A 57,671-nucleotide genomic window follows, 5' to 3' on the forward strand; every position below is an offset into this window, starting at 1 on the left:
GACAGCAAAAATCAGACAAGCTGGGACAAGCAGACTGGAGGCAAATAATGAAATCTGAAAAAGATATACCAACGAAACCACGGCGTTTAAACCGCTTGAGAATAATCCGTTTGCCAGCGTACTGCAAAAAACTGATACATATTGGCTGATACTGGCCAACTCACCTGAGTTGTATTCTTTAAAAAAAGATGCTGGGAGTGACAGGATTCTTGCCATGGAAGCTGCTTCGGCGGCTGCTCTCATTTTCAGTAGCATCCGGTTTAAAACAAGACCTGAAAATAGCTTCATCAGCGTAGTAGAAAGTATCATGCCCACGAACACGAAAACGATCGGAAATAAAAAACGAACATTTTCAGCGGGGATGATACGTTCAAATAATAGCTTGTTTAAAAAAGGAGGTATAAAACCAAGTGCCGTTATCAACGTGGTTGAAAAAAACAGCGCTGCATAGTCTGCTTTTGAAAGCGCTTCAAAAATGAACACGAACAAATCCCTGGCTTTCAGAGACCTCAATGGGAAAGGTTTATAAAAACAATAAGCATCTTCAAGAATCTGATCTTTTGATTTTCGATTGATTCTTACTTTTTGTTTGCTCTGATAATCGTAATAGCTATATCCGGTAAAACCATCTGGCAGTAAAGCGGCTGCATCACCTTGTTTTGTTCGTGCGAGCAACGGTCCAATTGAATCTTTGTACCAGTTATTTTCCAAACGAACTCTTCTGCGCATGATTCCGGCGGGTCTCAGCAGATACTCTAAAATTTCGTCGGTTTCTTCCAATTTTTCAGGGATTTCTTTTGATTTTATTTGATAGAATCGAAGAATTTCACTGATTGCATCCTGCGTTTTTTTTCGATCAGTTCGGATTACAGCGGAAGCATCTTTTTTACCCGAAACTACAGAAGCAAGTCCATATAAGGACTGCTCCAAAGATTCTTGATCGTTCAGAATTCTTGTTTTGATCTGATCATCAAACCAGCCCATACATGCGCTCCTACAAGTTGAAGAGTAAGGAAAAAGGATGGTAAATCGTTTTTTAAAGCGTTTTTCTGCACAGTTGCTTGATTTAATCCGTTGAAATCAACTTTTGATAGAGTCCTCCGGCTGAATAAAGTGCCTCGTGAGTGCCTCGTTCAGCAATCATGCCATGATCCAGAACAATAATCTCATCACAATCACGGATCGTTGATAATCGATGCGCAATAATGATGCAGGTTATTCCGCGATCTTTTATCGATTTTATAACCTCAGATTCAGTTTTTGAATCCAATGCAGAGGTCGCTTCATCTAAAATCAGAATTGTTGGATCTTGTGAAAGCACGCGTGCAATTTCCAAACGCTGCCGTTGTCCGCCGGAAAAATTTTTTCCGTCTTCAAGCAATCGATGATTATAACCACCTTCTCTCTGGATGATATCGTCGTGAATACCGGCATCACGTGCTGCCAGGATCATTTCAAAATCTTCAATTGCGGAATCCCATAATTTAATATTGTCTGCGACAGTGTCTTCGAAAAGGACAATATCCTGATCAACAACGGCAACCGAACCGGTAAAAACCTCCCGATTAATTTGGTCGCGGGTCAGACCGTCATAAAGAATTTCACCGCTCCAGGGACGATATAAACCGGATATGACTTTTGATAATGTGGATTTTCCGCTGCCGGATAACCCTACAACCGCAACTTTTGATCCCGGATGAAGGCTCATGTTGAAATCCCTGATGATCGGTTCCTCCAACTTCGAATAACCAAAAGTTACATTTTTAAGTTCGAGTTCACCGGAGAGTTTTTGCAGTGGTTCAGCACTGGATACGTGACGATATTCGGTATCAGATTTATAGTCCATTACATCATCAATGCGTTCCATTGCCGTTCGCATTTCCTGAATGCTTTGGCCTGTTGAAATCAGTGAGTTGACAGGATTCATAAATGAACCGGTCAATCCTTGAAAAGCAAGGAGTGCGCCTACAGAAAAATCCTTTTGTATAATCAGGAGAATTCCAACCGACAAGATCAGTAAATTACAAATTTCCTGCAAAAAAAGAGGAATTGATCCTAAAAATTGATTGATTTTGACAGTTTTTCCGCTGAGAGCGATGACAGAAGCCTGGTATCCTGCCCATCTTTCAAAAAAACCATTTTCAGCTCCGGATGCCTTAATCGTTTCGATCATATCAATTCCTGATACGGTCGCAGCTGTAAGTTTTCCGGAATCCCTCATCAATACGCGTGTCAGATTCATACGTTTTTTGGAGATGTAATCCGCCATCAGCAGGTTGAAAAATACAGCTGTTAAGCCTATGACCGTCAAACTGAGATTATATTTCAGCATAAATACGAAATAAAAAATCATCAGTCCGAAATTGATCAAAACAGCAGAAAGATCTGTGATGGTGATTTCAGCTATCTGATCGTTGGACTGTTGTCGTGCTGCAATATCCCCAGCCAACCGCTGTGAGAAAAAATCCATCGGTAAATGCAAAACATGCCACATAAACATCGCATTCGATGAAATTGCCAATTTCCCTTTCAGTTTTTCCATGAAAGTGGTTTTGATGGTTAATACGATAATTTGGATAACTACAGCTATGGTTAAAATCAACAGTAACGGGAATAACCAGTCAGGATGACCCGCTGTTAAAATGTGATCCAGAAAAATTCTGGATGCAATGGGATTCAGAATTCCAATGATCGCTGTAAGAATTCCAGTCAAGGAGATAAAGAGGAGGGGAATAAACGCGTTTGATAACCTTTTCGTCAAAAAGCTGAGTACACTTTTCGGCGAACCACCGGGAACGAATGATTCAGATTTCTCAAAACGCAGACAAATTCCGGTAAAAGATCTATTAAATTCTTCAAGCGGAACTTCAATCATCCCTTTTGCGGGATCATTAATGATCGCTTTTGTTTTGGTGAAGCCCTTCAAAACGACAAAATGATTGAAATTCCAATGAATAATAACCGGCATGGGTATGCTCATCAGTTTCTCAACACTGTATCGATACCCTGAAGCGGTTAAACCATACCTGCGTGCTGCTTTTACAATATTGATCGCTTTCGATCCATTTCTTGAAATTCCACAATCAATGCGAACCTGTTCTAACGGGACCCATTTATTGAAATACGCTAAAATCATTGTCAGACAGGCAGCACCGCACTCTAAAGCTTCCATCTGCATAACCAGCGGCACTTTTTCAACTTTTTTTCTCATATGTTGAGTATCCTTATTATCGATCAAATATAAGATCAATAGGCTTTATCGTGTCAGTGGTAATTTTTATGGATAAAAACTGATGATCTGCGATTTCTTCTGATGGAATCAGGATGATTTTCTGGTTCCATGGAGATTGAATCATCTTGTCTGCCTGATACGCCCCAATTTCAACGCTCACTTCTTCTTTTGAGATCGGATCTGGAGAGATGCTTTGAATTTTTCCTTCTTTTTCATCAATTTTGACGACCATACCGGGTGATAATGATTGCGCCTCTTCAACCGGAAGAAAACAAACGATACCATCCTCTGAAAAAATACCTTGGGCTTGAACCACAACCGGCAGATTCGCAGAAAAAGCCCAAAATATGACCACTACGGCTAAAATCAAAAAAAGGCTGATGATCAGCCAGATACTCGGATTCGGCACCCGTATATAGTCATTTAATTGTTCAGGAGAAGCGATGTGATCAAGGCTTTCCTTTCGAAAGAGGTTTTCGTTCATACATGTCCTCTCTGGAAAAACAGATTTAATCCAATGTAATGATTTATTATAAAAATCTGATCCGACAATTCGAAATTTGGGGAGGATTCTTTGTTGTTGTGATGTTTTTCCTGATTGATTCGAACATCAAGTCAATATTTTGAATCACTGAATCAGATTGAATTCAAGCCTTTTTTTTATCCCGTGTATCCATGCGGACAGGTACCGCCGTTTTTCAGAGGACATATCCAGTCTTTATGAAGAAGACGGTTTGCAGCGGCACAAGCGGTACACCAACTGTTACCTGAGCCGCCGGAAATTGCATCCAACATCGTTTCTGATAATTCTTTATCTTCTATATAATCATGAGGGGAAGATTTCGGAAGAGGCAGACTCTTGTTTTCATCGTTTTGATTTTTGAGTATAGGCATATGATTTCTTCGTGGATCAATAATTTGTATCAAACTGTGTCTGAACCATGCAGCAATTCAAAACATGGGAAAGATTTCATGTTGGTGTGTATTTTTTCACTTTATGCAAAAACGATACACCAGCAATCTGTCGCTCATAATTTCGGGGAGTTTCCGAATTTCGAATTACTATGAGGTGTGTATTTTATTCAATCAATCCATAGAACTGCGGTAATCTCTCACAAGGGGTGTCGCTGTATTGAACTGCACTGGATAATTTCTTTTCGGCATTGTAACACGAATCATCCGAATGGGCATGAATTGTAAAAAGAGGTTCACCCTGGGTAATGCGATCTCCGACTTTGTGATGCACGATGATTCCAACGCGGTGGTCTATCGAGTCAGTTTTTTTAATGCGTCCTGCGCCTAAGTCAACGGATGTTTCACCAATGATTCTGGCATTGATTTCTGAAAGCCACCCGGTTTTGGGTGCTGAGACAACTCGGATGACTGGCGCTTTTGGAAATTTTTCCAGATTATCCAAATAAGAGATGTCACCTTTTTGAAGCGAAACAAGCTGCTTCAGACTTTCAAAGGCTTTACCGCTATTCAGCGCGTCTTCAACCATGATTCTTGCCTGTTCCTTCGTATCAGCTTTTTGTCCCATCATCAGAAGAATTGCTGAGGATTCGATGCAGTGTTCTCTAAGATCTGGCGCAGCGGGTTCTCCACGCAGTAAGGCGACCGCTTCTTTAACTTCCAGAATGTTACCGACGGCAAAACCCAACGGCTGGTTCATATCTGAAAGTTCTGCTTTAACGAATCTTCCGTTGTTTTTCCCGATTGCAACCATTAATTTTGCTAATTTTGTGGCATCTTCGAGGTTTTCCATGAAAGCGCCGCAGCCAACTTTTACATCCAACAAAATTGCATGGGTTCCGACAGCGAGTTTTTTACTCATGATCGAGGATGCAATCAATGGCATTGCCGGAACTGTACCGGTGACGTCTCGCAGGGCGTACATTTTTCCATCTGCAGGCGCCAGGTCTGCAGATTGACCTGAAAGGACCGTATGATACGTCAGATACTGTTGAAGGAATTCATCTTTTGTTAAATTCAATCGCATTCCCGGAATAGACTCTAATTTGTCAATGGTTCCGCCGCTGTATCCCAATCCTCTGCCGGACATCTTTGCAACAGCCAGACCGCAGGATGTTACAATCGGCTGAACAATCAGCGTCGTTTTGTCTCCGACACCACCGGTAGAATGCTTATCCACAGCTTGATTGACTTTAATCCCGTTGACAACTTCTTCCAGAGAAAGCATTTCTCCGGATTGCGCCATGGCTCTTGTTAATGCGGCGGTTTCAACATCCGTCATTCCCTTGCATAGAATTGCCATTGCCCAGGCAGCTGCCTGATAATCCGGAATATCGCCTTGGGTATATCCCCGGATGAAAAAGGCTATCTCATCGTTTGTAAGTTCTTCTCCGTCCCGTTTTTTGATAATGATATCCACAGCATTCATTTCAACCTCTCATGGCAGTCTTATGACAGGAAACCAGATGTTGGCATTGAATCCAAATTCATCCGCAGTAACTCCCTGACCGGTGATCTGCGGCACACCTGATTTACAGGTCCATTCATATGCAGTGGTATAACCGGTGACCGCCCCTGGGAGGGTAACATTTTCCATTCCAGGTTTTGCACATTCATTTTGAATAATTTCTGAAGGCTGAGTGGAAAAATCGACTAATTCCGGACATTGCGGATATGAACTGGAATCGCATCCCCAGACTTGTCCATTGGCGCAGCGCCAGATCGTAATATGATTGGATGCTTCTGAAAGATCAATTCCCATCGCCTGTAAAACAGATTCAGTTACTTCGTCGTTGGGGCTTTTTCCGATGTATTCACTTCCGGGTGTATTGATGGTACCGACTGCTTTGCAGTAATCCCAAGGATCATCAAAGGTTGTACCAGCCGGTAAGGTGTTGGATCCTAAAAGTATATTCATCTGGTTTGTCTGATTTTGAGGTTGATCGGAGACTACTGTGGACTCTGTCTGCGAAAGTGCAGTTTGTCCGGATGCAGTCTGTTCTTCTGCTGGCGTATTTTGTATCGGATTCCGATTTTCACTGGGCAAATTTTTCAGACAGGCAGATACCATGAAAGGAACCAAAAAAATCCAGATCAGCGGAATTGTTTTTTTCATTTAAAGATCCTTTGAAATAATCTATTCCTATTGTAACAATCATTTCTTGATATGAAAAGAAACGGTAGTTCGAAATATATACTTGCTATAAGAGCTAATCGAGAATAACTTTTAACTGTGATGGCTTCAGACTTCGCGCAAAAACATCACAGTAAAAAAAGAATCCACCCCATATTTCGCATTTCTGGAAACGAAAGGTTTCGCAATAACGGCAATTCGAAATAACAACATATCTTTCATTTCAAATGGTAAATCGCTGAATCATTGACTATTTTTCAGCCTTTTCGTCAAAAAACTTTAAGAAGGATAGTATAATACTTTCCCAATAATAATAAGCTCATGATTCATTTCTGTCTCATGAAGCATGTTGGCATGAAAAGAGGTGTTTTGTTATGTATAAGACGCATACTTGTGGAGAGCTTCGAATTTCGGATATCGGAAAGACCGTAATTCTGGCTGGCTGGGTTCACCGATATCGCGATCACGGCGGAGTATATTTTATTGATCTTCGAGACCGTTTTGGATTGACGCAGGTTGTCATAAATCCGGAACTTTCTCAAGAATTGGCTGAAATTGCTCAAAGTGTTCGTTTTGAGTGGGTTCTCCAGATTACCGGAGAAGTTAAAGCTCGTCCTGAAGATGCAGAAAATTCAAATCTTTCGACGGGTGCAATTGAGGTTCATGCCACCAAAGCAGTTGTCTTGAATACCTGCAAACCACTTCCATTTTCAATCAATAAAGATGAGAATACTGACGAATTAATTCGTTTGAAATACCGGTTTTTGGATTTACGTCGACCGCGAATGTTACGGAACATTGAACTACGTCATCGCATTATTAAATATATGCGCGATTTTCTCGATCAACGCGGATTTCTTGAAATTGAAACACCGATTCTTTTCAAAACGACTCCAGAAGGCGCAAGAGATTATTTGGTTCCATCCCGCATTTACCCCGGCCAATTTTATGCGCTTCCCCAAAGCCCACAGCAGTTGAAACAATTGCTACAGGTTGCAGGAGTCGAACGTTATTTCCAGATTGCTCGCTGTTTTCGTGATGAAGATCAACGCGGCGACAGACAGCCGGAATTTACGCAGCTGGATATGGAAATGTCTTTTGTTGAGCGTGATGACATTCTGGACTTAGTAGAAGAATTGTTTACAAAGTTGTGTCAGGATATTGTTCCAGAGAAGAAAATTGTTTTCAGCCCATGGCCGAAGTTGACGTATCAGGAAGCGATGGATCGGTTTGGTAAAGATGCTCCGGATATGCGCTTTGGCATGGAATTGGTCGATATCTCCGATTTAGCAAAAGATTGCGGTTTTTCGGTTTTTGAATCTGCGATTAACGCCGGAGGCAGTGTACGCGGGATCAATGCGAAAACGCTTGGCGAGTATACACGGAAACAATTGGACGAATTAACTGAACAGGCAAAACTTTGGGGAGCAAAAGGTTTGGCTTATGTCAAAATCAGCCCGAATGGCGAAGAATCTTCCCCATTCAAGAAGTTTCTATCTGAAGAAAAATGGACTGAGCTTAAAAAACGCATGGAAGCTGAAAACGGGGATTTGCTGTTGTTTGTTTCGGATAGCAAAAAGGCCGTTGTTTATGACTGTCTTGCACGTCTCCGCGTCATGCTTGGAGACCGTTTAGGATTGCGTGATCCCAATAAATTAGCGTTTTGCTGGATCATTGACTTCCCATTGTTTGAGTGGAATGAAGATGAAAGCCGTTGGGATTCAACCCATCATCCATTTACCAGACCGGTCAAAGCTGACTTTGATCTTTTGGAGACGGATCCTGGAAAAGTCCGCGGCGACCAATATGATATGGTGATGAATAATTACGAATTGGCTTCTGGCTCATTAAGAATTCATGAACGATCACTGCAGGAAAGAGTGTTCAAATTGATTGGACTTTCCCCGGAGGTTGCACAGGAAAGATTTCATCAGATGATGGATGCCTTTGAGTATGGGGCTCCCCCGCATGGCGGAATTGCTCCGGGAATCGATCGGTTTGTCATGCTTCTGGCTGATGAGCCAAATATTCGCGAAGTGATAGCCTTCCCGAAGAGCAATGCAGCACGGGATGTGATGAGTGATGCACCTTCGGAACCAATGCCGGGTCAATTAGAGGAATTGCATCTGAAAGTGGTCCTTCCGGAACCGAAAAAATCCGAGTAAATAGAGAAAAAAATGAGCGGCTGTTTTTCACAGCCGCTCATTTTTTGAATTTGCATGTTGTCGAGTCTGTACAATTCGAATTACTGCTTTTCTGTGATTTCATTCATTATAATTATTTTCAAAACAGGAAAAATCGTACACAACAATATCGAATTCTCCTCATATTTCGAATTGATGATATCAACAGATCTGTGATTCGGTTTTCATTTCATGGTGAATTTGTATATTTTTTGAAAGACGGCAAAGAAAATTGATGAAATCTTTCTGGCATCAGACGACGCTTAAAAAATGGCTTATCCTGGTTGCGATCAGTGTTGTTCTTGAATTTTTTCTCTTTAATATTCGTCATTTTGAGCTGCTGACTTGTAAAAGTGAACCGCAGATATTTTCTTTTAATGCTGAAACTGTACAAATAATCGATGGCCCGGATCAAAAATCTAGTATTCGAATGGTCATCGATTCCGAGAATAATATTCCGGAGGATCTGAGAAATGTTAAGGTTGAATTCTCAGAACCTGTTCAATCCATTGTATCCGGGAGTGTCTATACCCAAGAAACCGATTTTTTATCCGGCCATGTGCGAGAATTCAAAATTATCCCTGGTGTCCCACACAGCCAATCCATATATCTTTATCCAAGTAATCGTGTAGAAAAAATCACACTGGATATTTACGATGTAATTCCGCAGACAATACAACTTACAGTCAATCAAAGTCTGCCCATTGAAGTAAATTGGTTTCGTTTGATTTGTATTTTCATGATCCTGACAATTATCGACTTCATCCGCCCGAATTCAGCGTCTTATAAGATTGCGTTACATCTTCAGCATGCCAATCAAAAAGCGATTCTCATTCTGTTGATCGTTTTTCAAATATCTTTATTGTTTTTTTCAGTTTTTACTACATATACGAATTTAAACGAGGCTGTACAAAAGGGCAATATTCGAGAAGAAGATTATATTTTTAAACAACACTATCAATGGTTAACAGAAGCCCTTTTCCAAAAGTCGTTTTCAGTGTTGAAGGTACCTCCCGAACAATTGACGCAGGTGGATAATCCCTATGATCCACTGCAGCGGATCGATCAATTTCCGAAATATGAATGGGATATGTCGTATTACAAGAGTAGATATTACGTGTACTTTGGTGTGATTCCGGTATTCACTTTTTATATGCCTTACACATTACTTTTTCACGCGTATCCGCTGAACGATTTTGCAGTATTGTTCTTCGCAGTAATCAGCATTCTGGGATTTGCTTATTGTTACACCTGGTTCATCCGCCGTTTTTTCCCTAACATTCCCGCAGCTATTTTTTTCATGGGAATGATGCTCTTTTTGAATTCAACTTTTCTTATCTGGTGCGTTCGACGCTCGTTCAGTTATGAGCTGGCACTTGTTTCTGGGGTTTGTTTTTCAATAACCGGATTGTCGTTCATTCTCAGCGCCATGCGAGAAGACAGAATTCAAAAATGGAAAATAGTTATTGGTTGTTTCCTGATGGCTTGTGCGGTGGGTTGCCGGCCAACTTCAATTCTGGTTTTGTTTTTAATGATTCCGCTTTTCTTTTTTATTTATATCCATTACTATCGAAATTCTCATGTCGCTGGTTTCTGGAAATTGATATTCATTGCAGCTGTTCCCTGCCTGATTGTCGGAAGTGGTCTTATTTTTTATAATCAGATGCGATTCGATTCAATTTTTGAATTTGGCAGAACCTATCAATTGAGTACGCAAGAAAGCAGTGCGTATATCAATGGACTGCCGATCTCGAGTTTTTTGATTGGAATTATCAATTATGTCTTTGGAAATCCCGGGGTTCTGAAAGATTATTTCCCTTTTCTAAAAGCCGGAAATGGTTTGTTTTTCAACTTTTTTGGTACGAAAGAATTTGAAAGTATCTTTCCGGTCAGTGCGGTTTGTCCATTGGCTTATCTGATTCTTTTCTTCCCTGTTTTTTGGAAAAAAATTTGCAATAAAGGATTCTTATTTTGGTCGTTTCTTCTCGTTCTGATCATCCTGGGATTTGTCCTCTCCGGAATAACTGGAATGATGGTCGGGACAATACAACGTTATTCTCTTGATTTTTCATGGATGCTCGTTTTGGCATCAATCCTTATCGCTTTCCTCATATGGGAAAACCTGCAGAATTCGTCCCAGCAAAAAGTTTTCTCCTTCTTCTTTGCAGGTTGCCTGCTGATAAGCGGATTTTATCTATTGCCACTTTTCTGTGGAGAATCATGGATGGGACGCAGTTGGTTCGAATTTATGAATCCAGTCTTATTTCACAAGATCGGATATTTCTTTGCCTTCTGGTTATAACCAAATCTGTATTCCCGAACACGGAGATGATTAATAAAAAATGAGTTGTTTTTTGCGTTAAGCGAAAAACAACTCATTTTTTTGATAATCAACCTGCTGGATTTATCGTCAGCAATTTAAAATATGGATTAACTTTTCGAATAAAGAAACCAAATATTTTATTCGAATGTTTTAGATCAATAAATCCGGTTTGCGGAAAGCTAAAGCTACCCAATCATTGATGTGGCGCTGTTCAATAAATTGCAGCCCGCAACTTTCTGCGACTTTTCGCACTTTTTCTTCCTGTTCATCCAGAATTCCGCTTAAAAGAATGACGCCGCCCGGTGTTATCAGGTCAGCCATTCCGCCATCAAAGAGGCGGATGATGATGGGTGCTAAAATATTCGCCAGAACAATCGGCGCTTGTTGAATCGAATACTCGCCAGCTCGAATTTCCGCCACAGATCCTTTATGAAGTTCCATCCGATCTAAAACGCCATTTCTTTCAGCATTTTCAGAGCTGCTTTGCATCGATTCATCGTCAATATCGACTGCCAACGCCCGATCCGCTCCGAGTAGCAGTGCCCCAATGGATAGAATTCCAGATCCGCAGCCAATATCAATGACGTGCTTTCCTGGAATCGTATAATCTTCGACCATTGCAAGACATAGTTGTGTGGTAGGATGTGTGCCGGTTCCAAAAGCCATGCTCGGATCGATTTTTACCGCGATGCGACCAGGATTTTCATTCGGAATCCAGGCTGGCAGAATCAACAATTTCTTACCGATTAGTATCGGCTTGTAGAATTTTTTCCAGGATGCCATCCAATCTTCATCCTGTATATATTTAAATTCCGGTTCAGGAACCGAAGTGATTTGTCCCAGATGCCATAGGCCTTCCTGAATGCGCTGGCGTTTTTCTTCCATTTCCTGATTTACCGGCAAATATCCGAAGACTTTGCACGGACCGAACGGTGTGCCGACATCTTCGGCATCATTATATTCAATTCCACGTTCGACAACAACGCCATTTTCCGCATATCTGGATAAAACTTCTGCAACAGATTCAGCGATCTCGTCATCGACGATTACACAAATTTCAAGCCAGGATGGTTTATCCATTAATTGCCTCTTTGATGCGATCCCAAAAACTCTTATCCTGTGGTGTTACCTCAGTGCCCAATGTTGTAGATAATTGCTCGAGCAGATCCCGCTGTTCTGCGGTCAACGAGGTGGGTACTACGACATTGAGAATTATCTTTTGATCACCGCGGCCGTTTCCGCGCAAATAAGGAACTCCTTTGCCCCTTAGCGTGAATACTTTTCCAGGCTGCGTTCCGGCAGGTATCTTGAGCTTCTCAGTTCCGTCAATCGTCGGAACAGTAATATCATCGCCGAGAGATGCTTGGGCAATGTTGATGTTTAAATCCAGTTGAATATCAAAATCATGTCGACGGAAGTATTTGTGCGGGTTCACCCGTACATCTACATATAAATCACCGTTGGGTCCATTGTTTTCTCCAGGTTGGCCTTCACCGGAAAGACGGATGCGAGTTCCGGTATCGACACCAGCAGGAACTGTTACCACTTTTTTCACGGTTTTCCGCTCCAAACCGCGGCCATGGCACTGCGTACAGGGTGTAGCAATGGTTTCTCCTTTACCACCACAGGTCGGACAGGCCGAAACCTGAACCATAGATCCAAACATGGTTTGACGATTGGTTTTTATCTCTCCGGTACCATTACAGGAAGAACATCGCTGGGGATTGGTTCCGGGTTCTGCACCGGTTCCATGACATCTGGTGCATTTCTCATCTCTTGAAAACAAGATTTCCTTGTCGGCTCCGAAGCAGGCTTCTTCGAACTGCAATGTAACGGTTGTCTGCAGATCAGCTCCTCGACGCGGGGAATTCCGTTGATGCGATCGAGATCCTCCGAATCCACCAAAGCCGCTGAAACCACCAAAACCGAATAAATCGCCCAAAATATCCGACAGATCGACAGCGGAATAATCAAAACCATTACCCATCCCGCTGACACCTGCTTTTCCGTAGCGATCGTACGCAGCCCTTTTATCCGGATCCGAAAGAACTTGATAGGCTTCGTTAATTTCTTTAAATTTTTCTTCTGCGTCTGGTTCTTTGTTGATATCCGGGTGATATTTTCTTGCCAGATTGCGGAATGCATTTTTCAATTGATCCGCATCTGCGTTCTTATTCACTCCAAGAATCTCATAATAATCGCGTTCTGATGCCATTAATTTTCGCTGCCACCTGTCTTATAAAATGAAAAAATTGAAAAAATTATCGGACGTTTCAGAAAACATTTTTTGGAAAATTTGTCGCTAAAATCGCTCAAAACGTTTGTTATTTCTTTTCAACTTTTAATAATAACTCACTGTATCAGGTACTATTACCGTAATTCGAAATAAGGATTGACTTTTTGAATAAAGAAAGAAAATTTGTTGTTCTTACAATTTTGCGCTTTGCGCAAAACCGTAAGAACAACAATGGGTTCTTTTCAGATTTCGAATCACATGTACTATTATAAAAGAGCCTGATACAGTGATTGAAATATCAAATCTTTGTTTTATTACATGCTGCGGAATTCACCATCCACAACATCGTCATTGCCGCCGCCTGGATTCTGAGAATTCCCGGAATCTCCGGAAGCTCCAGATGCTCCTGTTGTGTTCGGTCCAGCGCCTGGCTGCTGTTGGTACATTGAACTGCCCAACTGTTGCAGCAATGTATTCAACTCCTCTGTCTTGGCTTTCATGCCTTCAAAATCAGTTCCATTCAACATGCCTTTTAACTCATTTGCTTTCGCTTCGACATTGGATTTAATATCAGCCGGAATTTTGTCACCATAATCGGCGACCATCTTCTCAACGGTGTAGACAGCATTATCCGCATTATTGCGAATTTCAATGCCTTCCTTCCGTTTACGGTCTTCTTCAGCATGAGCCTCAGCTTCTTTTTTCATTTTTTCAACTTCTTTGTCTGAGAGGCCTGATGAAGCAGTGATCGTGATGTTTTGGCTGCGATTGGTTGCTTTATCTACAGCTGTGACTTTCAGAATACCATTTGCGTCAATATCAAACGTCACTTCAATCTGCGGCACACCGCGCCGAGCTGGCGGAATTCCATCCAGGATGAACTTACCCAGGCTCTTGTTGTCAGCAGCCATCGGACGTTCGCCTTGCAGAACATGAATCTCAACGGATGTCTGAGAATCTGCCGCAGTGGAGTAAATTTGGCTTTTCTTCGCCGGAATGGTTGTATTTCGTTCAATCATCGGCGTGGCTACTCCGCCCATGGTTTCGACGGATAATGTCAGCGGGGTAACATCGAGCAAAAGAATATCGTTGACTTCACCGCCTAACACGCCGGCCTGAATGGCTGCACCGACTGCGACGACTTCGTCTGGATTTACACTTTTATTGGGCTCTTTGCCGAATTCGCGGCGAACAGCTTCCTGAACGGCAGGCATACGGGTCATACCGCCGACCAACACAACTTCATTTATATCACTGGTCTTCAAGCCCGCATCCCGAAGTGCGTTACGTACCGGTTCCAAACTGCGTGAGATCAGATCCGATGTTAATTGTTCGATTTTTGCTCTTGTCAATGTCAACACCAGATGTTTCGGCCCGGTTGCATCAGCCGTGATATATGGCAGGTTAATCTCAGTCTGCATGGTTGTTGACAGTTCAATTTTTGCTTTTTCAGCGGCTTCTTTCAATCGCTGCAATGCCTGGCGATCCTGACGCAAATCCATTTGATTGCTTTTCTTGAATTCATCAATCAGATAATCCATGATACGCTGATCAAAATCATCACCGCCCAGGAATGTATCACCGGATGTCGAACGAACCTGAAATACGCCGTCACCAACGTCCAAAATCGAGATATCAAATGTACCGCCGCCCAGGTCATAGACAGCAATCAATTCGTTCGCTTTCTTATCCAAACCGTAAGCCAGAGAGGACGCGGTCGGTTCATTAATGATGCGCAGCACTTCAAGACCTGCAATCTTTCCAGCATCTTTGGTAGCATTTCGCTGGCTATCATTAAAATACGCAGGTACGGTAATCACTGCTTGAGTAATTTTTTCTCCTAAATAAGCTTCCGCGTCGGCTTTTAACTTTGCGAGAATCATGGCAGATATTTCCGGAGCAGAGTATTCTTTTCCGTCCAGAATAACACGAACGTCGCCATTCGGGGCTTTTGTAACCTTATAGGGTACGCGGCTGATTGTGCGCTGAACTTCCGGATCATCAAATTTGCGGCCCATAAAACGTTTAATCGAGAAAATTGTGTTTTCAGGATTGGTGATTGCCTGATTGCGTGCGACACGCCCAACCAGTCGTTCATGATTCTTATTTACCGCAACAACCGATGGACAAGTTCGTTCGCCTTCGGCAGTTGGAATCACAGTCGGTTCACCGCCAACCATGACAGACATTGCAGAGTTTGTAGTACCTAAATCAATACCAAGAATTTTTCCCATTTTGTCTCCTATTGAGCTACGCGGACCAACGCGGGGCGGATCACACGGTCTCCTAATTTATATCCACTTTGAATAACTTCAATAATTTTTCCTGATTCAACATCACTATGTTCTTCATACGATATAGCCTGATGCAGATTCGGATCAAATTCATTACCTTCGCATTCCATTTTTTCCAAACCTTCATTTTCAAAAATAGAATGAAGCTTCCTGGCAATCAGTTCAATCCCCTCAACCCAGGAATTATCTTCAGGGTGATTTTGCGGTTTATTGCGGATTGCCAAATCCAAATCATCCATTATCACCAGGTATTTTTTTAATAATTCAGCCTTATAATTTTGACCGTTTTGCGTTTGTTCCCGTTCGATTCGTTTTTTGTAATTTATAAAATCTGCCCGTTCTCTTTGCCAGGATTCCAGATTTTCCTGTTCCTTTTTCCTTGCTTTTTCGAGATTGTTCTTCAACTCATCAACTTCAGATTTGGTTAATAGCAGCACTTCTTCGCTGCCGTTTTCGGTTTCCGGTTGATTCTCCTGATCCTTTCCCGAATTTACTGGCTCAACATTTTCTTGATGATCCGATTTCTTTTCTTTTTTTGGTTCTTTATCGTCGATCCCTTTTTCTTTTTTTGCCATAGCCTTTCACCTTATTGTGTATTTTTAATACATCCCGAGTTCATCATTTTTTCTATTCTGCCAAAGCATCAGAAACCAGATCACTGAGCAGTCCGGCAACAAACCGGACGGTCGGGATATTTCTGCTGTACGGCATTCTCATCGGTCCTAACACTCCGATTGTGCCTGTCACGATTCCTGGCATCCCATATCTGGCAAGCACGAGTGAACAATTGCGGAAATTCTCCAATGTTCCTTCTCCGCCAATCAAGACTTGAATACCGCCAATTTTTTGTTCCAATGTTGTCCGCGAAAGAAAGCTCTGCAGCGCGGGTTTTTCTTCCAGAATTTTTAATGCTCTCCTGGCATCTTCGGATTCTGCAAATTCAGGTTCTGCAAGAACATTACTGAGTCCATCTGTAAAGACTTCTCCTGCTTGCATTGCGTCTGTTTCATACATCGCGTTTAGAACATTTTTCAGGATCGTATCAATCATGTCCGATTTGTTTTGATCTTTCGAAATTTCGCCATGAATCTGTTCTGTGGTCAAACCCTTATATTTGAAATTAATGGCATTCGAAATCGCAATCAATTGCTCTTGTGTGATCTGTTCTTCCACATTAAAGAATCGCTGCTGCATCTGGCCACCTATTAATACGAGGACCATTAAAACTTGTTTTCCAGCGATGGATACCAATGCCAGATGTTTTAACTTAGTTCGCTGTGGCAGTGGAGCAGAGACAAGAGAAACGGCATGTGATAAAGACGCCAATATCGATGCGGACAACTTCATCCAGCCATCGATTCCCTGTTCCTGTTGTGTCTGATAAAACTGATGTTCTATCATTCTGCGCGTTGCTTCAGAAAGTTCCTGTGTTCGCATGAGAACTCCCACAAAGTAACGATAACCCAATTCGGTAGGTATTCTTCCTGCAGAGGTATGCGGTTGACGCAGGAAATTCATTTCAGTGAGCAAGGCAAGTTCATTCCGGACGGTAGCCGGACTCATTTCAAGCTGAAACTGGTTAACCAGATTTTTTGACCCGACAGGTTGAGCTGTTCGGGTGTATTCATGGATCACCAGACTCAGAATAAATTTTTGCCTTTCACTTAAATTTTCCATTTTTCCTCGTGTTAGCACTCTCGTTATCAGAGTGCTAAAATCTTTCATAATATTACCACGCCAAAAAAAAGAGGTCAAGTTTTCCAGAAGTTTTCTTACAAAACATTAACAAAATGAAAAGCAGAAAAAATTGCGTCTGAATTTGAAATAAAGCACCATTTCATAAAAACCGGAGGATAAATTTTCATGGATAAAAAAAACAAGGCGATCGAATTACTGAATGAAATTCAATCGCCTTGCCGATGTTTTTTTATAAATTTTATAAACGCCAGAAGAGAGATCCGGATGGGAGCAATTGGGGATTGATTGTATTTTTGGTGTCGACAATCACCGGATGGGATGCCATCCTGGTAATTCCCTGAACAGGATCGAATGCTTCATATAATCTGTTGAGAATCAATAACGCATCTGCATCCTGGACTGCTTCTTTATAGGATTCAACTTTAAAAGAATAATGACTGCTGACATTGCAGTCATAGGCAGCAACAGTAGCTCCGGATTCTATCAGTTTCATGCAAATCTCAACTGCGGGACTCAGCCGATCGTCCGGCGAAAAATCTTTCATTGCCAGACCAACAACTGCAATTTTACAGTGACTCAGTTCCTTACCGATTTGGCGAAGCAAGTCACTAGTTTTTTCACAGATCCATTGAGGAAGTTGGTCGTTTTGTTTTCTTGCCAACGCTAATAAAGGGAGCCGTAAACCCAATTCCTGCGCTCTGGCGTTCAGGTAGTGAAACGCGTTGGGAATACAGTAGCCGCCGACACCGGGACCCGGATTCAGGATATTGACGCGCTTATGTGTGTTAGCCAATTGAATCACTTCAAAAATATTCAAACCTGCAGCTTCCGAAAAACGAGCAAATTCTTGAGCAATCGCGATATTGGCATCACGCTGTAAGTTTTCAAGTACCTTGGAAGTTTCAACAGCGGTTGGCGAATCCGAAATAATAATTTCCGCTTTGGAGTTAATCTGAATAATTTCCGCTGCTTTTAGCTGACTGGTTTTATCTAAAGCGCCAATTAAGGTTGGCATCGTTTCAAATTCTTCAAATGCTTTTCCTTCCGCAATTCTTTCAGGAACATATGCGAGAAAAATATCCTCTCCGGTTTTGAATCCCGAAATTTTTTCCAGCAAGGATTTACAGCGATTTTCTGTAGTCCCCGGCACAACGGTGCTGCGGATCAGCACCAGACTTCCTTTAGTGATGTTTTCTGCGATCGTCTGACAGGCAGCATCAAAATAATCATAAAAAGGGAGACCGTCATGAACCGGTATGCCTACTGTGAGGATAATAGTGTCAGCCTGTTGTACCGCCGAAGCGCCATCCGAAGTAATGCGATAGGACCCATTTTCCAATTGTTCTTTTAATACACTCTGAATATTTAAGCCCTGATATTTTTCTGTCTGATGCGTTTTGCCTTGAGCAAGATTGCTGCACAGGTTTGAATCACTATCAACTCCAATCACGTTGCAGCCATGAATTGCGAAACTCAGTGACAAAGGCAGTCCGACATATCCCTGGCCAAATATGGTTATGGTTTTCTTCATCATAAAAGCGTTATGACCTTATTATTCAAATTTTTTGAATTCTATCATGCAAGATGGGCAAGCGGAAATTTAAGTTATCAGGAATCATCAATTTGAACTATGAGAGGATTCTTTGTTTTTGTAATGATTTTCTCGATCGATTCGAATAGCAAGTCTATTTTTCGAATTACTGTATCAGGAATCATCAACTTGGAATTTGAACCTGTTTCATGGATAGAGAGAAAAAAATTATCCCGTAAAATCTAAAACACAGATCCGAAATACGCATACTGTTACCTTTCAGTATGCATTACAAAAAAATCGGGATATTTTTTATATTCAGGTTTAAGATAACCCAATGCCAGTGAACGGAACCAGCATCTCTTCTCTGGAAACACCCCCATGCCGTGCATGCAGTTTGTCGGGGCGATTTGGCCACCAGAAATATGCGTCTTTTTGAGCGATGGCAATCAATTCTCCGACACGATTATTCAGGTCCGGATGCAGATGATCTTCTCCAAAGATTCCCTCCTGGATCATGTCCCGTGAAGAGACAAAGCGAAAATCATTCGGCCATTTTTCTTCCACAAAACGAATAATGTCCTTTTCTTTTCCGCTTTTGGGGTAAAAGTAGGTAAAACGGTTTTCTCCGCAAGGCAAGATGGTCAGCTCATCAAGAAATCGAGGATATTTTTTCAGATCGCGATGGGGATCCGGAACATTCTTGATTTGACCATGATCAGCAGTGATCAGGATCAACGTATCTCCCAGGTTCATTTTTGACAGGTGCTGATACGTTTTTTCCAATCCATAGAAAAATTGATCCAGGTCAAAATATACGCGTTCGTTATCAATTCCCATGAGATGACCGTAAGTATCGATATCATTCCAGTAAATCGTCTCATAGGTCCTGCTTCCTTTGTCTCTTTCCAGATTTTCTTTCAGATTCGCCCATAAATCACCGAATCGTCGGTAAGGGATGACGGCGGATCCGGTCATTTGAGCTTTCGTCAAATTGGAGGCTGAAAGCATGGATGGCATGTAGGAGCGTGATATCACTTGATTTTCTGAGAGGATTTGTCCCAGTGTCTGTGACGGGAACATGTTTTCCGGCGGAATTCCAGCCTCAGCAATCAACCCGCTTTTTCCCGACAGCGCAATCGGAGAATATGGCAGATAGTTTACAACCATGCCCAGTTCTTTCAGCCACATTTCGTACCCGACAAGGCCATGACTTCCAGGGGCGCAGCCGGTCCAAATGGATGTCAGTGCTGCTACCGTTGTACTGGGTATGACACTCGTGAGAGCGGAGGCTATTGCCTGTTCCTGGATTCGTTGTATCCAGGGATTCTCTTTTAATCGATCATAGACGGTTTCAGTTTGTAGTAATCCCAGCCCATCGATGACAATTAAAATGACGTGCCGGAAATGCAATCCGAATTCTTGTTCCAGCGCAATTCCAGGGAGCATCTCTCCGGTATCTGAATCCAGCCAATGGCAGATGCTGGAGGGAATGTTTGCTATTGAAAATCCGTCAAATACCGGGCGAATCGAATTTTCTCCAAAATTCAGACTGTTTTTCGATCGCAATTCGATTTGATCAATCACCTTTTCAATTAGATTCTTCATGTATTAATTCTCCCAATAGCATTGATTTTACTGGATAAATGCGTTTTGAAAGGCTGTCCAACAGTAATTCTCCCCATATTTCGAATCGCTGGCTGTCCAAGATTTCAAATAGCTGAAGAGGCTTCTTATATATGACAAAAAATGCCGGGCGGATGATGGAAAAATATTGCGATTATAATAAAAAAATCTAGCAATTTGAAATAAGGAGATTCTTTTCGATTAGCGAGAGAAAATATGTTGTTGTGGAGTTTTTGCGCGAAGCGCAAAAACTCCACAACAACAATTATTTTTTCCCATACTTCGAATCGCTGAAAAAAACCGCAGAAATGCAGTGATTATTGAGGATCAGGTTTAAAACAAAAGTATTCTGCCATTCATTGAGGGTTTATTTGGCGGTCTGAACAATTATGGAATCTTCAAGAAGTGGCACAATCATGTAAAAAATCTGTAATGATTGAAACGATTTTTAAAAATCATGTAGCCCGGAGCATATTACATTTCCATGAACAGCAGGCAGCATCAAATGAAAATGAGAGAGAAGCTGATTAGCCTCATTGTTCTAATCGGGATCTTGTCCTTGCTTTTGTATTCAGTCAATCAGGATGTTTTTGAATATGATGATGTTTTTCTGATCGGAAGAAATTTCTTGAAGAATACAGATGCAAAGGGAGATTATTTTCTATCCCCAAGCATGACATTAAAACCGGGCTTGTATGATATCGTGATCAAAGGCAGCACAGATGGTGATTTCAACTCAATTTTGATTTCTGTGGACAATGTAATTCTTCAAAGAATAGAATTTCCAAAAGAAACGACAGAATTAAAAATCCAGTATACCGTTGAGAAACCTTCTGAAACAATCAGGATCGGAAGTTATTTTGATCAATCTTCCGATAATTTTGCGATCGATGAAATTTCCATCCATTCAAGCAATGTCATTTACAAGAATTCGGTTTTATTTCATATTGTGATCAGCCTGTTTTGGGTAGTGACAATTGTTTTTCTGGGATTTAGATTTATTTTTCCGACCTCCTATGAACGTTTGATCGGACACCGTTTCTCATCTGCAACAAAACAAGCGTTCTGGATAATTTTGTTATTGACATTATTTATCAGTATCCCACTTTATAGTTCGGATTATATAAAGGGTGATGATTCAACCTTTCATATGTCCCGCATTGAAGGCATCAAAACGAGCCTGTCTTACGGATACTTCCCGACAAGAATCCATTTGTTTACTGTTTTTGATTATGGATATGGGTCTGGCTTATTTTATCCGGATATTTTCTTATATTTTCCCGCAATTTTGAGATTGCTTGGGTTTGATTTTGTTCTGACCTATAAAATTTTCATTTTCCTGTTGAATTTTCTGGCAATTGGGAGCGCTTATCTGGCTGCCAAAAATATCATGAATTCCCATGATGCAGGGATTGCTGCTGCAATTCTTTATGCTTTTGCTGCTTATCGGATCATCGATTTTTATAACCGGGGTGCTGTGGGGGAAGCATTGGCATTTGTTTTCATTCCATGGATAATCTGGGGATTTTATGAAATATTTGATGGGAAACCTCATCATTGGCCGATTTTGGCTGTTGGGTTTATTGGTATAACCTGTTCTCATGTTATCACTTTGGCGATGGCTGGTTTTCTTTCCTTGTTATTTTTGATAGGATCCTTCCGGAAAATTTTGGAAAACAAAGAAATTTTTTTATCGATTATTAAAGCTTTTGCAGTTACCATTTGTGTGACAGCTTTTTTTCTGCTGCCTCTTTTCGAACAACTGATTGAAAACAGTACCGGTTTGGTTTATACTGACAAAAATCCGATGCAAGGCGGTTTACCTTTCAGAACGATTTTTACCGCTTATGCGGATTGGTATGCTCCAGCTAAACCATCTGTTGGATACCCGCTTTTGATTGTCTCGATTTTCCCATTGATTTTCTACAAAAATCAGTCCGAAATCAAAAGAACCTTAAATGTGCTGGTTCTGTTTGGAATATTATCGGTATTGATGACTACAAAACTATTCCCATGGGATAAATTTGTCGGGATCAATCAAATTATTCAGTTTCCCTGGCGTTTTTTGACGATTGCAACACCTTTATTCGTAATCGCCGGCGGTGGATATATCAGCATCATTCCTCCGATTAAATCAAAATCTCTGGTGTTGATGATGTTGGTGATGGCTTGTTCCTTATATACGATTCCGGCATTTTCTGCGATTCTGCAAAGTAACAGAATCAATGTCCGAGGATATCACCTGGAACAAAACCGTGTCGGGAATGGAGAATACCTGCCAAATGGAGCGGATATCAGTTTTATTGAGCACAATAAGAATCAGGTATTGTCCTCCGATCCGACATTTATCAATCACGAATTTGACAGAAAAGGTCTCGAGTTTTCTTTCCGTTTTTCGGTTTCAGACGATTCTGTCATTTTCGAAATACCCCTCCTGTTCTACAAAGGATATCAGGCATTTGTAACGGATACCTCTGGAAAGACGCAAAAATTGACGGTTAACCCGGGAAAACATGGATTTACATCGGTCAGGGTGGACGAGATACGGGAAGGAAGTATTAAAATATTTTATGCCGGGACAGCGATTCAGAAAATCAGTGATGGAATCACCTCGATTTCAATCCTGCTAATTCTATTTATGTTATTCTATAAAAAACACGCAAAAAGGACAATGCGGATACCTCGGTAAAAACCGGAATCTCTCTTTGGACCTTGTAATTTCTTTAAATAACGAACTTTTTCGATCTGAAATGAATGGGAAAGGGATCATCTTTTGTCGATAAAACTGCTCAATAATAAAATCGTTTTTTACATACTGGTTGTTTTCTTTGCGGCCGTTGCTGTTGTTGTCCGTGTGCACGATTTTGGCAGCTATCCGGCAGATATTAACTGTGACGAATCAATGTCCGCAGTAGAAGCCATGGCGCTTGTCGATAACGGGACCGATCATCTTGGTACTTCTTATCCAGTTTATTTTGAAGCCTGGGGACGTGCTCAACAAAATGCATTATATCCATATCTTATTGCTGTTCTTGTTAAATTCTTGGGTATTAATACTGTAATAGTCCGGTTGCCGATGCTAATTTTTAGCTTATTGGGCATCGCATTGTTAACACTCATATCCGGATTTGTTTATTCAAAAAATTTTTCATTAATTGTTCTGGCATTAACAGCAATAAATCCTTGGCATATCATGCAAAGTCGATGGGGTTTGGAAAGTAATATATTCCCCCATTTTTTATTGCTTGGTTTGTTTTTTCTCCTTTATTCACTAAAATCCAGAAAAAGTGTATTTTTATATATCTCAATTATTTTCTATGGATTATCTTTATATGGATATGGTGTTGCTTATGCGTATATACCCTTTTTATTACTTTCGATATTTGTTATTCTGTTTTTTACTGAGATATTTCGATCTTTTACCTTATTGATTGCTACATTCCTATTTTTTTTGGTGTCATGGCCAATATTGTTGATGATTCCAATCAATTATTTTAAATTACCAACTTTTGCATTTGGGCCCATAACAATGCAATTGTTTGAAAAGACTACCCGTCTAAGCGATTTTGTCTTTTTATCAAAAGATATTAATGATCAATTCTTTAATAATGTTCGTTATCTCTGGAATATCATTATGCTGCAAAAGATGGATGTCTGGTGGAATCAGCTTCCTGCCATTGGAACGATGTATAAGATTTCATTACCGTTTTCAGTCATTGGAATTGTAAAAATTGCACAATTGGCAATGAATAAAAATGAAGAAGGAGAGACGAATTATCGAAAGATTTGCAGCGCCATTTTATTAATCAATTTAGCCGCATCGTTATTCACTGGTCTCATCATTAACAACGTTAATGTAACCAGAATGAATCATATTTATTATCCGTTAATTCTGGTAACCGCTTATGGAATTTATTGGGTATTTTCAAAGAATCATTATTTCGGGATATTCATTTCTTTGAGTTACGGAGTCTATTTTAGTTTCTTTTGCTATCGCTATTTTTACAGCGAAGACCGGACGTTTATTAACTATACGTACGATCAGGGACTGGAAAAGACTTTACAGCAGGCAAATTCTTATCAGAAAGAACTATGTATTTCCACACATCAATATCGTAATGATTTTAAGATCACAGAGATCAATACGCTTTACTTATTAAAACTCCCGTATTCATATTATTCCGGAGAAATGAATGAGGATGAACTGAAATCTTCGAGTTATGGTTTGCCCTATCAAGAAAAGTTTCATTATTTTTCCGAACTGGAAGCTGCTATTAAAACATACGACGATCAATGTGTTTATGTAGTAAATATCCGTGACAGAGAAGTCTTTGATAAAAACCGGTTTATAATAAAAAACGAAGGGTATTTTAGCGTAGCAGTCCCAAATTCCTGGATACCGGTAGAATAAAAAAGTTGCCAATTATGAAATTTATCCAAAACCATAAACAAAGCATTTTTTTTTACAGCAGTCTGATCCTTTTTGTAATGCTTGCTTTGGTTGTACGCTTGCATGATTTTGGTACATATCCGGCGGATATCAATTGCGATGAAGCCATGGCTGCTGTTGAAGCTATGGCAATTATCGAAAATGGTACCGATCAATATGGTACATCTTATCCGGTTTATTTTGAAGCCTGGGGACATGGACAGATGAATGCGCTGCTCATTTATCTCCTAGCAGGTGCGATGAAGCTGTTTGGTTCGGGAATGACTGTTGTGCGGCTTCCTATGTTGCTATTCAGCCTGGCAGGAATTGCAGCGATCACCTGGATTGCGTGGATGTTGTTTTCGAAGGAAGCAGCTTTATTTGTCCTTGCGTTTGCCGCAATCAATCCATGGCACATCATGCTCAGCCGATGGTCATTAGAGAGCAATTTGTTTCCGCATTGTCTGGTGATCGGATTGGCTTTGTTGATTTATTCAATGAAAAACAGAAAATTGTTCTTTTTTTGTCTATCAATGATCTGTTATGCGATTTCGCTCTACGCATATGGTGTTGCCTATGCTTTTGTGCCGGTATTTCTGGTTCTAACCTATATTTTTCTTTATAGAATAAAAATTTTCAATTTTTCAGCGCTGGTGATTGGCGGATTATGTTTTCTTTTATTCGCCTGGCCGATTATCTTGATGATGATCATCAATTTTTTCCATCTGAAAACGATATTAATTGGTCCAATTTCGATCCAATTATTTGAAAAGACTACCCGAACAACCGATTTGATTTTTTCCTCCGATAATTTCCCTGTTCAATTACTGAATAATTTGAGACATTTTTTTGACATTGTGATTCTGCAAAAGATGGATTTCTGGTGGAATCAACTGCCGAAAATTGGGCCGATGTACAAGATTACTCTGCCATTTTTTCTGATTGGTTGTGTCATTTCAATCAAAGGAATATGGCTCAATAGAAAAACAGAGCAACAAGATTTTCAAAAAAAGGGGATTTGGGTTTTGGTGATCCATTTATTTTCTTCTTTTATTTCCGGATTGATTATCAACAATGTGAATGTGAACCGGATCAACAGTATTTTTTATATCCTCATCCTTTTTAGCGCTGTTGGAATTTATGGAATAACTTTAAAAAAGCGCCCTGTCGGCGGCATCATAGCAGTGCTTTATGGTTTTTGTTTCCTGTTTTTTTGTTATCGTTATTTTTACAGCGAAGATCGTTATTATCTCAACTATGCCTATGACAAGGGATTTGAAAAAATCATTTTACAAACATCAGATTTTCATTCGGAACCCGTTTGTATCTCAATAAGATCACATCGACCTCGACACAAGATCATTGATGTCTATTTAAAGTATTTCCTGCACCTTCCATATCGCTACTATTCGGGGATGATGGACCATGACGAATTGATACAAAGTGGATATGCATTACCATATACTGAAAAATATTATATTTTTGATAATCTTGAAAAAACCTATTCGGATTTTTCGGATCGTTGTATCTATGTGATTAATATGCGCGATCGGGATTACTTTGATCGCAATCTTTTTACTGTGGAGACCGAGGATTTTTTCAGTATTGCGATACCAACCTCTCTCATAAATTCAGAAAATCAGTAATTCGAATTTTTGAAAACCCTTTTGATCAAAAATAAATCAACAACAAATAATCCCTCTCATAATTCGAATCGCTGCTGCCAAATAAAAGAAGGCTGTAAAAAAAATTGATCGATGAATTCAGAATTGAGAAGATTCAATGAGGAATTCAATTATGGCGAAAACCACTGACAGAAAAATATGAAACAAAAACGAATTGCGTGCATCCTATTCTTCTTTTGTTTGATGGTTGCAGCATTATTCTTAGTGAATTGGGATGTCTTTCATTTTTCAGAAATCTTTCAAATCAGCAGGACTTTTTCAGGAGAGATCGATGATAAGGGAGAAAAAATTCTGATTGATGATCTTGTGTTAAAAACAGGGTCATATATGGTGACGCTCACGGGAGAAAGCACGGGTCCTGAAAATGTGTACATAATTCGTCAGGATGATAATTCAGTTATTTCTGATCGAATTCCTGAGGGCAAATTTGCTATCCGGGAGATCATAGAAATAAAGGATACCATTGATCGAATTCAGACGCTTGTCGATTTCGCTTCCGGTTCATCCTCCCTGACAATCGACCAAATTGATTTTAAATCCGGGCACGCAGTCTATAAAGAATCCATACTCCGACATGCGGTGATCAGTCTGTTGCTCATCCTTGCTTTTTTGATAATCTTCCTCAGAATCTTTTACAGAGCGCTTTATTGCCGTATTTTCAAAAACCTTTCTCAACCTGAAGCTGAAAGGGTTCTGCTGTTTTTGATCTTATTAACCATCCTGGTCAGTATTCCTTTTTTCAACCAAAATTATGTTTTCACCAATGATGGCTATTATCACATGATCCGAATTGAGGGAATCAAGGAAAGCCTGAGTGCCGGACAAATTCCGGCCTGGATTCATCTGTTTGTGTTGAATGATTACGGGTATGGAGAGGGTTTCTATTATCCGGATCTGTTTCTGTATTTGCCGGCTGTCATTCGACTTTTGGGTTTCAGTGTTCTGACGACCTATAAGCTCTTTATTGCAATCTGTAATTTTCTCAGTTTCCTGAGCATGTATTTTGCTGTCCGCGGCATGACAAAATCACTTTATGCGGGTCTGCTCTCTGCTATGCTATATGCATTTGCAGCATACAGGCTGATTGATATCTATTATCGCGGTGCTGTCGGAGAGGTCCTGTCCTTCATATTTATTCCATTTGTTTTTTGGGGGATTTATGAGATTTATCGGGGAGATTGCCGAAAATGGTGGCTTATAACCATCGGATATACCGGACTGATATTCTCTCACATGATCAGCCTGGCTATTGCGGGTGCCGCTACGCTCGTTTTTGTATTGCTCCATATTTCCAGAACATTGAAAAACAGGCAAATTCGAATCGCCTGGTTGAAAGCTTTCATGGCATCCATGGCGCTTTCGGCAATTTTTTGGCTTCCCATGATCGAACAGTTAATAAAAAACGACGTGATCGGGGATGTCCTTTATTCGACGGTATCCTATACCATCGATTCTGAACGATTATTGTCAGTTTCGGATTTATTTGTCGGATTTGCTCCATGGGATCGCGTGAAGCCGTTTCTGGGATATCCGTTGTTATTTGTGATTTTTATTGGGATTGGCGCCCGGTTGGTCGAAATTCGAAGAAAATCAACCGATCTTCATTTGTCAAATTACCTGTTTTTCTTCGGACTCCTGGCTGCTTTCATGTCTACTGCACTCTTCCCATGGCAATGGTTTGCCTGGTTCTACAACAGAATCCAATTTCCGTGGCGTATGCTGGTTCTGGCAACACCCTTGCTGGCTGCATCCGGAGGTATTCTGTATGACAGTATATTTGAGAAAAACGAGCGCACAATATTTCTTGCAGCATTGTTTTGTTTCTGCGCAGCGGTTACCATTCCATTTTTTCATGAGGTTTTGACCAATCGTATCTTTCAAGGCAGCGGGTTTCGATTGGAAAACAACCGTATCATGGGAGCGAAGTATCTGCCAATTCGCGCTGATAAAGAGTTTGTTGACAAAAACCGCAACACTGTTTTATCAAGCGATTCATCTTTCCATAACGAGCAATATGACCGGTCCGGACTCAATTTTTCAGTGGATTTTCTTATGAGTCCCGCCGATGACCAGAAAGTCACTGTTGAAATTCCACTTCTTTATTATTACGGATATCAGGCGAAATTGACCAATTCCGATGGAAAAGAAATCCCTTTGGAAGTTTATCAGGGACCGCATGGATTGACGACAGTGGACATCCAGGGAGTAAATGAAGGAAAAATCCAGGTTTTCTATGAAAAAACGATACTGCAAAAAATTGCGGAAGGAATCACTTTTCTGTCTGTTGTCTTCATACTTGCAGCAGTTATCCGTAAAAAAAAATCTGACGAGAGAACGATCGAAAAAGATTGATCAGAGACTTTCTTAAATACTTGAAAGATTGAACAGCGAATCTCTGATTCTGGCTTTTTATTTTAATGCAATATTTTTATATAATGGATGAAAGAAATAACGACTTGGATAGTATTTCGTACATAACCAGCAATTCAAAAAATGGAGAAGATTCTTTGTTGTTGTGATGTTTTTTTGTGAAGCGCAAAAACATCACAACAACAAGTTATTTCCGATTGATTCAAATACCAAGTTGATATTTCGAATTACTGGTACATAACATGGTGAGGAAAAATCATATCTATGACAAATAAAAAATACCGAACCGCTGCAATCATCTGTATCGCGATTCTTATAGTTTATGATGGCTTGCAACTCTATCAGGCTCCATTAGATACCTATACCTGGACAGAATTGCTGATCAATTATGCTGCAGGCTTCATCCGCCGCGGTCTGATCGGAAAAATCGCCTACTGGGTTTCGCCTTACATTTCCGTGAAATTCTTTTTGTCTGCTTTGATCACCATATCGTATCTTCTCCATTTGTTTATTTATGCAAAAATCACACGTAAAATTGACACTTTCATTTGGATGTCTTTTCTATTATCTCCGGCAGCTTTTTTGTTCCCGATCTATGATTTTGCTGCATTTGGCAGAAAAGATGTTTTTCTAATTCTGATATTTTTTCTGTCGATCCTCCTGATTCTTAAAAGAGTCAATTTGCTGCTGACGTTGGCATTAGTGCTGATTCTTAATGAGATCGGTGTTCTGATCCATGAATATGCATTGTTTTTCTTCCCATTTGTCCTCGTTCTGATTCTGATCGGTTATCGAGATCAGTCACCGAAATTATTGCTGCTGACGGTTGTGCTTGGAGTCGTTTTCATGATCGGGAATCTTGCCGGTTTATATGCCTTATCCAGACAATACTATTCGTTGGATCTGATCGCTGAGTCGTGGCAGGGATTAATCAAAGACTACGATCTCACACCGCAAAGCGGCGCTTTTGGCTGGATGGGTGTTCCGCTGAAGGAAGGTTTACAGCCGGAATTCGACAAGCTTTCATTTCCGCGGACATTTTTCTCTTATGCAGCTGGGTTTCTCCTTTCCTTGATTCCCGCATTCTTGCTGAACGAACGCTATCAGATTCTGAATATCGTGGAAAAGGCATATGCGGACCAAAAATGGAAATTTACCGGTTTTGGATTGCTCCTTTTATCTTCTGCTGCGGTCTTTGTTTTCAGTTCGGATTGGGGCAGGCTGATGTATTTATTCACATTCCATCTATTTATCAGCCTGATTGTGCTCAAGGAATTATTCGGATGTGAAGACACCATAACAGAAAATGCTTCCCATAGCTCCTATGCGAAAATTATTTTAATTGTGTTCATTTTTTTGTATGCTTCAACCTGGTATGTCAAACATTATGTGGACGGTGATCACATTGCGTTGCAGCAGGGGCTGTTATTCCGGATATTTGAATGGTTGTAATTTGAGCGAATTGATAATAAAGCATCACTCTATTAATGAATAGACAGTTTTGATGTGGGGACTTTCCAAGCTTTTCAATTCATAGTTTTCGCTGATATACGTCAAAAACTCTTCGATAGAATCTTCAACATGTTCACAGCCAATATAATAAGGCTTTTCACCAGTTGGTAAACCATAATTACTCGTTTCAAGAATAAGTTTGGGCTTTCTTTCCTTAACGCCTGATACAAATTCTTGCCACATTTCTTTTGTTACAAAATCACATTGAGTTAAAGGAAACATATAAGTATAACGAGTCGGACTTTTTCTACCGGATGTGACATAATATTGTGCTGCTGCTCCCCATACTAAGATTGTGTCATTTTGATCAGAGTTTTCGATAATAAATTTTGTTTCAGGAGAAATATAGGTTTGTTTAAAAAAACTAAGATTATAAATTTTTGACCAATTATCTTTTATGATGTTCAATTGATTTTGGGTCGTTGCTCCAAAAAGTAAAATAAAACAGAAAAGCATTACACTACTTGAAAAGATTCCAATATGTAAGTGTTTTCTCCATTTCCCGATTAAGTAATTAATAACAAAAATGATAATCATCATAAAATATACAGGTAGTATTCCGAGATAATATGGATTTTCTCTTCCAGATAAGCTGGAAAATAATAATTCAATTGGAAATGATATTGCTAATATCTTGTAACAAGAAAATATTTCACTATTATCAATTGTGTCAACTTTTATTTCTTCTAACAAAAAGGCTGAAAGTATAAACCCTGAAAAAATAATTATAAGCAGCGGTATTCCAAAACTATTTGTCAGATTGTTACAGAGGCTAATTCCCATCAGAAATGGATTATGAGTTCCTGACGAGTAAAAAAAATTGTAATGAAAAAATTGTTCAAAAAAATCAGATAATGCCTTTTTTTGAACAAGATAAATTAGGGAAACCGCTATGGGTACGATTGCTCCAAAGGTAAAAAAGATAATATTTTTAGTTATTTTTTTATTTTGAAAACATTCGATTAGTAAACTAATTAATAAAACGACCCAATAAATGGTGTTATTAGGCCGCATGAGAAAAACAATAGCAAAAAGTACTCCAATAAATCCAAAAGGTAATGGTTTCTTTTTCTTTTTTCCAATCAGAAAAAGTGCAATACTTATCATAAGGAAAAAAGAAGTAAACAGTTCAGTTCGATTTCCATATAATACTTTATTTTCTGTAAGTAAGAAAATCAGAAATCCAGCACTGATAGCAGTAAGCGGAATATCTTTTGATAAGATCCAAAATAGAAATAAGATAGAAGAAGCCAATAAGAAAGTCAGTAAATAGAATAATCCCCAAAGGGTTGAAGGATGAATTAATATGGCTAATTCATTTAAGAAATATATAAAAGGACCTTTATGATCCCATGAGTCGATATACGGGGCTCCCCCTTCAATCATCTCGTTTGCAGTATAAAGAAAAACTGCAGAATCTTGTCCAAGTTCGTAATTATTTGGATTTATTTTCAGCATAAAAATAATTGAAAACAAAACAAATATGAGCAGAAAAAGAATTTTTATAATTTTTTGCATCGTTTTATAACATTCGTGGATGAGATCTACTAATGTATGAATTGTAATACTATTATTTTGACTTAGTATTGTTTTCAGCAATTCAAAATATGGAATGGATTAAAAGTTTTTGTTTTTTTATTGATTTGTTCCGTTATTTAAGGATTTACTAATTCACATGCTGTCATCGATCGAAATCAATGCTTTCAGATTCTTAACCCGAAAATTAGTATTCATGATAAAATAACGCCGATATGCCTCCATCGTCTAGCGGCCCAGGACGTGGCCCTCTCAAGGCCAAAACGAGGATTCGAATTCCTCTGGAGGCGCCTTCTCAATCAATATGGTAAAAAAAAAGGAATCGCGCATTCCTTTTTTTGTTGCCTTTTTTTATTTTTGGTATCGTCTATCCCGATTACAGGAAAAGCGAAACAGCACAGTAGATCAACAGGATTGCCAAAATCCCGTTGATGAGTTTTGCGTGATTTTTAAAAAGCTGCGCGAACACAGATCCAAAAATTGCCCAGCAGAGCGTGCTGGAAAATCCAACAAATGCAAGCAGCACGGCAAAACCGGTCAATACCGGCAGTGAGCTGTAGGACGGCAGAAAATAGGTCGACATGGATGTGATCCCGTAAATATAAATTTTTGGATTGATGAACTGTAACAAAAAACCGGAGAGGAACGTGGCGTCCTTTCCGTTCCGCGCACTGATTTCCGAAGAACTTTTCCATGTCTTCCAGGCAAGCCACAGAATATATCCGGCTCCAAGGATCAGCATCAGCGGTTTGATTCTCGGAATCAGACGCAGCATTGTGGCGCTGAACAGCGTACAGAGAATCATGACGATGGAGAACCCGCAGAAGATCCCCAGATTGTACGGGTAACTTTTTCGAAGGCCATAGCGGCTCGCGTTGCTCATGGAGATGATATTGTTGGGACCAGGGGTGAACGCTGTGACAAACATGTAAGTGAAGAAAGCATAGATGTTCATGATGACCGAATTTTAAATGAAATTAATGAATTTTCTCTTATTTCAAAGAAGTCCTTTCCAAATTTTGAATTGGAAATTTATCAGTCAGGAGTAATGTCATTTTTTATTGATGATGTTCTGCTATTTTATTTTTTAAATATTCGATACAATATTAGTTAATAAAGTTTATTAACTAATTAGGGAGGAGTATTCTCTTGAAAAGCGGCAACCCGCAATTGATCCGACAATACAACCAGGATACGATCAAGAATCTGATCTTTGAGAAAGGTCCGATCACAAAGACTATGATCGCCAATCTGACGAGTTTGAGTGTTCCGACTGTCAATAAAATTGTTGATGATTTGGAGGCTTCGGGATTGGTGTGTCAGGATGCGGAAATCGAAGGAAATATCGGAAGAAAAGCCAAGTCTTATAAGATCAACAAGGATGCTGAAAACTTTATTGTGTTTTTCTTTCTGCGCGGCTGTTTTAATGCCATGCTGACAGATTATTTTGGCAACAAGATTGCAGAAAAGAAGATCGAGATTTTTGACAGCAAGTCTTCATTCAAAGAGTCTTTTGGCGCAGTTTGCCAGGCTATCGATGAGTTTCTAAAGATACGGCCTATTGAGAAGATCAGCGCAATTGGATTGGGTATTCCTGGTATAGTCAACGAGGCTGGTGTCGTCTCACAAATTCCCTCCATTCCATCCTGGGATGGGATTATCTTGAAAGATCAGCTTTCAGAACGCTATCCTGTACCGGTATACGTAGAAAATGATGTAAAGCTCATGACGGTTGGTTATTTTCATAAAGAGTTAATCAGTCGATATGAGAATATGGTCTTGCTATATATTTCTGAAGGTCTGGGTGCTGGAATCATAATCAACCGTAAACTGTATAAAGGATTTAAATGTTTTGCGGGAGAATACGGTTACATGTTAATCGATGGCAGCTACACACAAAAAACGCTTAGCAGCTATGGCAGCCTTGAAATCACCCTCAAGCGATATGTAGAAAAGTTTGAAAAAGGCCAAATTCTTACTGAAGCGGAAAAAGACGAATATTATAACCTGATCGCGGCTATCATTACGAATTTCAGCGTTGTCTTAAATCCTGAAGCAATTGCTATACGTGGTTCTGCAGTAGACAGGGCAGCAATCGGCCTGATCAGAGAAAAAGTTGAAAGAATGATTCCAAAGGTTTGTGTACCAGAAATGGTACTTTTAACAAATGATGATTATGGATTCAATGGCGTGATTAATTTCTGTCAAGCCAGTGTTACCTCAAAGATCAGCGTTGTCGATCAGAAAGGTATTTGAAGCATGACAGATACAACTCATCAAGCAGATAATCGACATTTTCTTATCTCTGTTGACGGAGGCGGAACCAAGACTGAGATTTGCATCTATGATCTTTTGACGGAGAAGAGTGTCAGCAGTTTCTGGGGCGGTGCGAATTATAAAGTCCTTGGCATAGAGACTGTGCGCAGCAACCTGGCAGAAGGATTGACAGGAGTTTGCAAGGATCTAGGTATCGTGTTAGATGATATTGCACTTTGTCTGTTGGGTGTCTCGGGCTATGACACGGAAGAGGACAAAGATATTTATGAAACGATGATGGTGAATTTTGGTTTTGATACCTCACGCATTGTGATCTGTAATGATTCGGAATTGATCTTTCGCGGGCTCGTTGATGAGCCTGGACTTTGTATCGTTGCGGGTACTGGATCGATCGTTTTTGGCTTTTCAGATGATGGCAGGAAGATACGGGCAGGCGGCTGGGGTGCACCGCTTAGCGATCAGGGGTCAGGTTATTGGATCGGTGCAGAGATTTTCAGACGATATTTGGATTGGTTTGACGGAATTGAAAAATGGAATGAGATCTTTTTTGAGATCGAACAGCTCTATGGCAGACAGGATCCGCAAAACATCGCTGCGAAACTCGCCTGTATGGATTATTCTGAGGTGGCATCGTTTGCAAGAATCGTCATGGACACGGCGAACCGTGGAAATCAACTTTGCTGTGAAATCGTCAGTAATGCGGCAGAAATCATTTCAAAATTGGTTATTTCGGTTTATTCCAGACTCTCTTTGAAAAAAATCGATCAGGTCAGTATCGTTGAAGTAGGAAGTTTGTTTCGCGACCAATACTTCGAGGGAAAAATACAGCAGAATATTCTGTCATTTATCAGTCCGATTAGAGTGCGCTTTTTGAAAAGCGCCAGCACACCAGCCGAAAGTGGTATCCAATATGCAAAAAGACTCTATCACGAACGGTTTGGAAAAAATGGTAAGAAAGAGCAGAAAATATTTGGTTAGATGGATTATGTCTGCTTTGAAAATAAAAAAAGGAGTGAAAGATGAAAAAGTCGTTTGTTTATATTTTGCTGATTATTGTGATCAGCATGTTTGCCAGTGTTTTTTCAGTCTCAGCTGCTGATAAACCTGTCACTGTCGGTTTTGCCGCTGCAAGTTCCGGATGGCCGTGGTATGCAACCTTTATTCAGCATGTTGAAGACCGCTGTGCAAAAAATGGATGGGAATCCATTATTCTCAGTGCGGATGCTGATGTTGCTACACAACTGAACCAGGTCCTCGATCTGATCGAAAAGAAAGTCGATTACATCATTATTGGACCATTGGATGCTAAGGCTTCTATTCCTGCGATAAAGAAGGCTCATGAGGCAAATATACCTGTCATCGTTATTGGCAATGACCTTGATAAAGAATACTGGGATTATGTTGCAGCTATCCGCGTTATCGATGACCGTGACCTTGGCCGTAACAGTGCTGAGATCATGGCTGAAGTCCTGAAAGATAGTCCCAGTAAGAAGATCTTTGTCGTGGACGGTCTTGCAGGGCAGCCGGCTGTAACGCTGCGTTGGGAAGAAATGAAACCTGTATTTGAAAAGAACGGTATCGAAGTTGTTGCTTCAGAATATGCGGATTGGGACATGGTGAAGGCTATTACCGTTACGGAAGATATGATCACCCGCTTCCCTGACATTGATGCGATCTTCTCAATGGATGGTTCAATGACTCCTGGTATTGTTCAGGTACTGGAAGAATCCGGTATGGAAGATATCCCGGTTGTAGGTCTGGGCGGTACAGCCACCGAACTTGAACTGGTCAAAGAAGGCAAAGTTGTGGGTACAGCCTGCCAGTCACCTGGCATGAACGCTGAAGATGCAATGGATGCCATCGAAGCTCTTGAAGCTGGTGAAACGATCGAGAAACGGATGACTGTTAATACCCCGAAGACATTTGCTGCTAATGCAGATGACTGCCCGGGCGACTGGTAGAATCAGACATAAATTTATGGTCAGTCTGCAGATTTATTCCGCAGACTGACCATCTGAGAGGCATACCTATGCAAAAGGATTTTAAATTTTTTTCTCAGATCTCAACATCCCATTCGTCCATTGAAAGTCTAAATCCTGTTATATTACGCGAAGCACTCGCTAAGGTGCAGTCGGTACTGCCCTTATCAGGGTTGATTGTGGGCAGTCTTGAAAATGCTGCTGTCTTTGATGAATTGACTTGCAACAAACGAAAAGATGATCCCGAGATCTATCTCTGGTATAACCTGTTGTCTGATTATCCCGGACAAAGTGAAGAAGAAACGATTGTTGATTATCATGGAAAGCGTTGCAAAAATTGGTTCGGATGGAGTACCGATGCTCAAGAAGAAATCAGCGAGAGATTCCTTTTTTCCTGTCCCAATGATCCTCTTACTGCACAAAAAACGTTAAAAGTTTTATCCAATCTTCTGGAGAAGTATTCATTTGACGGGGTTTTCCTCGACAAATTTCGGTTTCCCTCTCCTGCAAGTGGATTGGATCAGACTTTTAGTTGTTTTTGTCCTCATTGTTTCGAGAAAGCCGCTTCACAGGGATTAGACCTGGAAGAAGTCCGGATGGCTTTGACCAGATGGCATGCAGATGAACTGAAAGGTTCTTATGACAGTAATGCCTGGTTGGAAGCTGTGATCAGGAATAAACCGTTACTGCAGAAGTTTCTGCAATTTCGTATCGATTCCATCTGTGACCTGGTCAAAGAAGTCCGTAAATTGACTGATTCCTTGGGAATCAAGCTTGGACTTGACTTGTTCACGCCTTCTTTTGCTGATTTCGTCGGAGAATCATATAAAGCACTTGCTCCCTACGCTGATTGGGTAAAACCCATGACTTATCAATATGCGATGGGTCCGGCTGGCATTCGCCTTGAAACAATAAACCTGATCAAAGGGTTGGAAGCTATATATGGCGTTACGGAAGATGACGTATTCAACTGGACGCGTATGAATCTACCATGGTTCACTCGAGAAGCATATACGCAATTAATGGATTGCTGCGTTCCGATGGAATGGATTAACCGTGAAATGCGCGAAGCAGTTCATTTGATGCCCTCCGTTCCGATATATATGGGACTCGAATGTGTTTCCTTTCCAGGTGTAATTGATATTCGTCCCGAAATGGCAGTTGCGTTGTATAAAGCCGCAATCGAAAATGGCGCGGATGGTGCTGTTCTTTCCTGGGATCTGATGCATATGCCACTGGAGAACTTGCAGGCATTAAAGGATCATTATGAGAAATGAAAATAATCCGGTAATTATTGAAATGCACAGGATATCGAAGTTTTATCCGGGTGTAATTGCCCTGGATAGCGTTGATTTCTGTATTCGGAAAGGTGAGATTCATGCATTAGCAGGAAAAAATGGCGCTGGAAAATCTACGCTGATCAAGATTCTGGGCGGATCAACACAACCGGACGATGGGCAGATCATGCTTAAAGGAAAAGAGATTGTGCTGCATTCACCGCATGATGCGATTGCGAACGGAATCGCCATTATCAGCCAGGAATTAATGCTGATCCAGGAATTGAGCGTAATGGAAAACATCCTGATCGGTCGATTACCGCATAATGCAGCAGGTTTTGTAGATTGGGAAGCGGCAAAGACAGTTGCAGCTGAACCATTGAAACAGCTTGGTCTTGAGCTGGATTTGAGTGCACCTGTGAAAACGTTGAGTACTGCTCAGCAGCAGGCTGTTGAAATTGCTAAAGCGCTATCTCGTCATGCAGAAGTGATCATCATGGATGAACCGACTTCTTCGTTGCCCAATCGTGAGGTGGATCATCTGCTTTCTACCGTACGGCGTTTGCGTGATCAAGGGATCACGATAGTCTATATCACGCATAAATTGAAGGAAATTTTTGCCATTTCCGATAGTATTACAGTATTGCGTGACGGAAAGAATATTGCCACTTTGTCGACATCTGAAACAAATCAGGCGAAAATTGTTGAGTTAATGACCGGGCAAAGTGCTGATTCGATGTTCGAAAAAGGGAATTCTTCCAGTTCTGATATTCCTGTGCTGGAAGTAAGAGATATCTCACGTAAAAATGCATTTTCACACATCAGTTTTACCCTTTATAAAGGTGAAATACTTGGCTTTGCAGGTTTACTCGGCTCAGGGCGTACGGAGATATTACGGGCGATCTTCGGTTGTGATGCTTTTGACAGCGGGAGCATTCTGATTGATGGGAAAGAAATCAAAGAATTCTCAGTGAAAGAAATGATCAGGCGTGGCATTGCGCTCGCTCCGGAAGATCGAAAGCTCCAAGGTCTGGTATTATCGATGAATATTTCCGATAACATCAATCTGGCGACAATGAGCTCAGCGATTCGTAATATGGGGAAAGAAAAGAAAACAGCCATCAAACTGTTCGACAGCATGGGAGTAAAGGCGCCATCAATCAAAGCACTGGTTTCCTCCCTTTCAGGCGGTAATCAGCAAAAGATTGTAATTTCGAAATGGCTGGCAACAGAACCAAAAGTTGTTCTGTTGGATGAGCCGACCCGTGGTATCGACATTGGTGCAAAATCAGATATTTATACACTGGTCGAGAAATTGGCTGGTGAAGGCGTGTCAGTGATCATAGTCTCGTCTGAATTCCCGGAATTATTGCGTGTTTGTGATCGTATCCTGACGTTGCATGATGGGGAGATCAACGGTGAATTTTTACACAATGCTGTTGATGAAGAAACCCTGGTAGCATATGCATCTGGTAGTGTTGCTCAGTATTCCGTAGAGCCCATATCTAAGAGTGAGGTGAAGTAACATGGACATAACTTCTCGCAAAAAATCGGGCAGCGGTAAAGTCACTCTAATACTGAAAGAAAATGTTCCGTGGATTATGCTTTTGGTATTTTCAGCATTTTTTGCCATTCTATTCCCGCAGTTTTTGACTTTCAGAAATATTACCAATGTTTTACGGAACTCGGCAATGATCGGCACCATTGCAATTGGCATGACATTCGCCATGATTGCCGGGACTTTCGATCTGTCGGTAGGTTCCACGATGGGGCTGGCAGCGATTATTACCATCAAAATGCAGCCACAGACAGGTGGGACAGCTTTGGCGGCAGTTGTCATTGCGCTCATTATGGGGGCTATGGTAGGACTGATTAATGGTCTGGTGGTTGGGCGTTATCGGATTAATTCGATTATCACAACAATCGGAATTGAGTATGTGATTCTTGGAATTACCTTAGTTTATTCGAAAGGTCAGCATGTTTGGGTGGAGGATATGTACAAACCTCTTGAATTTGTTGGAAAAGGCAAACTCGGTACTTTCCCCTTTCCGATCATTATATTCCTTGTCGCTGCAGCGATAGGGCAGCTTCTCCTTTCAAAAACGCGCTTTGGATGCCAGTTATATGCAACTGGAGGAAACCCGATTGCGGCAGAGCTTTCAGGTATAAACATAGGAAAAGTCCGCGTTATCGCATATATGATCTCCGGTTTTACAGCCGCAGTGGCAGGAATTATGATCGCAGCCAGGACTCAAAATCTTGATCCATCCTTTGGTTTCGGACAGGAGACTGATGTGTTAACCTGTGTTTTGCTGGGTGGGGTCAGCCTGTACGGTGGAAAGGGTTCAATTTTTGGAACATTGGCAGGCGTTTTGATTTTGTATATTGTATCCAACGCAATGACACTATCTGGGGCATCCTATGAATTACAGTTGATCTGTAAAGGATTGATTTTCCTCATTACTGTAGCTGCATCGGTTAGCTGGCAGAAAAAAGGTAAGTGATCATGAAAAAGAACAGCTTTTTTCAATTTTTACTGAATAAACGTTCACTGGTCATACTTGGATTTTTGTTGGTGTGCGCTGGTGTCTTTACAAGAGAGTTTTTTACTGTGAGTAATCTCACGAATGTAATGCTGCAGATAGCAACCGATGGAATCATTGCAGTTGGGGCGACATTTGTGATCATTTCCGGCGGCATTGATCTTTCAGTAGGCTCATTAGTCGCGCTTGTTTCAGTCATAACGATTATTTTGCAAACAAAGTTCAACACTCCGATCGGGATTATTGTCTCGATCGCTGCCGGAATCTCAGTCGGTCTGTTAAACGGACTTCTGATCACACGGGTTGGGATCAGTCCTTTTGTAACAACACTCGGGATGATGACGCTGATCAAGGGTATCGCATTGGCAGTCTCAGATAGCCATTCGCATAGCGGAATCGACCCTAATTTTGCCCGTCTGGCTGATTATCCAATTTTTGGGATTCCGTTTGCGGCAATCATTTTTCTGCTCTTTGTTCTGGCTGCCAATGCCTTCTTGGTCAAGACTTCCATAGGTCGCGGCTATTATGCCGTGGGCGGGAATCCCGAGGCAAGTTGGCTGGCAGGGTTAAATACAAATCGCTATATTTTAATGGCATATGTATTCTGTTCCTTCTGCACAGCAATCGGTGGTATCCTTTTAACATCCCGTATTAACACTGGCTCTCCAATCATTGCCGGAGATACTGGCACAACAGTTGTTTCAGCTGTCTTGTTGGGCGGTACAAGTATGGCTGGTGGAATCGGAACAGTGTATGGGACTTTTATCGGTGTGCTGATTTTGGGCGTATTAAAAAATATGATGAACCTGATGGGCATAGGCGGTTACTACCAGACGATCTTTTTAGGATTACTGTTGGTAATCACTGTTCTTGCAGATCGCACACATTTTAATCAGCACAAATAAGACTTAAATCAATTACGTTGTTTTGTGTTGGATGATAAACAACGAATCATTGGAATGAAAACCAAACTGGAAAAAGCAACTCTTTTTCCAGTTTTTTATCTTAATGGAAGCTATCACTCATCTGAATCAGCAAGATAATCATCCAAAAGCTGTGAACTTTGAACAGATCAGAAATGTTTGGTTATCCTTAATTTTTAATTATGGTTGTGAGAATCGTTGCAGAAATATGTAAGTGCCCCGGGAGGGACTCGAACTCTCAACCTAAGCGTTAGGAGTGCTTTGCTCTATCCTATTGAGCTACCGAGGCATAACGAAAATATTATACCATGAAGGAAAATGATCCCAGTCTCAGTGATTCGAAAAATGGGGAGGATTCTTTGTTGTTGTGATGTCTTTGCGCGTCGCGCAAAAACATCACAACAACAAGTTTTTCCTTCATCATTCGCATAGCAAGTCTATATTTCGAATTGCTGTCCCAGCCTTGGCTGTAAAATCCGATGTAGAATTAATGAGCACAGAAAAAGGAGACCCTATGCGCTATTCCTGTTCCTATTCAACACTGCTCGGACCGATCTGCATCACGCAGGAAGATTCCGCGATCATCCGAATCAGTCTGCAGAATGAGAAAATTCCTGAAGATTCAACAAAAGCTGAAACAGAGCTGCTTCAGCTTGCTTTTCGGCAGATTGCAGAATACCTGGATGGCAAACGGAAGGTTTTTGATCTGCCACTGAGGTTATCCGGTACTCCGTTCTTGCAGCAAGTTTGGAGACAGCTCCAGCAAATCCCATATGGAACGACGGTTTCCTATAAAGACATTGCAGCAGCGATCGGGAATCCAAAAGCCACGCGAGCGGTCGGACAAGCCAACCATCGCAACCCGATTGTGATTGTGGTTCCGTGTCACCGTGTGATCAGTGCGGACGGTTCGCTGGGCGGCTATGGCGGCGGATTGCCGATGAAGCGTTTTCTGCTGGATCTTGAAAAGCGCTTTGCCTGAGGGTTTTTATGCAGAACGAACATAGAATCATTTTTTTTGGCTCACAAATCACAACGGGTGGCGCACAGCGCGTGCTTTTGGATCAGGCATCCTGGTTCCATGCGAAAGGCTGGCGTGTGCTGGTCATCTTTTATTATGATAAAGACGGCAAACGGTCCGAATGGCAGGCGCAGTATCCGTTTCCGATTGAAGTTTTGTCCACATATACGCGGGGAGGCGGCGCTTTTAAGAATCTTTCCGGTTTACTTTCTGGATTGCTGCGTTTGGATAAAGCGATTCGCGAGTTCAAGCCGCAGGCGATTGAATGTTTTACACACGATGCCAATCTGATCGGTATTCCGATCGCCTGGCTGTGCGGTGTGCCAATTCGTGTGGGAACCCATCACGGGCAATTTGTCAATTTCTCCAAACTGCGTTCCAGGCTCCATACTGCCATCATTAATTCTTCCATGACGACGCATTTTGTCTGCGTCTCATCCCGTGCCAGAAAGCAGGCGTTGCAGGAGGGCATCCGCGATGAAAAAATCCGAACCATCTTTAATGGAGTTCGTCCCGTTGTTATGGATGTATCGCTTCGTGCCGAAACACGTGCTGATCTGGGACTGCAGGCTGAAGATAAAATGGTCATTAATGTCGGGCGGCTGGTGCCGGAAAAAGCGCAGCGTTTGCTGATCGATGCGGCGGCAATTGTCCGCAAGTACAGATCGGATGTGCGCTTTTTTATTGCCGGAGAAGGTCCGCTGCGGGACAGCCTGACCAGGCTGATTCAGAAGCATGGACTGGAGGATGTTTTTTGCCTGTTGGGAAATCGCTCAGATATTGCAGCATTACTGAATGCGGCAGATTTGTTCGTTCTATATTCCGAAACGGAAGGAATGCCGGTATCGTTAATGGAAGCGATGAGCGTCGGATTGCCGGTCATTGCCAGTGATCTGGAAGGAGTGGCTGAAATAGTCAACAGACCGGATGTCGGCACGTTGATCCCGTTTGGCGACAGCAGCCTTTTAGCGAATCAAATCATCGAGCGATTGGCGCAAACGCAACAATCTGAAAAGCAAGGCAGAAACGGCCAAAAGCGAATTCTGGAGGATTTTTCTTTGGATCGGTCCTGTACCCAATATCAGGAAATGATCACAGCATCGGGTGTTCAAGCATCAGGATCGTGATCAATTAATTTCAACAATCACAACGATTCAGGTTTTGATGTATCTTTCGAAAGGAAAATAAAAATTGGTTGTTCGATTGTTTTTACGCAAAGCGCAAAAACAATCGAACAACCAATAATCCTTATCCTATTTCTGTCCGTTGATCTAATTGATACCCGGGGTGGCTGTCCGCAGGAGTGATTGTGACACCCAGCCTTCTGATCCATCATTTGTTCGCACATGAATCCAGGATATACCGTCTGCTACTTGAGTCTCTTCTCCGATAATTTCAAGCAGAGAACCATTATTCTGGCTTTTCATTACAATGGAGCCAAAACCAGGCCGTTCACGAACCAGCAGTCCGACGTCATTCGGTACATAGACGATTCCGTAAATTATGGTCGGCGAGGGGGTAAATGTAATCGTCGGTGTTTTACTGGGGCGCAGCGTGCGGGTTGGCGTGGATGTTTTGGTCGGTGTGTTGGTTACTGTGGCTGTGGAAGTAGGCGGAATAGGTGTCAGGGTATGGGTCGGAGTGGATGAATTGGTCGGTGTATGTGTTGTCGTGGGTGTCTTTGTTGGCGGAATGGGTGTCAGGGTATTTGTCGGGGTGGAGGTTGCGGTATAGGTAGCAGTTTGCGTCAGCGTTGAAGTAAGCGTTGGCGTTAAAGTTGGCGTGTCAGTCGGTTTGACAACCAGCGCAATGAAACTTTCCTTTGCCGTCTGAAATCTCTTTGAAAAATCGACCTGGATGATTTGGAAGAAATCCAGGAGAAAAATTGTACAGGTGGCAAAAACCAGGCAGGTCAGTATCAAAGACGTGGCTTTCGGCAGAAACAGGCTTCGCAAACAAAAAGCCAGGGTCGCAGCGGATAATCCGATCAGCGCGTAAATCAGAGAACATTGAAGACTGGGAAGCAGCGGCGCTGTCATGCGCAGGCTCAGACTGTATCCTGCCATCCCGAGCGGGAGCAGCACACCGAACATAGCTCCGTTGGAAAGAGCCTGCGGGATTTGCTGCGGAGCGTTCGAGATATAAAAAACTGCCAGAAATGCGCAAATAGCAGTGATGATCAGGATCATGACCTGGACAGAAGAAAAATATTGAATTGTTTCAGTAGACAATCGGTTATAAACCTGTCCGATTCCCCCGACGCCAAACGCGCTAAGAACGAACAATGCGGCTGCAAGCAGAAATTTTAAGAAGGATTTCCAGAGGAACGAAAATGATCCGGCTGTAAAGGAAAGCGAAATGCCAAAGAAAGGTCCCATAAATGGGATTAATGCCAGCGTCAGGACGATCAATTCTTTCGAATTCAGCATGAACGCTACACCACAGGCTAAGCCGGAGATAATTGCAAAAATGTAAAAGCTCAGCGAAGGTATCAGGCGATGGGATAAATCGTTGAAATAGAGCTTTCTGGCATTATCGGGATTTGAGAATATTCCTCTCTTGAGGTATCGCATTCGTGCGCGATTGTCATTGTCTGTATTGTTCACGTTACCCTCGTTGATTCCAAAAATCACTTTTTCTCGTTCCAGTTCAACAATTTGACATATGGAAAGATTTTCTGAAAATAGACAGCAGTTTTTTGTTCAGTTGCTTTTAAGCGGAACGTAAAAGCAATCCAATAACAATTAATTTGTCCCTTTATTCAAATCGTTGATTTCAGTTCGTCTTCCTGTTCCGGTATATAATCGAAAGGATTTGCTTTGAGTAAAAACGTCCGATTATTTGAGATTGCTGGTTTTTTCTTCAGACAGGAATAATATTCTCTGTCGGCGTATGACATCAAGGCTCACTGTCCAGTAAAAATATGGTATTTTGGTTATTTAATGTTCTTTTTATTATAATACATTATGATTTGAGGTTTTTTCCAGCAAATCGAAACATGGAGATTAGGAGATACGGATAAAAATTTTCAAAAATGAAATAAAGACTCTTGCCTCAATGAATGATGATCTATATGAAATTATTTGATAACCAGTCAAATGGAATGGATGAAATCTGTCATTGTTATAACATTGAAGGGGTGAAGCGATTTCCTGCCATATGCGAAAAAAGATTGCTTCGTTGTGTGGACGCCCTCCTCGCAATGACGGATTCATCCATGAATGATTCTTCAAAAAAGTCTTTGACGCAAAGCCCAAAAACATCACAAGGACAAGTTTTTCCGATTATTTCGAATAGTACGTCAATATTTTGGGTTACTTTTGCCAATTTCTCATCAATTCGGAATTTGGAAAAGCTTTCTGAAAAAAGAGAAAAAATATATTGTTGCGCTATATGATGAATAAAAAGGAAAAAAGAATAAAGGCATAAATCATCCAGTAATTTGAAATCAAGAAATGATTTCATTCTTAATTATAAAATTGGTTTGCATTTCGAATTGCCTTAAAAATCGATAGAATTATGCAAAAAAAAACTGAACTGAGAAAAAATTGGTATTGTCTGATCCTCTTGTGTTGGTTGCTGATGATCGGATTGTCCGGATGCAATATTCCAAAAACACCGCAACAGCCTTTTTCACCGACACAGGACATTTCTCAGCTTGCCGCAACGGCGACAGCAGAAATTGTACCCACCTCAACACCAATTCCGGATCCTGAAAAAGTGCTGTTGGTTGCTGCTGCGGATGCAAATCCAGGAATTCTCGAACTGATCCGCTCCGGAATTCAATCTCTGCCGGAAGGTCAGGCGGAACTCAACGAAACAACTTCTTTTTCGGCAGAAGAAATCTCCAGTGAAATCGATGCGGTGATTCTTACGAAAACGCCGGAGAACCTGATCGATATTGCCGGTAGATTTCCTGAAATAAAATTCATCACCATCGACAAGACCCTTCTATCTCTTCCAAATGTCTGGACGATTCGGTACGATTCGGCTTTTGAGACTTTTTTGGCCGGCTACGCTGTTGCGCTGTGCGCCTATGACTGGCGTGGCGCTGGCTTGCTTCCCAATGATTCGCTGCTTTTGGGTGCCCGTGCGCAGGAAATCTTTCAGAATGGAGCACAATACTTTTGTGGAACCTGTGTATCCAGCATTGCGCCTTTTGTTGCATTCCCGCTGTCTGTTTCACTGCCAACAACAGCCGGACCTCAGGAATGGATTGCCGGTATGGATCAGATTCAATCGAATTATATCTATACTTATTTTGTCTCCAGAGAAGCTGCCAGTGAAGCTGTATATCAAAAACTATTATCGCTGGATGTCAACGTGATCGGGGTGGATGATCCGCCTGCAGGTCTTGAAAGCAAATGGCTGGCAGGGATTCGGATCAATTTAGGTGCTGCAGTAAATCAGATTATCACAGCTGATCCGACTGTCCAGCCTGCCGGATTGGTGATTCCTGAATTGGATATCCGTGTTGGAAGTATTGCCGGGACTTTTAATGAAGGGAAAAAGACTGACTTGCAAAAGTTATATGCGGATTTGATCTCCGGCATGGTTTCCCCGTATGATCCACAACCGGCTGATGCATATACGAAATGATGATTCCTCGTTCGTAAGAATGCTCCCTTTCAGTTGGACGCGGATGATACGAAAGACGGGTTTGTCTTTCGTATTGCTGGCTTATTGCGGATGATTCGAACCCTGGAATTCTTCCATCGTCGCTTGATTTTTGGCTGAAATACCTTCCCGTTTCAGCACTTTAAAGACGGTCATAATTAGAATTTTTAAATCAAGCCATATAGACCAGTGATCCACATACCATACGTCCAGAGCGAATTTTTCTTCCCAACTGATCGCATTGCGACCATTGACTTGTGCCCAGCCAGTGATTCCTGGTAAAACAAGATGCCTGCGATGTTGTTCTTTTGAATAACGATCCAGGTATTGCATTAAGAGCGGACGCGGACCGACCCAGCTCATTTCTCCTTTTAGGACGCAGAATAGTTCCGGAAGTTCATCCAGGCTGGTTGTGCGCAAAATTCGGCCAAAACGTGTCAACCGCTGATCATCCGGCAAAAGCTTCCCCTTTTCGTCAAATGCATCTCGCATCGTCCGAAATTTATAGATCGTAAAAATCTTCTCATGAAAACCCGGCCTTGGCTGTTTGAAGAGAACAGGTGTTCCAATTTTTATCCAGACAAGCAGTGCGATAACAGCCATAACCGGAAGGGCAACAATCATCGCAATCAGCGTCAGGGTGAGATCAAGAATTCTCTTTATAATGGGCACATTTGACATTTTTGCTGTTAACCAGAAGCGTTTATTTCGATTGATCTAATTTGAAATTTGTATTGCCTTCTCAACATAGAGAAAGTACTTATGATTGTCTTGTTGTGTATATTGAACAAAAATAACCTGATAATCAATAATTCTTCCAATTTTTCGTATCGAATAGTCCCTTTATTTCATATTACAATTAGGGGAAACAGGATACATCGATGATTTTTATGACATCGTTAAACATTCTACAGGATAAGGATTTTTTTTACAATGGAGAACAAAAAAGGTCTCGTTTTTTCCGGAGCACGTCCGACAGGACGGCAACACTTGGGGAATCTACTCGGGGCAATTCAAAATTATGTCGGATTGCAACAAGATTATGATTGTATTTATTCCATCGTTGATATTCATGCATTAACTACAGTTGAGACAACTGTTGACTTAAAACAAAATTGTCTTGAAATGGCTTTGGATTGGCTGGCTGCAGGAATTAATCCGGATCAATCGATTATGTTCGTTCAATCGCATGTTCCGCAGGTTATGGAGCTTCATACAATTCTTTCCATGATGGTTTCATTAGGAAAACTGACGGATTTACCGACATTTAAAGAAAAAGTCCGCATGCATCCAAACAACGTAAATTACGGTCTTGTCGGATATCCCGTATTAATGAGTGCGGATATTCTGCTCTATAAAGCCAATGCCGTTCCGGTCGGAATTGATCAGGCGCCGCATCTTGAATTTACGCGGGAAGTGGTTCGAACCTTCAATTATCGTGTTGGCAAACAGGTGCTGGTCGAGCCTCAGATGAAAGTCACACAGTTTACAAAAGTGATGGGGCTGGATGGTGTGAATAAGATGAGCAAAAGTTTGGATAATGAGATTGAAATCGCGGCGGATGCGGAAACAACCCGTAAGCGCGTCATGACAATGGTCACGGATACGCAGCGAATTCGCCGCACTGATCCTGGCAATCCGGATGTCTGTAATGTGTTTTCTTTCCACAAGATGTTTTCATCACAGGCTGAGGTGGACACGATTGAGCAGGAATGCCGTTCTGCTGGAATTGGATGTGTGGATTGCAAGAAAAAATTAGCTGTCAATCTCAATAATTCCTTGGAACCACTGCGCAGCAGACGTCATGAGTTTGAGAGCAAACCCGATCAGGTTTGGGAAATTCTCTATGACGGCGCTGATCGAGCGCGCAAAATTGCTGACCAGACGATGCTTGAAGTACGGGAAGCGGTCGGTCTGGCTTTATATCGGCAATAGAAAAATCGGGGATGGACAGAAACCTCAACAACGTGAAATATAGGGAGGATTCTTTATTGCTGTGATGGCTTTTCACGGAGTGCAAAACCATCACAATGACAAATCTTTCCTCTTTTCTTAAAGAGTTTTTCCAAAATTCGAATTACTGATCCGGATCATCGGATCAATAAAAAAAAACGGGGACTTCAATAATCGGAAGCACCCGTTTTTTTTATTTTCTATAGAATTGCAGATAAAAATTTCACTTTGTATCGAACTGAATTAATGAAACTTTCCCTTGATTGGTCAGTACTCCCAGATAGATGCCATCTGGAGAGAATGAAATCTGTTGGATGCGTTCTGCCTGGTTTGTATCCGTATCATTGGATAGCGGGAACGATTCCTTGCTGCTGATTTTGAAATCGGTAAGATTGACTGTATATAGATTGGAATCATCAGCAATTAATACCCGTTGATGATCCGGTTGAAAAGTAATAGCCTGAGCAGGTTGGTCTTGCAGAATTATACGGCTGATTTCTTCTCCGCTTTCGGTATTCCAAAAAATAACTGCATTTTGCATCGTATCTTCTGTGGAAATTGCAGTGGTCAGGATTTTTGAATCGGGTGAGAGCGCATAAACATCCACAAAATCCCAAAGGTCAATTCTTTTCCAGAGTTGTCCATCTTCAATTTTCTGAAGCTGGAAAGAAGCTCTGGCGTGCCACAAAATTGCAGCATTGTCTGGAGAAAACGTAACATTATAAACGGGAGCAGCCGTGGAAAAACCGGAAAGGGTTTTTCGCAGTTCCCCGTTTTGGGAGTCCCAAATGGAAGCAGAAATTTCATCCGCTGAATAAATCAGGACGGAGGATCCGTCAGGAGAACAAGATCCGCCATAGGCATGGAAAGGAATCGGGATACTTCTGATTGTCTCAGCATTAGTGGCATCATAGAACTCGATTTTTTGTTCGTCTTCGATGACGGCTGCGGTTTGATTGATCGCGCAAAATCCGATGATGATCTGATTTCCCTGATTTGTTTCGAATCGTACCAGTGGATTTAATTGAGGAATCGGATATCGCAGAATTGCGGATTGATTGATTTGCAGTATATTTCTGGCATCCGGTGTCCAGGCGAGATAGCCGGCTTGAAAAAATGCAGGTTCATTCTGTTCGACTGGAGAGAAGCCGCAGGAAAGGATCAGGAATATCGCAAAGAGGACTGTAATTCGATTTATCCGCAAGAAAGCTTTTTTCATAGAATTGCCAATTATTTCACCGAATCAGAAAATTCGTCTTTTTCTTCTTTTTTTTTATCTTCATCGTCCTGGATATCGACTGTCTCCGGAGAAGGAACAACCGCAGATGCTTCCGGAATATCCGGATTGATATCGACGGGGAGTTCTACCGACGTGACAGGTTGTGATTCAGGAATTTGATTCCAATGAGATTCTTCTGGCATTGGATTTGGGACATCCTGTGTTTGCAAGTCTTCAGCAGGTTCCTGATTTTTGAATAATGGAGAGGATAGTTTTGCTTCCATTTCCAGCAATGCTGCATCCATCTCGTTTCGGGCAGCGATTGCTTCTTTCTTTGCCTGTTCCGCTTCTGCAAGCGTCAAGTTCGCATTACCAAGCGCATTCTGTAAATCATTAATCTCGCGTTTGGTTTCCTGATACGTTCTTTCAAGATTCTGTTTTGTTTCTTCTAATTCCAGGATTCTCTGGCGCAAATCTTTATTTTTGTTTTGTGTGTCGATCAGATCGGTGCGATATTTTGCCAGACTGTCTTCCAATTCAACAACTTCTTTGTGATGGCGGCTGTTTGTTTTCTTGGATCGAAACCAGCCGGGAATCGTTAATAGCGTAGTCAGAATTGCTCCTATCGTTAATGCAATCAGCATTAATACTGCCAATGGACTATGAAATTCCCAGATAAAAAATTTTAATAAAACAGTCTCTGTGTTTTGCATTGAAAACATCACAGCCAGGACTGCGACTGCTAAAGAAAAGATCATAACAAATTGCATAAGTCCCTCCTTTTTCTTGTATCTTCAATTGTATAGGATTTTTTTAACTTTGCGTGAAAAATCAGTAACTCGAAATATTTCCTTGCTATTCGAATCAATCATAACAACAAAGAATCCTCCCCATATTCCGAATCGCTGTTTTGGAAAATTCTGTGCAAAAATAAGAATATAATTATCTCATGGGAAAATCATACACGCAATATGTTTGCCAACAGTGCGGCCGGATTAATCCGAAGTTTCTGGGACGTTGTCCGAGCTGCGGCGGGTATGGTACGATGGTTGAGGAAATCATTCAGGATCTTCCAGTTTCAAAAATCATAACATCGAGCAGCGGACAGAAACTCCATCCTTCCGAACCGACCCGGATGAACGCCATTGATATGAAAAATGAACAACGGATTGACACGGGGATCGCCGAATTGACACAGGTTCTGGGCGGCGGAATTGTTCCTGGTTCTGTCATTTTAATCGGAGGGGATCCCGGCATTGGTAAGTCAACGTTGCTCCTGCAGACTGCCATAAAAATCGCTGAAAGAGGGACCGTATTGTATGTTTCCGGGGAAGAATCCGAACATCAGATTAAGATGCGGGCATCCCGGATTCAGGATTTTTCCAAAGGCGATTCGAAAATTCCAGAAGAACTTTATCTCCTGACAGAAACAGATATGGATTCAATTTTGGATCAAACGCAAAAAATTAATCCGCAATTTCTGATCATTGATTCGATCCAAACTGTTCAACTTTCTGAATTGAATTCGACAGCGGGTTCTATCAGCCAGGTACGGGAATGTGCAGGACGTCTGCGTGAACTGGCAAAAAATCGTGGCATTACCGTTTTTTTAATTGGCCATGTTACTAAAGAAGGCATGATTGCCGGACCACGCGTTTTGGAACATATCGTCGATACCGTGTTATATCTGGAAGGCGACCGTTTTCAGTCGCTCCGTCTGCTGCGATCTGTCAAGAATCGCTATGGGCCGACATCTGAAGTTGGTGTTTTTGAAATGATCGAACGAGGATTGGTCGAGGTAAGCAATCCTTCGGAAGTGTTTCTGGCAGAACGCATGGTCAATGCGCCCGGATCGGCAATTGTCGTTACAATGGAAGGGACAAGGCCGATTCTGGTAGAAATTCAGGGTCTCACCAACATTACACCTTTTGGAAATCCGCGGCGCACGCCAGTCGGTATTGATATAAATCGGCTTTTTTTGATTACAGCTGTGATCACTCGGAGACTTGGAGTCCGATTAAGCGAACAGGATGTTTTCGTCAATGTCGTAGGCGGATTAAAAATCTCAGAACCGGCGGCCGATCTTTCAATTGCCGCGGCTATTGTTTCATCGGTAAAAAACCAGCCAATTCGTGCTGATTGTGTGTTGATCGGAGAGATTGGACTATCTGGCGAAATTCGGGGAGTGAGCAAAACTTCTGCCCGGTTAAAAGAAGCTGCGAAACTCGGTTTTACTACAGCCGTTATTCCCCATGCACTGCGACGGAATGAAACGTTTCCCAGCGGTATGCAAGTGATTGAAGCCCGATCTTTGCGGGAAGCGATCCAGACAGTTTTGCTGCCCCCGATTAAAGAAGAGTAACTCCGACTGATGATTTTCAGATTCATTGATTGGGATTTGATTTTTTGGAAATACGCAGTAATTCGAAATTTGGAAAAACCTTTTGAGGAAAGAGAAAAATAGTTGTTGTGTTGTTTTGTGTTTTAAAAAAATTAGACAACAACAATTATTCCTTTCCATACTTTGAAACTTCGAATTGCCGGGAAATAAGAGGAATGATGGAAAATAATGGATTAAAAACAAGGCTGAAAACTCCAATTGAAACGATGGTGATTCAAATACGAAAGAATCATGCATTGGAACATGCTTCGATTCATGTCCTCGAGACAAAATACCAAAAAAAATGTCTCTCTGGATATTCGATTTATAACGGATTCTTTCTGATGGGAAACCTAACGATTCAAGAAGCTAAAGATGCGGCAGATTTAGCTTTGGCAAGGCTGCAGCATGGCGAGAAACAACTGGCAATCCATCCGGGATGCGGCACAAATTTAGCTGTAACCGGATTTTGCACGGCAGTTGGAGCGATGATCACACTATCCGGTGCAAATTCCAGAAAAGAACGGTGGAATCGGTTTTCAACATTGGTTTCCATGAGCAGCCTTATGGTGATGATTTCAAAACCTTTGGGGATTAATGCTCAGAAATATATTACAACCGATGCGGAAGTTTCCGGATTGCGGATTATGGGAATCAGTGCAAGTGAATTGTTTGGAAAACCGTGTTTTTTTGTTGAGACGAGTCTGACATTTCAGGAATTTCATTAAGATGGATGGCGCTTCAAATATTTGCATCCTGCATGGAGACGATGAAGAAGCAATCGAACTGGAACTCAAAAAAATTGAAAAGCTTTCGATTGATTCTGGCTTAGGTGATTTGAATTTTCAGGAACTGGATGGAAAAGCTCTCTCCGGTGATGATTTTTCGAATGCAATATTTGCTCTCCCGTTTCTGGCGGATAAACGAACGGTCATCTTAAAAAACCCATTGCAATTAGCAGGCGGCAGAGATGGAAATCAGCGGTTTCTGAAACTGCTGGAATCGATTCCATCTTCAACGTTGCTTTACCTGGTGATTCCAGACATGATTGAAAGAAAAGACTGGGCAACGCTGGGTAAGACTTCATTTTTGCGTAAATGGGTCGAAAAGAACTCCGATCGGGCTGCCATCATGGAATACAAACTGCCTTCCATTCAGGCGATGCGAGACTGGATTATTAAGAAAGCTGCTTTTCTAGGAGGACAGATTGAAGGTCCGGCAGCGCAGGCTCTGGTTACCAGTGTGGGAAATGATACCAGAGCGGCAATGTTTGAATTGGAAAAGCTGTTGTTATATGTCGATTATCAGCGTCCTGTTGATATTACTGATGTGCAGGATCTTGTTTCCGGTTCCATGCCAGTCAGCGTTTTCGATATGGTCGATTTTCTGGTATCCGGAAATGCGCGTGACGCTTTACGGACGCTGCATAGGCTGTATGATGATCAGGAAATTCCTGTGCTTTTTTCGATGATTGTACGCCAGTTCCGTCTGTTGGTTCAAACCAAAGAAATCATGGATGAACATGGCGCTTCCGACAGTGTTCAAAGAGAATTAAACCAGATCCAGTATGTTGCTGATAAATTAATGCGTCAAGCGTCCAATTTCACAACGGATCAGATTAAGAGAATTTATACAAAATTGGTTGATCTGGATTTTGAATTCAAAACCAGTCAGACAGATATGAAAGCAGCGCTGGATACTTTTGTCATGGATGTGGCGAAAATGCTTCAAAAATAAATCGGCATTTCGAAATTTGCGAAAACAATTAATAACGAAGAAAGAAAAATAGATGTTGTGTTGTTTTTGCATTTTGGGCAAAAACAACACAACATCAAATTATTCTCTCTATATTTCAAATAGCTCAATTTGTTATTTTGTTACTTGCAGAATTTCAACCAATTCTTTGTTTTCAGAAAGTGCAATTTCTTTTTCTTCCGGTTTTACCGAAATATAGGGAATTTTCCAGAAACCGGTTCCCTGGGATACTTCATTACCGAGTGCTGTGGATGTTTCATAATATGGATTGCCGGTTGAAATGATATGGACCCAGCTTTGCCCCGGTTTTAATGGAAAAGCATTCCCTGCCTCATCGATAAAACGGATCGGGCGCATTCTTTCCGTTTCTCTTTCATAAGCTTCTGATTTTGTTGTCCAGTACACCTGATACATAATACCGTCACGGAAGATAATCGCCGGATTCTTTTCCACATAATTGAAATTGACTGTAAAATTGCCTTCTGTTCCAACGAGCGTGTGCGATGCAAAGAGAACGATCAGATTTTGGACTGCTATAGGCCGATCATTGAGAATATCCACATCCTCAACAATCTCCGGATTTGAAGAAGAATTTTGTGATCGATGATAAAGGCCATCTTTTGCATCAAACTGCCATAGTATCTGATTAAAACTGGCATAACGCATAAATAGGGATTGACCGTGTTTTCCTTCTTTTACAACACCAATGGAAAATGGAATTGTTAAACCCTCGATATCTGGTATTACCAGTCTTTTTTTCCATTTTTCCAGGTAATTTTGAATGTGCGCAACCGGAATGTCCGGATATTTTTCATCACCTGCCAATCCGAACCATTTTTCATTATTCAAAATACCGGCATCCTCAACATATTGTGGATTGCCGGTTGTCAGGAGTAAGGCTTGATATTGTTTCCGCAGGGATTCAAGTCCCAGTAGTGCTCCAGACATTGCTCCGACATATGGTTCCATCGCTTTCGTAGTTTCCGGCAAGGATCCATAGAAAAGCGCAATGGGTCGGGATTCGCCTGTGTTTGCATACATTTCAAATACCCAAGGCGCCTGGCTTAAACCGGCAGATGGGCGATTGCCGTCCGGATATCGAGATATCGGAATTAAAACCGGAGGATAGGTCAGATAATCCGGATTACTGATAGACTGTCCGGTCAGCGGATTGACAAGCGGCAATGTCCCTGGAGAAGCGGGGATGGCAGTTGCAGCGGCGACTGTCGGTGATTTGCTGCTTTCCACTGTTGCTTCGACTGTGTTTTCCGGATTTTCAGTACTTTCCGCAGGGACAATTTCTGTCTCTGCCATGGTATTGACAGGAGCGGGCATTGTTTCAATTGGGGATGCGGTATCAGTTTCGGTGATTTGTTCCGCTGATTCTGTCTGAACCGGTTCAGTTATTGGAGGCTGGTTCGTTGCCATATCTCCGTCATTTACCTGGTAGGCACGCATCGCGGATGACAGGAGAAAAACTGCGATCATCCCAATAAGTAATTTGAAAAGGATATTTTTTTTCATAATCCGCCTTCATGACTGATGTTATTACTATAGCAGTGCTTTGATTCACAAGGAGCTGAATCATTCCGTGTCAATTTTTACAATTTGTCATCTGTGAAGTGTTATTCTGTTTTCTGCAGCCCATTTCAGCGCAGGTCTACTCCTATTTTACAACAGAAGTGTTCTGCAGCAGCAATTCGAAATAAGGATTGATTTTTCGAATAAAGAAAGAAAATTAGTTGTTGTGAAGTTTTTGCGCGAAGCGCAAAAATAAATGATTAATAAATAATTCTTTCCATAATTCGAATTTCTGGAAATATTGCACAATACTCTTTCGATAATAATTTCAATTTCTACTGAATTCCTGAGTATTCAATATGCAAATGCACATTTTAGCTTTCTTGTTTTTTTCTATAATTCATATAAGTCAGGGAATCAAAAAGAAAGGAAAGAAAATGAAGAAGAATATTATCCCTATTTTTATGCTTGTAGTAATTTTTACAAGCGTGTGTTTCAGCAGTGGAATTGCAGCAGATGATACTGTAAAAATCGGTGTTGTTTATCCACTCTCAGGAAATCAGGCGTTGACTGGATTTGAATATCGTGCCGGTTGTGAATTGGCAGAAGAAATCATCAATAATGAACATCCTGAATGGGCTCCGTTAAAATTTGCCGAGACTGCCGGTATTCCAGCACTTAACGGCAAAAAGATCGAAATTGTCTATGGTGACTCTCAAGCTACTCCTGAACGCGGACAAAATGAAGCAGAACGGTTGATCACACAAGAAGGTGTTGTGGCTTTGATAGGTGCATTCAACAGTTCCGTTTCAACCACAGCCAGCCAGGTTGCCGAACGTTATGGAATTCCATTTATCTGCGATTCTGCCAGTTCCCCAACTTTAACATCTCGCGGTTTCCAATATTTCTTCCGCGTCTTTGGTAACGATGCAATTTTTGTTGAAAACCTGTTCACCGCAATGCGGGAAGAAGCGGATAAAGACACCAGCAGAGAATATAAAACTGTCATGGTTCTTAATGAAAACTCCCTTTGGGGTTCCGATGTCGCGGATATCGCAAAATTAGTAGCGCCAAAATATGGATTTGAGGTGATTGATCAGATCTCCTATCCTTCTACAACGACACAGGTCAACTCAGAAGTTCAGCGGGTTATAGCCAAGGACCCGGATATTCTCTTCCAGGCGTCCTATGTTGCGGATGCAATGCTTTTCATGCGCACGTTCAAGGAACAAAAATATACTCCGAAGATGTACGTTTATGCAGATGGGAAACCATTGAACTTTTCCTATCGAGAAACACTCGGACCTGATGGCTGGTGGACAGTCTTCCGTACTGTATATTCAAAGAAAGATGCACCATTTGTAAAACCGATTACAGAAGATTATTTTGCGGAACATTATCCTGATCTAAAATTTAATGAGAATCAAGGGAGTGTAATTACTTCCGTTCAGGTATTGGTTGATGCAATTAATCGTGCAGGAACTACCGATCCGGAAAAATTACGTGAGGCTTTGACCCAGACTGATATTAAAGGTGAAGAAATTATTCTTCCATTTGCTGGTGTTCAATTTGATGAAACCGGACAGAATATTTTAGCTCGAGCCATTGTTGTTCAGGCTCAGGAAGATTTCAAATTTGTAAATCTGTGGCCTTCTGAAATGAAAAATGGCGACTATGTACCTTATCCTTCGTGGGAAGAAAGATAAATAATAATCATAATCATAATCAGTCTGCTGTTGTTTTTGTAGCAGCAGACTGAGTTTATAAAAAAAAAAAACAGAAAAACTAAACCTTGTGATCGAAGGAAGCGTAAGGTTAGAGATTTTTTGTAAAATTTTTTACCTAACTTTTCCTTCCTCAATTTTTTTTTACAGATGAAATAGAAAGAAGCAGCGCATGACAGGATTAGATTTGAATACCTTTCTTCAGATTTTGATTTCAGGATTGTTAATGGGTGCTCTCTATGCTCTGGTTGCCTCAGGCTTAAGCTTGATTCAGGGATTGATGAATATCATCAATTTTTGTCACGGTGATCTTGTAACAATTTCTATGTATACTTCGTTCCTCTTATGGTCAGTTTTCAAAATGGATCCTTTAGTTAGCATTCCAGTGTGCATTATCGTTTCAACACTGGTCGGTATCGCTACACATAAACTGATCATTTCTCAGGTTTTACGAAGTCCATCCAGTTTTGGACAAATGTTTTCAACCTATGGATTAGGTATCTTGATTGCTTCAACATTGCAATTCGTTTTTACACCAAATTATCGGAGTGTTCTAAATCCATTTGTTGAAGGTTCCATTTCAATTGGAGCCATTAATATCAGCAAGCCGCTACTTTTTGGAGCTGTTGGAGCTTTACTGGCTTATGGGCTCTGCTACTGGTTTATTCGACGTACACCCGAAGGGCAGGCGCTGCAGGCGACTGAACAGGATATTGATGCG

At 41.3% G+C, this 57,671-nt stretch carries 43 protein-coding genes and 2 tRNA genes (2 of these 45 running past the window's edge); 24 read left to right on the plus strand and 21 right to left on the minus strand.

The genetic code is table 11. The features are described from left to right. The 6 genes from ATC1_RS00465 to ATC1_RS00490 all read right to left on the minus strand — a co-directional run. On the minus strand, window positions 1-984 hold the 5' end (the start) of the coding sequence (locus tag ATC1_RS00465) for an ATP-binding cassette domain-containing protein (protein WP_062276963.1). It extends 1,203 nt beyond the left edge of the window; only the first 984 of its 2,187 coding nucleotides appear in the window; it begins with the start codon at window positions 982-984; its stop codon lies beyond the left edge, outside the window. Between the two features lie 82 nt (window positions 985-1,066). Then, complete coding sequence (locus ATC1_RS00470; RefSeq protein WP_062276967.1) at window positions 1,067-3,211, minus strand: NHLP family bacteriocin export ABC transporter peptidase/permease/ATPase subunit; 2,145 nt, start codon at window positions 3,209-3,211, stop codon at window positions 1,067-1,069. A 16-nt stretch (window positions 3,212-3,227) separates the two neighbouring features. Next, on the minus strand, window positions 3,228-3,716 hold the full coding sequence (locus ATC1_RS00475; protein ID WP_062276970.1) for a hypothetical protein: 489 nt from the start codon (window positions 3,714-3,716) through the stop codon (window positions 3,228-3,230). Window positions 3,717-3,892: 176 nt separating this feature from the next. Next, window positions 3,893-4,126 carry a hypothetical protein gene (locus ATC1_RS00480; protein ID WP_062276973.1) on the minus strand — a complete coding sequence of 78 codons (234 nt, stop codon included), beginning with the start codon at window positions 4,124-4,126 and terminating at the stop codon, window positions 3,893-3,895. Between the two features lie 184 nt (window positions 4,127-4,310). Further along, on the minus strand, window positions 4,311-5,633 hold the full coding sequence (locus tag ATC1_RS00485) for a thymidine phosphorylase (RefSeq protein WP_062276975.1): 1,323 nt from the start codon (window positions 5,631-5,633) through the stop codon (window positions 4,311-4,313). 9 nt (window positions 5,634-5,642) lie between these two features. Continuing rightward, window positions 5,643-6,320, minus strand: coding sequence for a hypothetical protein (locus ATC1_RS00490; protein WP_062276978.1), 678 nt, complete (start codon window positions 6,318-6,320; stop codon window positions 5,643-5,645). Between the two features lie 392 nt (window positions 6,321-6,712). Between ATC1_RS00490 and aspS the strand changes: the two genes are divergently transcribed. Both aspS and ATC1_RS00505 read left to right on the plus strand, forming a co-directional pair. Continuing rightward, window positions 6,713-8,503 carry an aspartate--tRNA ligase gene (gene aspS, locus ATC1_RS00495; RefSeq protein WP_062276982.1) on the plus strand — a complete coding sequence of 597 codons (1,791 nt, stop codon included), beginning with the start codon at window positions 6,713-6,715 and terminating at the stop codon, window positions 8,501-8,503. Between the two features lie 253 nt (window positions 8,504-8,756). After that, entirely contained in the window at window positions 8,757-10,823 is a 2,067-nt protein-coding gene (locus ATC1_RS00505) for a hypothetical protein (RefSeq protein ID WP_062276988.1), read from the plus strand. 171 nt (window positions 10,824-10,994) lie between these two features. On the opposite strand, the gene prmA is transcribed toward ATC1_RS00505, so the two are convergent. The 7 genes from prmA to ATC1_RS00540 all read right to left on the minus strand — a co-directional run bounded on the left by prmA (window position 10,995) and on the right by ATC1_RS00540 (window position 20,211). After that, entirely contained in the window at window positions 10,995-11,924 is a 930-nt protein-coding gene (gene prmA / locus ATC1_RS00510) for a 50S ribosomal protein L11 methyltransferase (RefSeq protein WP_062276992.1), read from the minus strand. Beyond that, window positions 11,917-13,059, minus strand: a complete 1,143-nt coding sequence (dnaJ, locus tag ATC1_RS00515; RefSeq protein WP_062276995.1) for a molecular chaperone DnaJ — start codon at window positions 13,057-13,059, stop codon at window positions 11,917-11,919. Before dnaJ ends, prmA begins: the two co-directional genes overlap by 8 nt. Window positions 13,060-13,394: 335 nt before the next feature. Beyond that, on the minus strand, window positions 13,395-15,314 hold the full coding sequence (dnaK, locus tag ATC1_RS00520) for a molecular chaperone DnaK (RefSeq protein WP_062276997.1): 1,920 nt from the start codon (window positions 15,312-15,314) through the stop codon (window positions 13,395-13,397). A gap of 8 nt (window positions 15,315-15,322) precedes the next feature. Beyond that, the gene (locus ATC1_RS00525) at window positions 15,323-15,949 is read right to left on the minus strand and encodes a nucleotide exchange factor GrpE (protein ID WP_062277000.1); all 627 of its coding nucleotides are present in this window, start codon (window positions 15,947-15,949) and stop codon (window positions 15,323-15,325) included. 52 nt (window positions 15,950-16,001) lie between these two features. Beyond that, a complete protein-coding gene (gene hrcA / locus ATC1_RS00530; protein ID WP_062277004.1) occupies window positions 16,002-17,051 on the minus strand; it encodes a heat-inducible transcriptional repressor HrcA in 1,050 nt (349 codons plus the stop codon). Window positions 17,052-17,310: 259 nt separating this feature from the next. Next, a complete protein-coding gene (locus ATC1_RS00535) occupies window positions 17,311-18,606 on the minus strand; it encodes a nucleotide sugar dehydrogenase (RefSeq protein WP_062277007.1) in 1,296 nt (431 codons plus the stop codon). A 321-nt stretch (window positions 18,607-18,927) separates the two neighbouring features. Continuing rightward, window positions 18,928-20,211, minus strand: a complete 1,284-nt coding sequence (locus tag ATC1_RS00540; RefSeq protein WP_062277009.1) for an alkaline phosphatase family protein — start codon at window positions 20,209-20,211, stop codon at window positions 18,928-18,930. Window positions 20,212-20,734: 523 nt separating this feature from the next. Here ATC1_RS00540 and ATC1_RS00545 point away from each other — a divergent pair. From ATC1_RS00545 to ATC1_RS00565, 5 genes are all read left to right on the plus strand, one after another. Then, window positions 20,735-22,918, plus strand: a complete 2,184-nt coding sequence (locus ATC1_RS00545) for a glycosyltransferase family protein (RefSeq protein WP_152024184.1) — start codon at window positions 20,735-20,737, stop codon at window positions 22,916-22,918. A gap of 84 nt (window positions 22,919-23,002) precedes the next feature. Further along, window positions 23,003-24,640: a glycosyltransferase family protein gene (locus tag ATC1_RS00550; protein ID WP_062277014.1), complete on the plus strand. Its 1,638-nt coding sequence runs from the start codon at window positions 23,003-23,005 to the stop codon at window positions 24,638-24,640. 14 nt (window positions 24,641-24,654) lie between these two features. Next, a complete protein-coding gene (locus ATC1_RS00555; protein WP_062277017.1) occupies window positions 24,655-26,304 on the plus strand; it encodes an ArnT family glycosyltransferase in 1,650 nt (549 codons plus the stop codon). A gap of 177 nt (window positions 26,305-26,481) precedes the next feature. Beyond that, complete coding sequence (locus tag ATC1_RS00560; protein ID WP_062277021.1) at window positions 26,482-28,695, plus strand: hypothetical protein; 2,214 nt, start codon at window positions 26,482-26,484, stop codon at window positions 28,693-28,695. A gap of 282 nt (window positions 28,696-28,977) precedes the next feature. Then, complete coding sequence (locus tag ATC1_RS00565; RefSeq protein ID WP_062277023.1) at window positions 28,978-30,165, plus strand: hypothetical protein; 1,188 nt, start codon at window positions 28,978-28,980, stop codon at window positions 30,163-30,165. A gap of 24 nt (window positions 30,166-30,189) precedes the next feature. Here the strand turns inward: ATC1_RS00565 and ATC1_RS00570 are convergent, their stop codons facing one another. Next, window positions 30,190-31,743: a hypothetical protein gene (locus ATC1_RS00570; RefSeq protein WP_062277026.1), complete on the minus strand. Its 1,554-nt coding sequence runs from the start codon at window positions 31,741-31,743 to the stop codon at window positions 30,190-30,192. Window positions 31,744-31,978: 235 nt separating this feature from the next. Here ATC1_RS00570 and ATC1_RS00575 point away from each other — a divergent pair. Then, window positions 31,979-32,051, plus strand: a tRNA-Glu gene (locus ATC1_RS00575). 86 nt (window positions 32,052-32,137) lie between these two features. On the opposite strand, the gene ATC1_RS00580 is transcribed toward ATC1_RS00575, so the two are convergent. After that, on the minus strand, window positions 32,138-32,716 hold the full coding sequence (locus ATC1_RS00580) for a LysE family transporter (protein WP_062277028.1): 579 nt from the start codon (window positions 32,714-32,716) through the stop codon (window positions 32,138-32,140). Between the two features lie 194 nt (window positions 32,717-32,910). On the opposite strand from ATC1_RS00580, the gene ATC1_RS00585 reads away from it, so the two are divergent. The 7 genes from ATC1_RS00585 (at window position 32,911) to ATC1_RS00615 (ending at window position 40,742) form a co-directional block, all read left to right on the plus strand. After that, window positions 32,911-34,017 carry an ROK family transcriptional regulator gene (locus ATC1_RS00585; RefSeq protein ID WP_062277032.1) on the plus strand — a complete coding sequence of 369 codons (1,107 nt, stop codon included), beginning with the start codon at window positions 32,911-32,913 and terminating at the stop codon, window positions 34,015-34,017. Window positions 34,018-34,020: 3 nt separating this feature from the next. Beyond that, the gene (locus ATC1_RS00590; protein WP_062277035.1) at window positions 34,021-35,016 is read left to right on the plus strand and encodes an N-acetylglucosamine kinase; all 996 of its coding nucleotides are present in this window, start codon (window positions 34,021-34,023) and stop codon (window positions 35,014-35,016) included. 41 nt (window positions 35,017-35,057) lie between these two features. Further along, on the plus strand, window positions 35,058-35,999 hold the full coding sequence (locus tag ATC1_RS00595) for a sugar ABC transporter substrate-binding protein (RefSeq protein ID WP_062277038.1): 942 nt from the start codon (window positions 35,058-35,060) through the stop codon (window positions 35,997-35,999). A gap of 68 nt (window positions 36,000-36,067) precedes the next feature. Further along, window positions 36,068-37,294: a hypothetical protein gene (locus tag ATC1_RS00600; protein WP_062277041.1), complete on the plus strand. Its 1,227-nt coding sequence runs from the start codon at window positions 36,068-36,070 to the stop codon at window positions 37,292-37,294. Continuing rightward, window positions 37,284-38,819: a sugar ABC transporter ATP-binding protein gene (locus tag ATC1_RS00605; protein ID WP_062277043.1), complete on the plus strand. Its 1,536-nt coding sequence runs from the start codon at window positions 37,284-37,286 to the stop codon at window positions 38,817-38,819. Before ATC1_RS00600 ends, ATC1_RS00605 begins: the two co-directional genes overlap by 11 nt. Window position 38,820: 1 nt before the next feature. Next, entirely contained in the window at window positions 38,821-39,798 is a 978-nt protein-coding gene (locus ATC1_RS00610) for an ABC transporter permease (protein WP_062277047.1), read from the plus strand. A 2-nt stretch (window positions 39,799-39,800) separates the two neighbouring features. Continuing rightward, window positions 39,801-40,742: an ABC transporter permease gene (locus ATC1_RS00615; RefSeq protein ID WP_062277050.1), complete on the plus strand. Its 942-nt coding sequence runs from the start codon at window positions 39,801-39,803 to the stop codon at window positions 40,740-40,742. A gap of 233 nt (window positions 40,743-40,975) precedes the next feature. On the opposite strand, the gene ATC1_RS00620 is transcribed toward ATC1_RS00615, so the two are convergent. Beyond that, a tRNA-Arg gene (locus ATC1_RS00620) sits at window positions 40,976-41,049 on the minus strand. Between the two features lie 225 nt (window positions 41,050-41,274). Here ATC1_RS00620 and ATC1_RS15110 point away from each other — a divergent pair. Continuing rightward, on the plus strand, window positions 41,275-41,742 hold the full coding sequence (locus ATC1_RS15110; protein WP_062277053.1) for a methylated-DNA--[protein]-cysteine S-methyltransferase: 468 nt from the start codon (window positions 41,275-41,277) through the stop codon (window positions 41,740-41,742). 8 nt (window positions 41,743-41,750) lie between these two features. Next, window positions 41,751-42,908, plus strand: coding sequence for a glycosyltransferase (locus tag ATC1_RS00630; RefSeq protein ID WP_062277056.1), 1,158 nt, complete (start codon window positions 41,751-41,753; stop codon window positions 42,906-42,908). Window positions 42,909-43,052: 144 nt separating this feature from the next. Here the strand turns inward: ATC1_RS00630 and ATC1_RS00635 are convergent, their stop codons facing one another. Continuing rightward, window positions 43,053-44,387 carry an SH3 domain-containing protein gene (locus ATC1_RS00635; protein WP_152024185.1) on the minus strand — a complete coding sequence of 445 codons (1,335 nt, stop codon included), beginning with the start codon at window positions 44,385-44,387 and terminating at the stop codon, window positions 43,053-43,055. Between the two features lie 913 nt (window positions 44,388-45,300). On the opposite strand from ATC1_RS00635, the gene ATC1_RS00645 reads away from it, so the two are divergent. After that, window positions 45,301-46,380 carry a type 1 periplasmic-binding domain-containing protein gene (locus ATC1_RS00645; RefSeq protein WP_062277065.1) on the plus strand — a complete coding sequence of 360 codons (1,080 nt, stop codon included), beginning with the start codon at window positions 45,301-45,303 and terminating at the stop codon, window positions 46,378-46,380. Window positions 46,381-46,461: 81 nt separating this feature from the next. Here ATC1_RS00645 and ATC1_RS00650 read toward each other — a convergent pair whose 3' ends face one another. Beyond that, the gene (locus ATC1_RS00650; RefSeq protein WP_062277068.1) at window positions 46,462-47,079 is read right to left on the minus strand and encodes a sugar transferase; all 618 of its coding nucleotides are present in this window, start codon (window positions 47,077-47,079) and stop codon (window positions 46,462-46,464) included. A 252-nt stretch (window positions 47,080-47,331) separates the two neighbouring features. On the opposite strand from ATC1_RS00650, the gene trpS reads away from it, so the two are divergent. Continuing rightward, window positions 47,332-48,333: a tryptophan--tRNA ligase gene (gene trpS, locus ATC1_RS00655; protein WP_062277071.1), complete on the plus strand. Its 1,002-nt coding sequence runs from the start codon at window positions 47,332-47,334 to the stop codon at window positions 48,331-48,333. Between the two features lie 241 nt (window positions 48,334-48,574). On the opposite strand, the gene ATC1_RS00660 is transcribed toward trpS, so the two are convergent. Both ATC1_RS00660 and ATC1_RS00665 read right to left on the minus strand, forming a co-directional pair. After that, window positions 48,575-49,570, minus strand: coding sequence for a WD40 repeat domain-containing protein (locus tag ATC1_RS00660; protein ID WP_062277074.1), 996 nt, complete (start codon window positions 49,568-49,570; stop codon window positions 48,575-48,577). Between the two features lie 11 nt (window positions 49,571-49,581). Further along, entirely contained in the window at window positions 49,582-50,340 is a 759-nt protein-coding gene (locus ATC1_RS00665) for a LapA family protein (protein WP_062277077.1), read from the minus strand. A gap of 179 nt (window positions 50,341-50,519) precedes the next feature. Between ATC1_RS00665 and radA the strand changes: the two genes are divergently transcribed. The 3 genes from radA to holA all read left to right on the plus strand — a co-directional run bounded on the left by radA (window position 50,520) and on the right by holA (window position 53,687). Beyond that, window positions 50,520-51,932, plus strand: coding sequence for a DNA repair protein RadA (gene radA, locus ATC1_RS00670; protein ID WP_062277080.1), 1,413 nt, complete (start codon window positions 50,520-50,522; stop codon window positions 51,930-51,932). A 194-nt stretch (window positions 51,933-52,126) separates the two neighbouring features. Next, window positions 52,127-52,678 (plus strand): DUF6391 domain-containing protein, encoded by a 552-nt coding sequence (locus ATC1_RS00675; RefSeq protein ID WP_152024186.1) that lies wholly within the window; start codon window positions 52,127-52,129, stop codon window positions 52,676-52,678. Between the two features lies 1 nt (window position 52,679). Further along, complete coding sequence (gene holA / locus ATC1_RS00680) at window positions 52,680-53,687, plus strand: DNA polymerase III subunit delta (RefSeq protein ID WP_062277086.1); 1,008 nt, start codon at window positions 52,680-52,682, stop codon at window positions 53,685-53,687. 132 nt (window positions 53,688-53,819) lie between these two features. On the opposite strand, the gene ATC1_RS00685 is transcribed toward holA, so the two are convergent. Continuing rightward, complete coding sequence (locus tag ATC1_RS00685; protein WP_062277089.1) at window positions 53,820-55,229, minus strand: DUF3048 domain-containing protein; 1,410 nt, start codon at window positions 55,227-55,229, stop codon at window positions 53,820-53,822. A gap of 434 nt (window positions 55,230-55,663) precedes the next feature. Between ATC1_RS00685 and ATC1_RS00690 the strand changes: the two genes are divergently transcribed. Both ATC1_RS00690 and ATC1_RS00695 read left to right on the plus strand, forming a co-directional pair. Then, window positions 55,664-56,932, plus strand: a complete 1,269-nt coding sequence (locus tag ATC1_RS00690; RefSeq protein WP_062277094.1) for an ABC transporter substrate-binding protein — start codon at window positions 55,664-55,666, stop codon at window positions 56,930-56,932. A 190-nt stretch (window positions 56,933-57,122) separates the two neighbouring features. After that, a protein-coding gene (locus tag ATC1_RS00695) for a branched-chain amino acid ABC transporter permease (RefSeq protein ID WP_062277096.1) crosses the window boundary here: on the plus strand, window positions 57,123-57,671 show its 5' portion. It continues 330 nt past the right edge of the window; 549 of the gene's 879 nt are visible here — the first part of the coding sequence; the start codon lies at window positions 57,123-57,125; its stop codon lies beyond the right edge, outside the window.

Origin of the sequence: Flexilinea flocculi (genome assembly GCF_001192795.1) — a bacterium.
Lineage (GTDB): Bacteria > Chloroflexota > Anaerolineae > Anaerolineales > Anaerolineaceae > Flexilinea > Flexilinea flocculi.

Excerpts from the sequence above, each read along its gene's own strand:
- ATC1_RS00470 (WP_062276967.1), bottom strand. The coding sequence starts at position 3,211 with ATGAGAAAAAAAGTTGAAAAAGTGCCGCTGGTTATGCAGATGGAAGCT.
- ATC1_RS00475 (WP_062276970.1), bottom strand. The coding sequence starts at position 3,716 with ATGAACGAAAACCTCTTTCGAAAGGAAAGCCTTGATCACATCGCTTCT.
- ATC1_RS00480 (WP_062276973.1), bottom strand. The coding sequence starts at position 4,126 with ATGCCTATACTCAAAAATCAAAACGATGAAAACAAGAGTCTGCCTCTT.
- ATC1_RS00485 (WP_062276975.1), bottom strand. The coding sequence starts at position 5,633 with ATGAATGCTGTGGATATCATTATCAAAAAACGGGACGGAGAAGAACTT.
- ATC1_RS00490 (WP_062276978.1), bottom strand. The coding sequence starts at position 6,320 with ATGAAAAAAACAATTCCGCTGATCTGGATTTTTTTGGTTCCTTTCATG.
- aspS (WP_062276982.1), top strand. The coding sequence starts at position 6,713 with ATGTATAAGACGCATACTTGTGGAGAGCTTCGAATTTCGGATATCGGA.
- ATC1_RS00505 (WP_062276988.1), top strand. The coding sequence starts at position 8,757 with ATGAAATCTTTCTGGCATCAGACGACGCTTAAAAAATGGCTTATCCTG.
- prmA (WP_062276992.1), bottom strand. The coding sequence starts at position 11,924 with ATGGATAAACCATCCTGGCTTGAAATTTGTGTAATCGTCGATGACGAG.
- dnaJ (WP_062276995.1), bottom strand. The coding sequence starts at position 13,059 with ATGGCATCAGAACGCGATTATTATGAGATTCTTGGAGTGAATAAGAAC.
- dnaK (WP_062276997.1), bottom strand. The coding sequence starts at position 15,314 with ATGGGAAAAATTCTTGGTATTGATTTAGGTACTACAAACTCTGCAATG.
- ATC1_RS00525 (WP_062277000.1), bottom strand. The coding sequence starts at position 15,949 with ATGGCAAAAAAAGAAAAAGGGATCGACGATAAAGAACCAAAAAAAGAA.
- hrcA (WP_062277004.1), bottom strand. The coding sequence starts at position 17,051 with ATGGAAAATTTAAGTGAAAGGCAAAAATTTATTCTGAGTCTGGTGATC.
- ATC1_RS00535 (WP_062277007.1), bottom strand. The coding sequence starts at position 18,606 with ATGATGAAGAAAACCATAACCATATTTGGCCAGGGATATGTCGGACTG.
- ATC1_RS00540 (WP_062277009.1), bottom strand. The coding sequence starts at position 20,211 with ATGAAGAATCTAATTGAAAAGGTGATTGATCAAATCGAATTGCGATCG.
- ATC1_RS00545 (WP_152024184.1), top strand. The coding sequence starts at position 20,735 with ATGAAAATGAGAGAGAAGCTGATTAGCCTCATTGTTCTAATCGGGATC.
- ATC1_RS00555 (WP_062277017.1), top strand. The coding sequence starts at position 24,655 with ATGAAATTTATCCAAAACCATAAACAAAGCATTTTTTTTTACAGCAGT.
- ATC1_RS00560 (WP_062277021.1), top strand. The coding sequence starts at position 26,482 with ATGAAACAAAAACGAATTGCGTGCATCCTATTCTTCTTTTGTTTGATG.
- ATC1_RS00565 (WP_062277023.1), top strand. The coding sequence starts at position 28,978 with ATGACAAATAAAAAATACCGAACCGCTGCAATCATCTGTATCGCGATT.
- ATC1_RS00570 (WP_062277026.1), bottom strand. The coding sequence starts at position 31,743 with ATGCAAAAAATTATAAAAATTCTTTTTCTGCTCATATTTGTTTTGTTT.
- ATC1_RS00580 (WP_062277028.1), bottom strand. The coding sequence starts at position 32,716 with ATGAACATCTATGCTTTCTTCACTTACATGTTTGTCACAGCGTTCACC.
- ATC1_RS00590 (WP_062277035.1), top strand. The coding sequence starts at position 34,021 with ATGACAGATACAACTCATCAAGCAGATAATCGACATTTTCTTATCTCT.
- ATC1_RS00595 (WP_062277038.1), top strand. The coding sequence starts at position 35,058 with ATGAAAAAGTCGTTTGTTTATATTTTGCTGATTATTGTGATCAGCATG.
- ATC1_RS00600 (WP_062277041.1), top strand. The coding sequence starts at position 36,068 with ATGCAAAAGGATTTTAAATTTTTTTCTCAGATCTCAACATCCCATTCG.
- ATC1_RS00605 (WP_062277043.1), top strand. The coding sequence starts at position 37,284 with ATGAGAAATGAAAATAATCCGGTAATTATTGAAATGCACAGGATATCG.
- ATC1_RS00610 (WP_062277047.1), top strand. The coding sequence starts at position 38,821 with ATGGACATAACTTCTCGCAAAAAATCGGGCAGCGGTAAAGTCACTCTA.
- ATC1_RS00615 (WP_062277050.1), top strand. The coding sequence starts at position 39,801 with ATGAAAAAGAACAGCTTTTTTCAATTTTTACTGAATAAACGTTCACTG.
- ATC1_RS15110 (WP_062277053.1), top strand. The coding sequence starts at position 41,275 with ATGCGCTATTCCTGTTCCTATTCAACACTGCTCGGACCGATCTGCATC.
- ATC1_RS00630 (WP_062277056.1), top strand. The coding sequence starts at position 41,751 with ATGCAGAACGAACATAGAATCATTTTTTTTGGCTCACAAATCACAACG.
- ATC1_RS00645 (WP_062277065.1), top strand. The coding sequence starts at position 45,301 with ATGCAAAAAAAAACTGAACTGAGAAAAAATTGGTATTGTCTGATCCTC.
- ATC1_RS00650 (WP_062277068.1), bottom strand. The coding sequence starts at position 47,079 with ATGTCAAATGTGCCCATTATAAAGAGAATTCTTGATCTCACCCTGACG.
- trpS (WP_062277071.1), top strand. The coding sequence starts at position 47,332 with ATGGAGAACAAAAAAGGTCTCGTTTTTTCCGGAGCACGTCCGACAGGA.
- ATC1_RS00660 (WP_062277074.1), bottom strand. The coding sequence starts at position 49,570 with ATGAAAAAAGCTTTCTTGCGGATAAATCGAATTACAGTCCTCTTTGCG.
- ATC1_RS00665 (WP_062277077.1), bottom strand. The coding sequence starts at position 50,340 with ATGCAATTTGTTATGATCTTTTCTTTAGCAGTCGCAGTCCTGGCTGTG.
- radA (WP_062277080.1), top strand. The coding sequence starts at position 50,520 with ATGGGAAAATCATACACGCAATATGTTTGCCAACAGTGCGGCCGGATT.
- ATC1_RS00675 (WP_152024186.1), top strand. The coding sequence starts at position 52,127 with ATGATGGAAAATAATGGATTAAAAACAAGGCTGAAAACTCCAATTGAA.
- holA (WP_062277086.1), top strand. The coding sequence starts at position 52,680 with ATGGATGGCGCTTCAAATATTTGCATCCTGCATGGAGACGATGAAGAA.
- ATC1_RS00685 (WP_062277089.1), bottom strand. The coding sequence starts at position 55,229 with ATGAAAAAAAATATCCTTTTCAAATTACTTATTGGGATGATCGCAGTT.
- ATC1_RS00690 (WP_062277094.1), top strand. The coding sequence starts at position 55,664 with ATGAAGAAGAATATTATCCCTATTTTTATGCTTGTAGTAATTTTTACA.